This is a genomic window from Pseudomonas sp. HMSC067G02, assembly GCF_001813485.1.
In the GTDB taxonomy this organism is placed as follows: domain Bacteria; phylum Pseudomonadota; class Gammaproteobacteria; order Pseudomonadales; family Pseudomonadaceae; genus Pseudomonas; species Pseudomonas aeruginosa.
In genome coordinates, this window is record NZ_KV812642.1 from 229,746 (window position 1) to 273,405 (window position 43,660).

40 protein-coding genes are annotated in these 43,660 nt (G+C 67.2%); 21 read left to right on the top strand and 19 right to left on the bottom strand.

The annotated features are described in order from the left end of the window. Window positions 1-57: 57 nt before the first annotated feature. Together recA and recX are read left to right on the top strand one after the other, a co-directional pair. A complete protein-coding gene (gene recA / locus HMPREF2914_RS08975) occupies window positions 58-1,098 on the top strand; it encodes a recombinase RecA (protein ID WP_003092260.1) in 1,041 nt (346 codons plus the stop codon). A gap of 5 nt (window positions 1,099-1,103) precedes the next feature. Continuing rightward, the gene (gene recX / locus HMPREF2914_RS08980) at window positions 1,104-1,565 is read left to right on the top strand and encodes a recombination regulator RecX (RefSeq protein ID WP_003119355.1); all 462 of its coding nucleotides are present in this window, start codon (window positions 1,104-1,106) and stop codon (window positions 1,563-1,565) included. Window positions 1,566-1,586: 21 nt separating this feature from the next. On the opposite strand, the gene HMPREF2914_RS08985 is transcribed toward recX, so the two are convergent. Both HMPREF2914_RS08985 and HMPREF2914_RS08990 read right to left on the bottom strand, forming a co-directional pair. Continuing rightward, a complete protein-coding gene (locus tag HMPREF2914_RS08985; protein WP_003092255.1) occupies window positions 1,587-2,657 on the bottom strand; it encodes an LOG family protein in 1,071 nt (356 codons plus the stop codon). A gap of 82 nt (window positions 2,658-2,739) precedes the next feature. Further along, window positions 2,740-4,143, bottom strand: coding sequence for an MBL fold metallo-hydrolase RNA specificity domain-containing protein (locus HMPREF2914_RS08990; protein WP_003129952.1), 1,404 nt, complete (start codon window positions 4,141-4,143; stop codon window positions 2,740-2,742). A 179-nt stretch (window positions 4,144-4,322) separates the two neighbouring features. Between HMPREF2914_RS08990 and HMPREF2914_RS08995 the strand changes: the two genes are divergently transcribed. Continuing rightward, complete coding sequence (locus tag HMPREF2914_RS08995) at window positions 4,323-6,728, top strand: phosphoketolase family protein (protein WP_003113876.1); 2,406 nt, start codon at window positions 4,323-4,325, stop codon at window positions 6,726-6,728. A 115-nt stretch (window positions 6,729-6,843) separates the two neighbouring features. Here HMPREF2914_RS08995 and HMPREF2914_RS09000 read toward each other — a convergent pair whose 3' ends face one another. From HMPREF2914_RS09000 to HMPREF2914_RS09025, 6 genes are all read right to left on the bottom strand, one after another. Then, the gene (locus tag HMPREF2914_RS09000) at window positions 6,844-7,074 is read right to left on the bottom strand and encodes a DUF3820 family protein (protein WP_023092576.1); all 231 of its coding nucleotides are present in this window, start codon (window positions 7,072-7,074) and stop codon (window positions 6,844-6,846) included. An 18-nt stretch (window positions 7,075-7,092) separates the two neighbouring features. Next, window positions 7,093-7,503, bottom strand: a complete 411-nt coding sequence (locus HMPREF2914_RS09005; RefSeq protein ID WP_003092248.1) for a quorum-sensing-regulated virulence factor family protein — start codon at window positions 7,501-7,503, stop codon at window positions 7,093-7,095. Between the two features lie 175 nt (window positions 7,504-7,678). Beyond that, complete coding sequence (locus HMPREF2914_RS09010) at window positions 7,679-8,743, bottom strand: polyamine ABC transporter substrate-binding protein (protein ID WP_003113877.1); 1,065 nt, start codon at window positions 8,741-8,743, stop codon at window positions 7,679-7,681. 88 nt (window positions 8,744-8,831) lie between these two features. Continuing rightward, the gene (locus HMPREF2914_RS09015; protein ID WP_003092244.1) at window positions 8,832-9,602 is read right to left on the bottom strand and encodes an ABC transporter permease; all 771 of its coding nucleotides are present in this window, start codon (window positions 9,600-9,602) and stop codon (window positions 8,832-8,834) included. Then, on the bottom strand, window positions 9,595-10,488 hold the full coding sequence (locus HMPREF2914_RS09020; RefSeq protein WP_003092241.1) for an ABC transporter permease: 894 nt from the start codon (window positions 10,486-10,488) through the stop codon (window positions 9,595-9,597). Before HMPREF2914_RS09020 ends, HMPREF2914_RS09015 begins: the two co-directional genes overlap by 8 nt. A 4-nt stretch (window positions 10,489-10,492) precedes the next feature. Next, window positions 10,493-11,584 (bottom strand): ABC transporter ATP-binding protein, encoded by a 1,092-nt coding sequence (locus HMPREF2914_RS09025; RefSeq protein WP_003119359.1) that lies wholly within the window; start codon window positions 11,582-11,584, stop codon window positions 10,493-10,495. Window positions 11,585-11,842: 258 nt separating this feature from the next. Between HMPREF2914_RS09025 and HMPREF2914_RS09030 the strand changes: the two genes are divergently transcribed. After that, window positions 11,843-12,559 (top strand): tRNA-uridine aminocarboxypropyltransferase, encoded by a 717-nt coding sequence (locus tag HMPREF2914_RS09030; protein ID WP_003109705.1) that lies wholly within the window; start codon window positions 11,843-11,845, stop codon window positions 12,557-12,559. Window positions 12,560-12,562: 3 nt separating this feature from the next. On the opposite strand, the gene HMPREF2914_RS09035 is transcribed toward HMPREF2914_RS09030, so the two are convergent. Beyond that, window positions 12,563-13,489, bottom strand: a complete 927-nt coding sequence (locus tag HMPREF2914_RS09035; RefSeq protein ID WP_003119360.1) for a DMT family transporter — start codon at window positions 13,487-13,489, stop codon at window positions 12,563-12,565. A gap of 132 nt (window positions 13,490-13,621) precedes the next feature. On the opposite strand from HMPREF2914_RS09035, the gene erdR reads away from it, so the two are divergent. Together erdR and HMPREF2914_RS09045 are read left to right on the top strand one after the other, a co-directional pair. After that, the gene (gene erdR / locus HMPREF2914_RS09040) at window positions 13,622-14,275 is read left to right on the top strand and encodes a response regulator transcription factor ErdR (protein ID WP_003092229.1); all 654 of its coding nucleotides are present in this window, start codon (window positions 13,622-13,624) and stop codon (window positions 14,273-14,275) included. 71 nt (window positions 14,276-14,346) lie between these two features. After that, window positions 14,347-14,718 carry a diacylglycerol kinase gene (locus HMPREF2914_RS09045; protein WP_023092577.1) on the top strand — a complete coding sequence of 124 codons (372 nt, stop codon included), beginning with the start codon at window positions 14,347-14,349 and terminating at the stop codon, window positions 14,716-14,718. 69 nt (window positions 14,719-14,787) lie between these two features. Here the strand turns inward: HMPREF2914_RS09045 and HMPREF2914_RS09050 are convergent, their stop codons facing one another. After that, window positions 14,788-16,398: an FMN-binding glutamate synthase family protein gene (locus HMPREF2914_RS09050; protein WP_023092578.1), complete on the bottom strand. Its 1,611-nt coding sequence runs from the start codon at window positions 16,396-16,398 to the stop codon at window positions 14,788-14,790. Between the two features lie 243 nt (window positions 16,399-16,641). Here HMPREF2914_RS09050 and HMPREF2914_RS09055 point away from each other — a divergent pair, with 243 nt between their 5' ends. Together HMPREF2914_RS09055 and ykgO are read left to right on the top strand one after the other, a co-directional pair. Further along, window positions 16,642-16,905: a type B 50S ribosomal protein L31 gene (locus tag HMPREF2914_RS09055; RefSeq protein ID WP_003092213.1), complete on the top strand. Its 264-nt coding sequence runs from the start codon at window positions 16,642-16,644 to the stop codon at window positions 16,903-16,905. Further along, complete coding sequence (gene ykgO, locus HMPREF2914_RS09060; RefSeq protein WP_003092209.1) at window positions 16,905-17,057, top strand: type B 50S ribosomal protein L36; 153 nt, start codon at window positions 16,905-16,907, stop codon at window positions 17,055-17,057. Before HMPREF2914_RS09055 ends, ykgO begins: the two co-directional genes overlap by 1 nt. Window positions 17,058-17,084: 27 nt before the next feature. Here ykgO and HMPREF2914_RS09065 read toward each other — a convergent pair whose 3' ends face one another. Further along, on the bottom strand, window positions 17,085-17,870 hold the full coding sequence (locus HMPREF2914_RS09065) for a helix-turn-helix transcriptional regulator (RefSeq protein ID WP_003092207.1): 786 nt from the start codon (window positions 17,868-17,870) through the stop codon (window positions 17,085-17,087). A 127-nt stretch (window positions 17,871-17,997) separates the two neighbouring features. Here HMPREF2914_RS09065 and HMPREF2914_RS09070 point away from each other — a divergent pair, with 127 nt between their 5' ends. The 3 genes from HMPREF2914_RS09070 (at window position 17,998) to HMPREF2914_RS09080 (ending at window position 21,498) form a co-directional block, all read left to right on the top strand. Further along, on the top strand, window positions 17,998-18,813 hold the full coding sequence (locus tag HMPREF2914_RS09070) for a carbon-nitrogen hydrolase family protein (protein ID WP_023092579.1): 816 nt from the start codon (window positions 17,998-18,000) through the stop codon (window positions 18,811-18,813). Between the two features lie 199 nt (window positions 18,814-19,012). After that, a complete protein-coding gene (locus HMPREF2914_RS09075; protein WP_023092580.1) occupies window positions 19,013-20,335 on the top strand; it encodes an APC family permease in 1,323 nt (440 codons plus the stop codon). An 89-nt stretch (window positions 20,336-20,424) separates the two neighbouring features. Beyond that, window positions 20,425-21,498 carry a bifunctional transcriptional activator/DNA repair enzyme AdaA gene (locus HMPREF2914_RS09080; protein ID WP_023092581.1) on the top strand — a complete coding sequence of 358 codons (1,074 nt, stop codon included), beginning with the start codon at window positions 20,425-20,427 and terminating at the stop codon, window positions 21,496-21,498. Here HMPREF2914_RS09080 and HMPREF2914_RS09085 read toward each other — a convergent pair. Together HMPREF2914_RS09085 and HMPREF2914_RS09090 are read right to left on the bottom strand one after the other, a co-directional pair. Next, window positions 21,495-22,904, bottom strand: a complete 1,410-nt coding sequence (locus HMPREF2914_RS09085; protein WP_003098472.1) for an MFS transporter — start codon at window positions 22,902-22,904, stop codon at window positions 21,495-21,497. The two genes, HMPREF2914_RS09080 and HMPREF2914_RS09085, sit on opposite strands and share 4 nt — an antisense overlap. Before the next feature lie 218 nt (window positions 22,905-23,122). Next, on the bottom strand, window positions 23,123-24,010 hold the full coding sequence (locus HMPREF2914_RS09090; protein ID WP_003092195.1) for a LysR family transcriptional regulator: 888 nt from the start codon (window positions 24,008-24,010) through the stop codon (window positions 23,123-23,125). 113 nt (window positions 24,011-24,123) lie between these two features. Between HMPREF2914_RS09090 and HMPREF2914_RS09095 the strand changes: the two genes are divergently transcribed. From HMPREF2914_RS09095 to HMPREF2914_RS09120, 6 genes are read left to right on the top strand one after another with little or no spacing between them, the layout of a single operon-like run. Beyond that, entirely contained in the window at window positions 24,124-25,851 is a 1,728-nt protein-coding gene (locus HMPREF2914_RS09095) for an acyl-CoA dehydrogenase family protein (protein ID WP_023092582.1), read from the top strand. Window positions 25,852-25,889: 38 nt separating this feature from the next. Beyond that, window positions 25,890-27,077, top strand: coding sequence for a CaiB/BaiF CoA transferase family protein (locus tag HMPREF2914_RS09100; protein ID WP_023980097.1), 1,188 nt, complete (start codon window positions 25,890-25,892; stop codon window positions 27,075-27,077). A gap of 59 nt (window positions 27,078-27,136) precedes the next feature. Then, the gene (locus HMPREF2914_RS09105) at window positions 27,137-27,934 is read left to right on the top strand and encodes an enoyl-CoA hydratase (protein WP_023092584.1); all 798 of its coding nucleotides are present in this window, start codon (window positions 27,137-27,139) and stop codon (window positions 27,932-27,934) included. After that, the gene (locus tag HMPREF2914_RS09110; protein ID WP_023092585.1) at window positions 27,931-29,463 is read left to right on the top strand and encodes a 3-hydroxyacyl-CoA dehydrogenase; all 1,533 of its coding nucleotides are present in this window, start codon (window positions 27,931-27,933) and stop codon (window positions 29,461-29,463) included. Before HMPREF2914_RS09105 ends, HMPREF2914_RS09110 begins: the two co-directional genes overlap by 4 nt. Before the next feature lie 22 nt (window positions 29,464-29,485). Continuing rightward, complete coding sequence (locus HMPREF2914_RS09115) at window positions 29,486-30,691, top strand: 3-oxoadipyl-CoA thiolase (RefSeq protein ID WP_023092586.1); 1,206 nt, start codon at window positions 29,486-29,488, stop codon at window positions 30,689-30,691. 52 nt (window positions 30,692-30,743) lie between these two features. Further along, window positions 30,744-31,994, top strand: coding sequence for an OprD family porin (locus tag HMPREF2914_RS09120; protein WP_023092587.1), 1,251 nt, complete (start codon window positions 30,744-30,746; stop codon window positions 31,992-31,994). A gap of 5 nt (window positions 31,995-31,999) precedes the next feature. On the opposite strand, the gene metR is transcribed toward HMPREF2914_RS09120, so the two are convergent. Further along, the gene (gene metR / locus HMPREF2914_RS09125; protein WP_003092181.1) at window positions 32,000-32,920 is read right to left on the bottom strand and encodes a transcriptional regulator MetR; all 921 of its coding nucleotides are present in this window, start codon (window positions 32,918-32,920) and stop codon (window positions 32,000-32,002) included. 298 nt (window positions 32,921-33,218) lie between these two features. Between metR and HMPREF2914_RS09130 the strand changes: the two genes are divergently transcribed. Next, on the top strand, window positions 33,219-34,205 hold the full coding sequence (locus tag HMPREF2914_RS09130) for an alpha/beta fold hydrolase (RefSeq protein ID WP_003098462.1): 987 nt from the start codon (window positions 33,219-33,221) through the stop codon (window positions 34,203-34,205). Window positions 34,206-34,221: 16 nt separating this feature from the next. Here HMPREF2914_RS09130 and HMPREF2914_RS09135 read toward each other — a convergent pair whose 3' ends face one another. The 5 genes from HMPREF2914_RS09135 to glpF all read right to left on the bottom strand — a co-directional run bounded on the left by HMPREF2914_RS09135 (window position 34,222) and on the right by glpF (window position 39,858). Continuing rightward, entirely contained in the window at window positions 34,222-34,551 is a 330-nt protein-coding gene (locus HMPREF2914_RS09135) for a GlpM family protein (protein ID WP_003119370.1), read from the bottom strand. Between the two features lie 132 nt (window positions 34,552-34,683). Continuing rightward, window positions 34,684-36,222: a glycerol-3-phosphate dehydrogenase gene (glpD, locus tag HMPREF2914_RS09140; protein ID WP_003109717.1), complete on the bottom strand. Its 1,539-nt coding sequence runs from the start codon at window positions 36,220-36,222 to the stop codon at window positions 34,684-34,686. Window positions 36,223-36,500: 278 nt separating this feature from the next. Further along, window positions 36,501-37,256 (bottom strand): DeoR/GlpR family transcriptional regulator, encoded by a 756-nt coding sequence (locus tag HMPREF2914_RS09145; RefSeq protein WP_003092173.1) that lies wholly within the window; start codon window positions 37,254-37,256, stop codon window positions 36,501-36,503. 205 nt (window positions 37,257-37,461) lie between these two features. After that, complete coding sequence (gene glpK / locus HMPREF2914_RS09150) at window positions 37,462-38,979, bottom strand: glycerol kinase GlpK (RefSeq protein ID WP_003092168.1); 1,518 nt, start codon at window positions 38,977-38,979, stop codon at window positions 37,462-37,464. Between the two features lie 39 nt (window positions 38,980-39,018). Continuing rightward, a complete protein-coding gene (gene glpF, locus HMPREF2914_RS09155) occupies window positions 39,019-39,858 on the bottom strand; it encodes a glycerol uptake facilitator protein GlpF (RefSeq protein WP_023092589.1) in 840 nt (279 codons plus the stop codon). A 264-nt stretch (window positions 39,859-40,122) separates the two neighbouring features. On the opposite strand from glpF, the gene ybaK reads away from it, so the two are divergent. From ybaK to HMPREF2914_RS09170, 3 genes are all read left to right on the top strand, one after another. Then, entirely contained in the window at window positions 40,123-40,593 is a 471-nt protein-coding gene (ybaK, locus tag HMPREF2914_RS09160) for a Cys-tRNA(Pro) deacylase (protein ID WP_003092163.1), read from the top strand. 63 nt (window positions 40,594-40,656) lie between these two features. Continuing rightward, on the top strand, window positions 40,657-42,141 hold the full coding sequence (glpK, locus tag HMPREF2914_RS09165; RefSeq protein WP_003092161.1) for a glycerol kinase GlpK: 1,485 nt from the start codon (window positions 40,657-40,659) through the stop codon (window positions 42,139-42,141). Window positions 42,142-42,336: 195 nt separating this feature from the next. Beyond that, a complete protein-coding gene (locus HMPREF2914_RS09170; protein ID WP_023092590.1) occupies window positions 42,337-43,122 on the top strand; it encodes a PhzF family phenazine biosynthesis protein in 786 nt (261 codons plus the stop codon). Window positions 43,123-43,660 lie beyond the last annotated feature (538 nt).

The following is a 43,660-nucleotide window of genomic DNA, read 5'->3' on the forward strand; positions in this document are numbered from 1 at the left end:
GTCTACTTATACAGTTGTTCGTGGCCGTCCGGCCGCCCTGACTTCGCGAGGACTTCAATGGACGAGAACAAGAAGCGCGCCCTGGCCGCGGCCCTGGGACAGATCGAACGCCAATTCGGCAAGGGCGCGGTCATGCGCATGGGCGACCATGAGCGCCAGGCGATCCCGGCCATCTCCACCGGCTCCCTGGGTCTGGACATCGCCCTCGGCATCGGCGGCCTGCCCAAGGGCCGGATCGTCGAGATCTACGGTCCGGAATCCTCGGGCAAGACCACCCTGACCCTCTCGGTGATCGCCGAGGCCCAGAAACAGGGCGCCACCTGTGCCTTCGTCGACGCCGAGCACGCGCTCGATCCCGACTATGCCGGCAAGCTGGGCGTCAACGTCGACGACCTGCTGGTCTCCCAGCCGGACACCGGCGAGCAGGCCCTGGAAATCACCGACATGCTGGTGCGCTCCAACGCGGTCGACGTGATCATCGTCGACTCCGTGGCCGCGCTGGTACCCAAGGCCGAGATCGAAGGCGAGATGGGCGACGCCCACGTCGGCCTGCAGGCACGCCTGATGTCCCAGGCGCTGCGCAAGATCACCGGCAACATCAAGAACGCCAACTGCCTGGTCATCTTCATCAACCAGATCCGCATGAAGATCGGCGTCATGTTCGGCAACCCGGAAACCACCACCGGCGGTAACGCACTGAAGTTCTACGCCTCGGTCCGCCTGGACATCCGTCGTACCGGCGCGGTGAAGGAAGGCGACGAGGTGGTGGGTAGCGAAACCCGCGTCAAGGTGGTGAAGAACAAGGTTTCCCCGCCGTTCCGCCAGGCCGAGTTCCAGATCCTCTACGGCAAGGGCATCTACCGTACCGGCGAGATCATCGACCTGGGCGTGCAATTGGGCCTGGTCGAGAAGTCCGGCGCCTGGTACAGCTACCAGGGCAGCAAGATCGGCCAGGGCAAGGCGAACGCCGCCAAGTACCTGGAAGACAATCCGGAAATCGGTTCGGTACTGGAGAAGACCATTCGCGACCAGTTGCTGGCCAAGAGCGGCCCGGTGAAGGCCGACGCCGAAGAAGTGGCTGACGCCGAAGCCGATTGAGGCCAATGGCGACCGTGCTCGATACGCCCGTCGCCGTGCGGCGGGCGGCCATGGATCTGCTGGCGCGCCGTGAGCACGGGCGCGCCGAGCTTTCCCGCAAGTTGCGCCAGCGTGGCGCGTCTGCCGAGTTGATCGACCCTGCCCTCGACCGCCTGGCCGAGGAAGGTCTGCTCGACGAATCCCGCTATCTCGAAAGCTTCATCGCCAGTCGCGCCCGTAGCGGCCATGGGCCGTTGCGCATCCGTGAGGAACTGGCGCAACGCGGTCTGCCGCGCGCCGATATCGAAAGGGCGCTGGGTGCCTGCGAGGTCGACTGGAGTGCGCAATTGCGCGAGGTCTGGCGCCGCAAGTTCGCCCGCCTGCCGCAGGACGCCAGGGAAAAGGCCCAGCAGGGCCGCTTCCTGGCGTACCGGGGTTACTCCATGGAGTCGATCAGCCGCCTGTTGAACGGTCGCAGCGACGATTGAGCGCGTGCCGGAGCGGCAGCTTCAGTCCCAGTTTTCCGGCAGGTTGATGTAGTCCAGCAATTCCCGCAGACGCCCCTGGTCGCGCCCGTTGAACACGAAGGCGAGGCGGGTCAGGTTGCGGAACTCCGGTTCGTCCTGTTCCTGCTCGCTGTAGGCCTGCTGCTGGAAGCCGCCGCTCAGGCAGAGGCTGGCGAAGTGTTCGTGCAGGTGCGCCAGCGCGGCTTCGTTCAGGGCGTGGTTCAGGCGAATAACGAACGTGCCTTTCAGCCAGCGGCTGGAGTGGAAGTTGCGGTAGAACTGGGCGATTTCCTTCACCGCGTCTTCGGCCGAATGCACCAGGCGCATCAGGCGCATGTCGGCCGGCAGGATATAGTGATTCTCCAGCAACTGTTCCTGCATGAACTCCAGGGCGTGTTCCCAGTAGCGGCCGCCCGGCTGGTCGAGCAGCACGATCGGCACCAGCGGGCTCTTGCCGGTCTGCACCAGGGTCAGCACTTCCAGCGCCTCGTCGAGGGTGCCGAAGCCGCCGGGGCAGAGCACCAGGGCGTCGGCTTCCTTGACGAAGAACAGCTTGCGCAGGAAGAAGAAGTGGAACGACAGCAGGTTGCCGCTGCCGTCCACCGTATGGTTGGCGTGCTGCTCGAAGGGCAGGGTGATGTTGAAGCCCAGGCTGTTCTCCAGCCCGGCGCCTTCGTGGGCGGCGGCCATGATGCCGCCGCCGGCGCCGGTGATCACCATCAGATCGTAGCGGGCCAGTTCCTCGCCCAGCTTGCGCGCCAGGGCATAGACCGGATGTTCGACCGGCGTGCGCGCCGAGCCGAACACGGTGACCTTGCGTCGCCGCTTGAACTGCTCGAGGACGCTGAAGGCATGCTCCATCTCGCGCAGGGTCTGCAGCATGATCTTGGCGTCCCAGCGGTTGCGGTCGGCCTGGGCCATGCGCGTCACGGTGAAGAGCATCTCGCGGTAGAGCGCGAGATTGGGGCTGTCGCCGGGAGCCGCAAGGGCCGCCAGTTCGTCGACCTTCCGCGCCAGGTCGGTGCCGCTGGTCTGGAAGTGCCGGGAAAGATAGTCATCGGCTTCGTAGGGCATTCGCATACTCCTTCTACAACCACCCTGGACAGGCGGTCATCCGCATACTGCCACGGACTGCGTGACAGTTGCGGACGGCGGCTCAGATCTCGATGCGTTCGCCGGGTTCCGGTATCTCGGCATCCCAGTCGAGACGCTCGCGGATCGCGCCCTGCAGCGCTTCCATCTTTTCCCGCTCGCCATGTATCAGGTATAGCGCTGGACGGTGGGCGAAGTGAGCGACCCAGTCGAGCAGCTGTGATTGCCCGGCGTGGGCGGAGAAGCCGCCGAGGGTATGGATTTGCGCCTTGACCGCGATGCGCTGGTGGAACACGCGAACCGCGCTGGCGCCGTCGACGATGTTGCGGCCCAGGGTGCCGCGCGCCTGGAAGCCGGGGAATACCACATGGCATTCCGGGCGCCAGAGGTTGTGCTTGAAGTGATGGACGATACGGCCGCCGGTGCACATGCCGCTGCCGGCGATGATGACCGCGCCGCTCTTGATCCGGTTGATCGCCATCGACTCGTCGGCGCTGCGGGTGACGCGCAGCACCGGCAGCCATTCCTCCAGGCGGGTGGTGCCGGTGCCGCGAATGTACTCGCGGTCGCGGTCGTCGAACTCGTTGCTGTGGCGCAGGTAGATGCCATTGGCACGGGCGGCCATCGGGCTGTCGAGGAATACCGCCTGTTGCGGCAGGCGGCCCTCCTGGTAGAAGCGGCCGAGGTAGTAGAGCAGGTCCTGGGTGCGACCGACGGCGAACGACGGGATCAGCACGTTGCCGCCGTCGCGATGCGCCTGGTCGAGAATCGCCGCCAGTTCCTCCAGGGTGTCGTTGCTGTCGCGGTGATCGCGATCGCCGTAGGTGGATTCGAGCATCACCACGTCGGCCCGGCTCAGCGGCGAGGGCGCGCGCATCAACGGCGAGCAGGTGTTGCCGAGGTCGCCGGAAAACACCAGGCGGCGCGGTTGCACCTGGTCGTGGAATTGCACTTCGACGATCGACGAGCCGAGGATGTGCCCGGCGTTGTGAAAGGTCACCCGCACGCCGCGAGCGACCGCCACTGTGCTGCCGAGGCTGATCGGCCGGCGCAGCTTGAGCGCGCGTTCGGTGTCGGCCTGGGTATACAGCGGCTTGATGCTCGGCTTGCCGATCCGGTTGCGCCAGCGGTTCTCCCACTCGGCGTCCTTTTCCTGGATGTGCGCGGAGTCCAGCAGCATGAGTTCCAGCAGTTCGCAGGTGGCCTCGGTGGCGAAGATCGGGCCCTTGAAGCCCTCGGCCGCCAGGCGCGGCAGCAGGCCGCTGTGGTCCAGGTGGGCGTGGGAGATGACCACCGCGTCGATGCTCGCGGGATCGAAGGGGAAGGGCGCGCGGTTGCCGTTGTCGGCTTCGCGACGCCCCTGGCGCATGCCGCATTCGAGCAGGACCTTTACGCCATCGAGGGTTTCCAGCAGATAACAGGAGCCAGTGACCTCCTGGGCGGCGCCTAGAAACGTCAGTGATGCCATCGAGCCTCCTCCGTCAGAGCTCTGTCGACACCCCGATACCTTTCGGGGATCGTGGAATGCCATGGAACCTTCGTACAGGGCCAGGGTGAACGAATCGGGGGCGGGGAGCTTGATGCAGGTCAGCGCCCTTTGCCGTGTGCTGCCTAGACTGCAAGGCACCACTAGGGAGGCTACCCACCATGAGTCAGATTCTGCCCAGTCAGGACGAGTTGCTTGCCCATGCGGCGGCCGAGCCGGCGTTTGCCGCGTGGCTGCAAGGCCATGGTCCGCTCCAGCATAGCGCAGAGACCCGCGCCGCCGTGTTCCGCACCGCTCATCAATTGGTCCAAGCCGGGCTGCAACCGGACCTGGCCAGCGTCTACCAGCTGTTCCGCGCCCTCGACCGGCTGACCGCCAGCGCCCTGCGCATCGTCGTGCACATGACCTACGCCCGGCGCATCCGCCTGGACGGCCAGCCGTTGCAGGCCGAGGATTTCAAGACACAGCCCGAGGGCCACACCGGCGGAGCCCTGAACATGGTCCCGGCCTACGCCGGCTATCTGGCACTCAACGTCCTGACCGGCAAGACTCGCGCCTGGCTGATGGGCCAGGGCCATTGCGTGGCCGCCATCGACGCGCTGAACGTCCTCACCGGCAACCTGCACCCGGAGCAGGAGCGCGCCTATGCCGACGGCGAGGAAGGGCTGAACCGCTTGCTGCAGGACTTCTACGGCTACGCCCAGGCCCCCAACGGCGCACCGGCGGCGCCACTGGGCAGCCACGTGAATCCGCATACCGCCGGCGGTATCGCCGAGGGCGGCTACCTCGGCTTCGCCGAATTGCAGTATGCGCACATGCCGCTGCCCGGCGAGACCCTGGTGGCGTTCCTCTCCGATGGTGCCGCCGAGGAACAGCGCGGCAGCGACTGGATTCCGCGCTGGTGGCGAGCCGAGGATTGCGGGGCGGCGCTGCCGGTGATGATCGCCAATGGCCGGCGCATCGAGCAGCGCACCGAACTGGGCACCCATGAGGGGCTGGAGGGCTTCAAGCTGCATCTGCGCCGCTGCGGCTTCGATCCGATCAGCTTCGATGGGCGCGACCCGGCCGCCTTCGTCTGTACGCTCTGGGAGATGGAACAGCGCCTGGAGCGGCGCGTGCAGGAGAAGAACAGCGGCATCCTCCGCTACCCGCTGCCGATTCCCTACGGCATCGCCGAGACGGTCAAGGGCTTCGGCTTCTATGGCGCCGGCAGCAACGCCGCGCACAACCTGCCGCTGCCGGGCAATCCGCATAACGACGAACAGGCCCGGCAACTGTTCAACCAGCATGCAAACGAACTCTGGGTCGAGCCTGAGGCTCTCGAATTGGCCCGCCGGCTGTTCGCCGAGCAGCGCGGCGAGCGTCCCCTCGAACGGGACAACCCGCTGGCCCTGCGCCATCCCATCGAACCGATCATCCCGCCGCTTCGCTATCGCGACGACGCCTGCTCGCCGATGGCCGCGCTGGACCGCTTCTATACCGAACTGGTGGAGGCCAACCCCGACCTGCGCGCCCGGGTCGGCAATCCCGACGAATTGGCCAGCAACCGCCTCGGCGGCGTGCTCAAGGCGCTCAAGCATCGGGTCAGCGAGCCGGAGAGCGAACTGGAATCGGTGAGCGGTCGGGTCATCACCGCGCTCAACGAGGAGGCGGTGGTGTCCGCCTGCCTGGCCAACCAGGGCGGACTCAACCTGGTTGCCAGCTACGAGGCGTTCTGCGTGAAGATGCTCGGCGCGGTGCGCCAGACCCTGATCTTCGCCCGCCAGCAGAAGGAAGTCGGGCGTCCGGCCGGCTGGCTGGGCTGGCCGCTGGTCGCTACTTCGCATACCTGGGAGAACGGCAAGAACCAGCAGTCGCACCAGGACACCACCTTCTGCGAGGCCCTGCTTGGCGAGATGAGCGACATGGTCCGGGTGCTCTTCCCGGCCGATCACAACAGCGCCCTGGCGCTGCTACCGACGATCTACCGCAGCCGGGGGCAACTGGCCTGCCTGGTGATCCCCAAGCGCGACCGGCCGATGGTGTTCGACGCCGTCCAGGCCGAGCGCCTGGCCCGCGACGGCGCGATCCTGGTCGAGGAGCGCTGCGGCTCCGATCCGCTGCTGCTGATCGCCAACGGCAGCTACCAGCTCGAACAGATGCGCCGCGCCGCGCAGCGTCTGGCCGAGGCCGGGCAGGCCTACCGGCTGGTCTACCTGCAGGAGCCGGGACGCTTCCGCGCGCCTCGCGATCGCTGGGAGGTCGAGGCGGTGGCCGACGAGGCGTTGGTGGAACGACTGTTCCCGGATAGCCATGAGCGCCGCGTGCTACTCACCCATATGCGCGCGGAAGTGGCGCGCGGTCATCTTTGGCCGATCCTGCCGGATGCCCGGCGCACCTCGGTACTCGGCTATCGCAACCGCGGCGGCACCCTCGACGAGGCGGGCATGCAGTTCGCCAACCGCGCCTGCTGGGGCAACGTGCTGGCGGCTTGCGCCCGCTTGATGGAGGTGCCGCGCACCGCGCTGCTGACTCCGGAGGAGGCGGCGGCGGTGGCCGGCAAGGGCGATCCGGCGTTGTTGCGCTGAGTTCGGCTGCGTATCGGCGGATAACGTCTGTGGCGTTATTCGCCCTGCCGAACGGGGGCGGGTGTCTGGCGAAGGCAGGGTGTGGGCAGGGTATCGGCGGATAGCGTCGGCGACGTCATTCGCCTACGGAGCGGGGGGGACGAAGCGGCTTGAGCAGCCCGTCCAGCCCGTCGATCTTCAGTTCCAGGGTCAACTGCATCAGCCGCCCGAGTTCACCAGGCGGGAAGCCTTTCTTGTAGAACCACAGCAGGTACTCCTCCGGCAGGTCGACCAGCATCCGTCCCTGGTACTTGCCGAACGGCATCGGCGTTCTGGCGATCTTCAGCAGATGCTGCTTGTCCAGCATGGCGACCGCGCGGCGCGCTTACTTCTTGCCCTGGATGCGGCAGCTGCCGGCATCGAAGCGTTCGGTGGCGACCGGCTGGTTGGTCTTGTACTCGGTGAAGCTGTAGGTGAGGATCGCGCCGCGGGCGAGCAACTGGCGATAGCCGGTGTTGCTGCACACGCTATCGCCGAGCTGGCTGCGCACGCTGTCCGGGTTGGAGCGCATGCGCTCGGCGTGGCTGGCGCGTACGCTGAGGTGATTGATCAACTGGTTGCCTTCGACGGTGTAGCCCTGGTCGAGGATGTCTTCGTTGATGGCGCGGGGAGTGCCTACGCTGCTTTCCTTGGCCACTTTCTCCAGCATCTTGCTCAGTTCGAAATCCTTGAGCGAGGCGGCATGGGCGGCGGTGGGCAGGACGAAACAAAGGGCAAGGGCCATGAAGCGCGACATCGAAGATCTCCTGGGGCAATAAGCGGATTCGACCGATGGAGGGGGCGAATTGTTTCCGTCGGCCCATTCCCGGGACGGACGGTGGCGAATGGGCGCCATGTTACCGCGTTCGGGGCGGGGCACGGAAACGCAAAAGGGCGACCGAGGGTCGCCCTTTCGTCGATAGCGGTGCGGATCAGCGCAGCTTGATCTCGGTCCAGAGCTTGTTCAGGGCGCGCCGCTGGCGCGAGTTCAGGTCCTTCAGCGGCTCCAGCCTGGCCTGGGTGGTGGCGTCCGGGAACAGGGCGGCGAGCGTCTTGATTTCCGGCTTGATGAAGGGCAGGGCGGCGGCGTTGGGCGTGCCGGTACCGATCTGGTTGGTCAGCTCGGAAGCGTTCCGACCGTCGAGCATGAAGTCGATGAAGCGGTAGGCCAGGTCAGGGTTCTTCGAGCCCTTGTGGATCACCATGTTGTCGATGGCCAGCACCGCACCTTGGCGGGGCAGGGCGAAGTCGACCTTGAAGGCGCGGCCGGCAGCCTCCGCGTCGGCCCTGGCCTGGTACATGTCGCTGGAGTAGCCATGGGCGACCCAGATGTTGCCCAGGGTCAGCTCCTTGATATAGCTCGACGAGTTGAACGCGGCCCAGTACGGCTTGGCCGCGAGGATCAGCGCCTGGGCTTCCTTCCAGTGCTGCGGGTCGGTGTCGTTGGCGGAGTGACCGAGGTACTTCAGGGCGGCGCCGAACAGTTCCTGCGGGTCGTCCATCACCGTGACCCTGCCCTTGATCTTCTCCAGGACCGCCGGGTCGAAGATTACCGACCAGTCGGCGGGGTCGATGCCCAGTTTGTCCAGCTCGGTCTTGTTGTAGCCGACCAGGGTGGTGGTGAAGGCGTAGGGCAGGGAATAGCGGTTGCCCTTGTCGAAATCCTTGTCGAGGTAGCCCGCGGCCTCGTTGCTCAGGTTCGCCAGGCGACTCTTGTCCAGCTCCAGCAGGTCGCCCTTGCGGATCAGCGCCTCGACCGCGTTCTGGGTCGGGATGATCACGTCGTAGCCGCTGGCCCCGGCGGCCAGCTTGGCCATCATTTCCTCGGTGCCGGAATAGAACTCCTGCACCAGCTCGCAGCCACATTGCTGCTCGAAGCGTTTCAGCGTGTCCTCGGCGATGTAGTCGTTCCAGTTGAACAGATACAGCTTCTCGGCGGCGGTGGCCTGGGCGGCTCCTGCCATGAGGGTTGCGACGAGCAACAGCTTTTTCATCATGGTTCCTTGTTACGGGGTGGCAGGGCTCCGGAAACCGGAGCAGGGCAAGGCCGCGGGCCTCTCCGGGAGGCCCGCGGGTTTCGGCGGATCAATGGCCCTTGATGGCGCTGGGGGAGAGTTTCGAGGCGATCACGATCAGCACCAGGGTGAGCAGCATCAGCAGGGTGGAGACGGCGTTCACTTCGGGCGTCACGGCGATCTTGATCATGGTGTAGATCTGCGTCGGCAGGGTGGCGAAGCCGCCGCCGGCGGTGAAGAAGGTGATCACGAAGTCGTCGATGGACAGGGTGAAGGCCATCAGCGCGCCGGCGACGATGCCCGGCATGATCAGCGGCAGGGTCACCAGGCGGAAGCTCTGCCAGGGCGTGGCTCCGAGGTCGCGGGCCGCCTCGGTGAGGCTTTCGTCCATGCCCGACATGCGCGCCTGCACCACCAGGGCGACGAAGCCGACCGAGAAGGTGATGTGCGCGAGGGTCACCGAGAGCATGCCCAGGCTCATGTTCAGGCCGATGAAGAAGATCACCAGCGAGACCCCCATCAGGAGTTCCGGAATGGCGATCGGGGTCAGCACCAGCAGGGGCAGCACGCGCAGCTTGAAGCGATGCAGGGCGACCCCGGCGAGGGTACCGAGCAGGGTCGCCACGCTGGCCGAAACCAGCGCGATGACCAGCGAGTTGGCGGCGGCCTGGAGCATGTCGCGGTTGCCGAACAGCTTGCGGTACCAGTCCAGGGTGAAGCCGACCCACTCGGCGTTCAGTCGCGAGTCGTTGAAGGAGTACAGCACCACGATCACCAGCGGTACGTAGAGGAACAGGTACACCAGCGCGGTGGCGCTCCAGAGCAGGTAGGGCCTACGCATGGGCGCCTCCCTTGCGGGCGCGCGCGGCGCCCATGCCGAGGGCGACCAGCAGCAGGATGCAGCCGGTCAGGGCGATCGACAGCGCGCTGCCGAACGGCCAGTCGCGGGAGTCGAGGAACTGGCTCTTGATCAGGTTGCCGATCATGATGCCGTCGGTACCGCCGACCAGGTCGGGGATGGCGAACATTCCCAGCACCGGGATGAATACCAGTGCCGCGCCGGCGGCCACGCCCGGCAGCGAGAGCGGGAAGGTCACCCGCCAGAAGCGTTGCCAACGACCGGCGCCGAGGTCCTGGGCGGCGTCGAGCAGGGCCGGGTCGTGTTTCTCCAGGTTGGCGTAGAGCGGCAGGATCATGAACGGCAGGTGCACGTAGACCATGCACAGGATCACCGCGAACGGGGTGAACATCAGGCTGATCGGCTGCGCGCCGAACAGGTCCAGCGCGGCGTTGATCCCGCGGGTCAGGGCACCGGACGGCGAGAGGATGATCATCCAGGCGTAGACGCGTACCAGCAGGTTGCTCCAGAACGGCAGGATCACCAGCAGGATCAGCAGGTTGCGCCACTTCGCCGGGGCCCGGGCGAGGGTGGTCGCCACCGGGTAGGCGAGCAGCAGGCAGGCCAGGGTGGTGACCAGGGCGTAGCCGAAGGATTTGACGAACAGTTGCAGGTACACCCAGCTCTCGGTGAGCCGGGTGTAGTTCTCCACGCTGAGGTCGTAGACGGTCTGCCCGTCCTCGCTGTACATCCAGGGCGCCAGGCCGCCGTAGTCGCCGGGAAAGCGGAACGAGGCGAACAGCATGATCAGCGCCGGAACCAGGAAGAAGAACAGCAGATACGCTTGCGGCGGCCAGACCAGCAGCCACTTGCCGAGGTTCTTTCTCATCGTCTCAGGCCCTGACCAGGTGGCCGGCATCGAAGCGCCAGGCGGCTTCCACCGCGTCGCCCACCTCGAAGAACTTGGCCCGGCCGGGCGTGGCGTTGGGCAGCAGGGTTTCCAGGCGCTCGCCGTTCTCCAGCTCGACGATGTACAGGGTCACGTCGCCCAGGTAGAGCAGTTCGGCGACGCGGCCGCGGAAGTGCACCTCGTCGCTGTCGGCGGTGACGCTCTGCGCCAGGCGGATCTTCTCCGGCCGCAGGGTCAGCACGCAGGCCTCGCCGGGCTGGGCGTCGAAGGATTTCAGCGCCTGGACCTCGCCCAGGCCCCGGAGATCGATGCGCACGCGTTCGCCGTCGACCGCCTCGACTGTGGCGTCGAGCAGGTTGCACTGGCCGATGAAGTCGGCGACGAAACGACTGCGCGGGAAGCTGTAGATGGTTTCCGGGGCGTCCAGCTGCTCCACCCGGCCCTGGTTCATCACCGCGATGCGGTGCGACAGCGCCAGGGCTTCGCCCTGATCGTGGGTGACATAGACGAAGGTGATGCCGACGTCCTTCTGCAGGTTGATCAGTTCGATCTGCATTTCTTCGCGCAGCTTGGCGTCCAGCGCCGACAGCGGTTCGTCGAGCAGCAGCAGGCGCGGCCGGTTGACCAGCGCGCGGGCGATCGCCACGCGCTGGCGCTGGCCGCCGGAAAGCTGTGTCGGCATGCGCCCGCCCTTGTCCGCCAGGCGCACGTCCTTCAGGGCCTGTTCGACGCGGGCGTCGATCTCGCTCTTCGCCACTCCGGCCATCTTCAGCGGGAAGGCGATGTTCTGCGCCACGCTCATGTGCGGGAACAGCGCGTAGCTCTGGAACACCGTATGCACCGGGCGCTTCTCCGGCTCGACGCCGGCGAGGTCCTGGCCGTTGAGGCGGATCTCGCCGCTGTCCGGCTGGTCGAAGCCGGCGAGCATGCGCAGGAGGGTGGTCTTGCCGCACCCGGAAGGGCCGAGGAGGGTGAAGAATTCGCCGGTGTTGATCGTCAGGCTGACATTGTCGACGGCGGTGAAGTCGCCGAAGCGGCGGGTCACGTTGCGGATCTCGAGCAAGGGGGGCGTCACTCGTCTGGAGAGGCAGTAAGGTCAGCGGGCGGAGCCGGCTGCCCGGTGTCGAAAAAGGGGGCGGATTATAGGGATCGCATCCCGCTCTAACTAGACGTCTGAGGCCCCTGTGAAGAATTTTTTTTCGCGGCCTCGGAAGTTGTCCGACAAAGCAGGAGCCACGCGGGCTCTGATAGAATTTCGCGGTCGCTTTCCAGCCCGTTTCCTCGAGTCTTCGATGTTCCTTCGCCCGTCCTTTCCGTATCGGGAGCCTGCCCGATGAGCCATGCCGTTTCCCGCTTGCGCCAGGAGCGCCTGGCGCGCAGCCTGAAACCCTTCGTCGCGCGCGGTTCGCGCATGCCGCGCTGCGAAGGCTGTCGGCTGCTGCCGAGCTATTGCATGTGCGCCTGGCGGCCGCGGGTCGAGGCGCGCGCAGGCATGTGCCTGGTCATGCACGACATCGAGGCGCTGAAACCGACCAACACCGGCTGGCTGATCGCCGATACCGTGGCCGACACCTTCGCCTTCGGCTGGTCGCGCACCGAGGTCGACCCGCGCTTGCTGGAGTTGCTGGCCGACCCGCAGTGGCAGCCATACCTGGTGTTCCCCGGCGAATACGTGGCGGCGGAGCGGGTGGTGAACGAGGTCGCCCCGCTGGCGGAAGGCAAGCGACCGCTGTTCATCCTGCTCGACGCGACCTGGACCGAGGCGCGCAAGATGTTCCGCAAGAGTCCTTACCTGGAGCCGTTCCCGGTGCTCAGCCTGCTGCCCGAGCAGCTCTCGCGCTATCGCCTGCGTCGCTCGACCCGTGGCGAGCACCTGTGCACCGCCGAAGTGGCGGCGCTGTGCCTGGAGCTTGCTGGCGACGAGGCTGCGGGCGAGGCGCTCGGCGCCTACCTGGAGGTGTTCAGCGAGCGCTACCTGGGCGCCAAGCGGCACATTCCGCTGGACGAGGCCAGCCCGGCGCACCGTGCCCTGGCGCCGTTCCGTGGCTGAGCGTCAGGCCGGGCGCGCTTCGGCGGCGAGCTTGCGCGGCCACAACTGCGCCACCAGCATGCCCGCCAGCATCAGCGCGCAACCGAAATAGCCGCGCAGGTGCAGGGTCTCGGCGAGGAACAGGGCGCCGGCGATGGCGGCGAACACCGCTTCCAGGGACAGAATGATCGCCGCATGGGAAGCGATGGCGTGCTTCTGCGCCACCACCTGCAGGGTGAAGCCGGTGCCGACGCCGAGCAGGCCGCCGTATAGCAGGGCGGGACCGGCCTGGACGATGGCGTCCCAGTGGATTTCCTCGAAGACCAGTGCCAGCAGCAGGCTGACCGCCGCGCAGGTGGCGAACTGCAGGAAGGCCAGGCGGATCGGGTCGTAGCGGCTGGCGAACAGGCCTACCAGCAGGACGTGCGCGCCCCAGACCACCGCGCCGGCCAGTTGCAGCCAGTCGCCGGAGGCGACCTGGAAGCCTGGGCCGATGCTCAGCAGGGCCATGCCGAGCACCGCCAGCGACGCCCCCAGCCAGGTGCCCGCGCCGGTGCGCTGGCCGAACAGCAGGCCGAGCAACGGCACGACGATCACGTAGAGCCCGGTGATGAAGCCGGAGTTGGTCACGCTGGTGAACAGCAGGCCGACCTGCTGCAGGTTGATCCCGGTGGTCAGGGCGACGCCGAGGATCACACCGGCGAGCAACTGTCCGCGATTGAAGGGTTGCGCGCCGTCGCGTCGCGAGCGCAGCATCAGCAGTGGCACCAGCACCAGGGCACCGAGGACGAAGCGCAGGCCGGTATAGAGGAACGGCCCGATGGCGTCCATCCCCAGGCGCTGGGCGACGAACGACACCCCCCAGATCATGGCGGTGATCAGCATCAGGACATCGGCACGCAGGGCTTGGCTTCGCATGGCTCGCTCGACGGGGCGGGGAGGGTCCGCCACTCTGCCAGCAAGCCGGGGTGTTTGAAAAGACGAACGCGGTGTACGAGGTATCCCTCATTCGGCTTGACCGGTCCGCCCTCGGTCGGCATCCTGAGCGCCGCCTCGGCTGGGCCGAACAAACTAGGACATGTCATGGCTTCTTACGAGATCCTGATCGCCGACGATCACCCCCTGTTTCGCAGCGCTTTGCACCAGGCCCTCACCCTCGGGTTGGGTCCCGACGTGCGCCTGGTGGAAGCCGCCAGCATCGCCGAACTGGAAGCGCGGCTGAACGAGAAGGCCGATTGGGATCTGGTCCTGCTGGACCTCAACATGCCGGGGGCCTATGGCTTCTCCGGCCTGGTGCTGTTGCGCGGGCAATACCCGCAGGTGCCGGTGGTGATGATCTCGGCACAGGAGGAGGCCGCGGTGGTGCAGCGCTCCCGCGAGTTCGGCGCCAGTGGCTTCATACCCAAGTCCAGTCCGCTGGAAACCCTGCAGCAGGCGGTGCGCGCGGTGCTCGACGGGGACACCTGGTGGCCGCCGCAGGATGCCGCCGCCGAAGCCCTCAGCGAGGAGGCCAAGGCCGCCAGCGCCGGGCTCGCCAGCCTCACCCCGCAACAGTTCAGGGTACTCACCATGGTCTGCGAAGGGTTGCTGAACAAGCAGATCGCCTACGACCTGAACGTTTCCGAGGCGACGGTGAAGGCCCACGTCACGGCGATCTTCCGCAAGCTCAACGTGCGCACCCGGACCCAGGCCGCGCTGCTGCTGCAACAAATGGAGACGGTTCCCGCTTCTCATTGAGAGACGGCTTAACGCTTTTTTGACCAGCCGGCGGCTAGACTGCCGGCCTTCCGAATCGATGAGAACCCGACGTGTCGCCTTCCCCCTTCAAAGGCCAGACCGGCCTCAAGCGTATCCTCAACGCCACCGGCTATTCCCTCGCAGGTTTCCTCGCCGCCTTCCGCGGTGAAGCCGCCTTCCGCCAACTGGTGCTGCTCAACGTGGTGCTGATCCCGGTGGCCTTCCTCCTCGACGTCAGTCGCGGCGAACGCGCGCTGATGATCGCGGCGTGCCTGCTGGCGCTGATCGTCGAACTGCTCAACTCGGCGATCGAGGCCACCGTCGACCGCGTCTCGCTGGAACGCCACCCTCTGTCGAAGAATGCCAAGGACATGGGCAGCGCCGCGCAGTTCGTGGCCCTCACCGTGATCACCGTGACCTGGGCGACCATCCTGCTGGGCTGATCTACGCGGACATGAAAAAGCCGGAGGCAGCGATGCCTCCGGCTTTTTCTTGCGTGCGAGGGCGGCGGCTCAGGCCGCCGCGTCGAAGCTGTCGGCCCGCGCCATGTTCCACATGCGCTCGTAGAACTCGCCCTCGATCTTGCCGGAAAGCAGTTCGCCCGGCTTGAGGAAGTAGTGCAGCTGCGAGAACAGGCGGATCTCGGTGTCGGTGATGCGTCGCACCAGGTGCTTGGCTTCGAGCTGCGAGGGATGTTCCAGGCCCGCCGCGGCGAGCATCTCGGCCAGGCCCTTGAGGGTGTTGCGATGGAAGTTGTGCACCCGCTCGGCCTTGTCCGGCACCACCAGCGCGCGCTGGCGCAGCGGGTCCTGGGTGGCGACGCCGGTCGGGCACTTGTTGGTATGGCAGCTCTGCGACTGGATGCAGCCGATGGCGAACATGAAGCCGCGCGCCGAGTTGGCCCAATCCGCGCCGGTGGCCAGGACGCTGGCGATATCGAAGGCGCTGACGATCTTGCCGCTGGCGCCGACCTTGATCTTGTCGCGCAGGTTGAGGCCGACCAGGGTGTTGTGGACGAACAGCAGGCCTTCGCGCAGCGGCACGCCGATATGGTCGGTGAACTCCAGCGGCGCCGCGCCGGTGCCGCCTTCCTTACCGTCGACGACGATGAAGTCGGGGAGGATGCCGGTCTCCAGCATGGCCTTGGCGATGCCCATGAACTCCCATGGATGGCCCAGGCAGAACTTGAAGCCGACCGGCTTGCCGCCGGACAGTTCGCGCAGCTGGGCGATGAACTGCATCAGCTCGATCGGCGTGGAGAAGGCGCTGTGGCGCGACGGCGAAACGCAATCCTCACCCATCGGCACGCCACGGGTGGCGGCGATCTCGGGGGTGACCTTGTGCTTGGGCAGGATACCGCCGTGTCCCGGCTTGGCGCCCTGGCTGAGCTTGATCTCGATCATCTTCACCTGCGGGTCGAGGGCCTGGGCGGCGAAGCGCTCGGGGTCGAACTTGCCATCGCGGGTGCGGCACCCGAAGTAGCCGCTGCCCAGTTCCCAGACCAGGTCGCCGCCGTTCTCGCGGTGATAGGGGCTGATGCTGCCCTCGCCGGTGTCGTGGTAGAAGTTGCCCATCTGCGCGCCACGGTTCAGCGAGCGAATGGCGTTGGCGCTGAGGGCGCCGAAACTCATCGCCGAGACGTTGAACAGCGAAGCGGAGTACGGCTTGCTGCATTGTGGCCCGCCGATGTCGACGCGGAACTCGCAGGGATCGCTGAGCGGCGCCGGACGCATCGAGTGGCTGATGAATTCGTAGCCTGCGGTGTACACGTCGATCAGGGTGCCGAAGGGCTTCTCCGAGCTTTCGTTCTTCGCCCGCGAGTAGACCAGCGAGCGCTGGGCGCGGGAGAAGGGCAGGGCGTCGCCGTCGGCTTCCAGCAGGTACTGGCGGATCTCCGGGCGGATGCCTTCCACCAGATAGCGGATGTTGCCCAGGATCGGATAGTTGCGGCGCACCGCGTGGGGCGTCTGGATCAGGTCGAACAGGCCGAGCAGGCTCAGGGCCACGCCCAGCAGGGTGAACGGCCAGAGCCATTCGGTGCTGCCGAGGAACGGCAGGCTGAGCAAGGTGAACAGGGCGATACAGGCGAAAAACGCATAGCGACTGAGTAGCGACAGATTCATCATGTCTCCAATCTTCAGGCTTCGGTTCAAAATGGTAGTCACCTTCTTCGAGGCGTCTACGACGGGTTCCCCCCGCGCTAACCAAGCGCTGATTATGGGAAACAAACGGGGATAGAAAGCAAGCTAATAATTGTGTCTGGATGGTCGAGCGGCCGAATGGTCGCCGGGAACTCTTTCCGGAGTTGCGAATTATTCTTATCGGAGTAATATGTAACTATATAACATTATGTAGGAGGCATCCCCATGAAACCCGGCATCCATCCCGAATACCGTCCCGTCCTGTTCCATGACACCTCGGCCGACGTGTACTTCCTGATCGGCTCCACCGCGGAGACCGACAAGACCCATACCCATACCGACGGCAAGACCTATCCCTACGTGACGCTGGACGTTTCCAGCGCCTCGCACCCGGTCTACACCGGCGAACAGCGCAAGACCAAGAGCGAAGGCCGCGTGGCCGGGTTCAACAAGCGTTTCGCCGGCTTCGTCGGCGGCAAGGGGGCCTGATGAAAGTCCTCGCCTCGCTGAAACAGGCCAAGCTGCGCCATCGCGATTGCCAGGTGGTGAAGCGCCGTGGCCGGCTCTACGTGATCTGCAAGTCGAATCCGCGCTTCAAGTGCGTGCAGGGCCGGCCGAAGCCGAAGATCAAGCGCCGCTGAGCGGCGACGGGACGGTCGCCCGTCCCGTCAGCCCTGGGCCTGGAGGAACAGGCCGAACAGCTCGGACTGCGACTTGATGCCGAGCTTGCCGTACATGTGCTTGCGGTGGACCTTCACGGTTTCCGCCGAGATCGCCAGCTTGCGGGCGATCTCCTTGCTCGAGCAGCCGCTGAGCATCAGCCTGCCGACCTCCAGTTCGCGCGCCGTCAGCGGCGTGCCCATCTGCTCCGCGACCTTCTCCAGCGAACCCTGCCAGCCCGGCTCCGGCGCCGCGGGGCTGTTCAACACTTCGTCCTCGAAGGCCAGGCGCTGGCGCATCAGCCCGGCCACCCAGGGCCGCACCAGACCGAGCACGGCGAGTTGCTCGGGGGTGAAGCGGCGCCGCGAGCCGAGCGACAGGCAGAGGGTGCGTTCGCCGGAGAGCTGGACGTTGATCTGGATTTCATCGGCCACCACGTTGAGGCGGAAGTAACGCTGGTAGTAATCGGTCTGCTCGAAGCATTCCGGTGCCACGTCGGCCAGACGGAACAGGCCGCTGCACGGGTTCTCGCGGCTGGCGATGTAGAACGGGTCGAGCAGGTAGAGGCCTCGCAGGTAGTCCTGGAACAGCGGATCCGGCCCGCCGTCGGCGCCCGGGCATTCGGCGAACACCTGTGGCCGGCCCTGGCTGAACAGCAGGGCCACCCAGCTGTCGAACGGAACGTACTGTTCGAGCAGGCGTACCAGGCGAATCCAGAAGTCCGGCGCATCCAGCGCCTCGACCAGTTGCCCGACGGAGCGGTGCCAGGCGATGTCCTGCAAGGTGAAACTCATCTTCTACCCCTGTTGGGTTAACCCTCGGACGTAATTATCGGCGCGGGGAACGCCAAGCATACTGTGCCGACCCCTGCATACGAACAGCGCGCGTGCCGAACAGCGCCGAGAACAACAAGGAATTCCGATGAAAGTCGAACTCGTCCAGATCGCCGGTCGCGATGGCGACACCGCGCACAACCTGGAACGCGCCCTGGCGGCCATCGCCGACTGTGCGGCGGACACCGAACTGGTGGTGTTCCCGGAAACCCACCTGACCGGCTTCCCCAGCGAAGGCAACATCGCCGCCCTCGCCGAGCCGCTCGACGGCCCGACGGTCAGCGCGGTGCAGCGCGTCGCCCGTGAACGTAACGTTTCGGTGGCGATCGGCATCGCCGAGGCGGACGCCGGCCGCTATTACAACACCACCCTGCTGATCGCTCCCGACGGCATCGCCCTGAAATACCGCAAGACCCACCTGTGGGCCTCCGACCGCGGCATCTTCACGCCTGGCGACCGCTACGCCACCGCCCTGTGGAACGGCATCCGGGTCGGCCTGCTGGTGTGCTTCGACATCGAGTTCCCGGAAAGCGCGCGGGCCCTCGGCCAACTGGGTGCGGAACTGATCATCGTGACCAATGGCAACATGGACCCCTATGGCCCGACCCATCGCACCGCGATCATGGCCCGCGCCATGGAAAACCAGGCCTACGCGGTGATGGTCAACCGCGTCGGGCATGGCGACGGCGGGCTGGTCTTCGCCGGCGGCAGCGCGGTGGTCGATCCCTATGGCCAGTTGCTCTGCGAGGCCGGGCGCGAAGAATGCCGGCAGATCGTCGAACTGGACCTCGGCCGGTTGCAGGATGCGCGTCGGGACTACCGTTACCTCGAAGAGCGTCGCCTGGTCCTGCCCGGCGAGCGCCGCGAGCACCCGGACGGCCTGCGCGAGCTGCTGATTCCCTGATTCACCACGGCGCGACAGGAGCGTCGCGTCGTCCTCCGCCCGCCAGCGAGCGGGCGAGGATCGGCCCGGAAAGCCGTAGCACAACGATGGGCGCCTGAGCGTCCGCCGGTCTCCCGGGTGAGGGGAGGCCCCTGCGTCCCGCGGCCTGGCCGGCTGCGGGCCACTGCCATAACAAACGATAATTCCGGAGTAAGCAGTAATGGCCAGACTCAAGCGCACCCTGTCGCTGGGTTCCGTGGTGCTGTTCGGCATCGCCTACATGACCCCCATCATCGTCCTCGGGACTTTCGGCATCCTCGCCGAGACCACCCAGGGACACGTCCCCGCCGCCTACATCGCCGCTTCCCTGGCGATGCTCTTCACCGCCCTCAGCTACGGGCGCATGGCCGCGGCCTTCCCGGTGGCCGGCTCGGCCTATACCTACGTGCGCAAGGCCATCGATTCCCGGCTTGGCTTCATCGCCGGCTGGGCGGTGCTGCTCGACTACCTGTTCCTGCCGATGGCGATCTGGCTGATCGGCGCCGCCTACCTGCACTCGGCCTTTCCCGCGGTACCCAACGCGGTCTGGGTGCTGGCGTTCATCGGCGTGACCACGACGATCAACGTCGTCGGCCTGCGCCTGGCGAAGAACGTCAATGGCCTGCTGATGCTGGTGCAGTTCCTGGTCCTCGGCGCCTTCGTCGCGCTCTGCGTGCACTACGTGCTGGGCGACCCGGGCAAGCCGTTATGGTCGCTGCAACCGTTGCTCGGTGGCGACCTGCAGGTACCGCTGGTGATGAGCGGTGCGGCGATCGCCTGCTACTCGTTCCTCGGTTTCGACGCGGTCAGCACCCTGACCGAGGAAACCCGCGACCCGCGGCGCAACATCCCGCGGGCGATCCTGCTGATCACCCTGCTGGGCGGGTTGATCTTCATCGTCACCTCGTACTTCGTGCAACTGGCGCACCCGTCGTTCGCCTTCGACAGCGCGGACTCGGCGGCCTACGAGATCGCCCGCAACATCGGTGGCGACCTGTTCGTGACCTTCTTCCTGGTCGGCCTGATCGTCGGCCAGTTCACCTCCGGCCTCTCGGCCCAGGCCAGCGCCTCGCGCCTGCTCTTCGCCATGGGCCGCGACGGCGTCCTTCCGCGGCCGTTCTTCGGGCGTCTCGGCAAGCGCTTCGAGACGCCGGTGAACAGCATCGTCCTGTGCGGTGTGGTGGCCTTGCTGGCGCTACAGATGGACGTGACCACCTCCACGTCGTTCATCAACTTCGGCGCCTTCCTCGCCTTCAGCCTGGTCAACCTGTCGGTGGTCTTCCACTACTACCTTGGCGCCGAGCGCCGCGGTCCACGGGAAACCCTGTTGTTCCTGGTATTCCCTGGCATCGGCCTGGTCGCCGACCTGTGGCTGATGGCCAGCCTCGACCATCTGGCGATCATCCTCGGCCTCTGCTGGCTGGCGCTGGGCGCGGTGTACCTGGCGGCGATCACCCACGGTTTCCGCGAGCCGCCGCCGGAGATGCGTTTCGAGGAGGGCTGAGAAAGAATCGACGCCCGTTTCGCGGCGGCAAGGCGCAGGCTCCTGGCCTAGAGTGGCTATCCATCGCCTCCCTGATTCCGGAGCCGGCCATGTCCGACGCAGCGTTGTTCCTTCCCCTTCCCGATGACGACACCCTGTATGCCGCGCTGTTGGCGCGCGACCCCGCCTACGATGGCTTCGCCTTCGTCGGGGTGAAGAGCACCGGGGTGTTCTGCCGCCTGACCTGCCCGGCGCGCAAGCCGAAGCGCGAGAACACCCTGTTCTTCGATTCGATCAAGGGCTGCGTCGAGGCCGGCTTCCGGCCCTGCCTGCGTTGCCGGCCGCTGGAACGGCTCGGCACGCAGGGGCCGCTGGTCAGCGACCTGCTCCAGCGCCTCGGTCGGCAACCGCAGCGGCGCTGGTTCGAAGACGACCTGGCGGCGCTGGGCTATGACCCGTCCACCGTGCGCCGTGCTTTCAAGCGCGAGTTCGGCGTGACCTTTCTGGAAATGGCTCGCCTGCGCCGTCTTGGCCAGGTCGCCGAGCGGCTGTCCTCGGGCGCGCGGGTGATCGACGCGCAACTGGATGCCAGCTTCGACTCCGACAGCGGCTTCCGTAGCGCCTTCGCGCGGCTGCTGGGCGAGACGCCGTCGCAGTTGCGCGGGCGCGAGCTGCTCAAGGCGGACTGGCTGCAGACCCCGCTCGGCGCCATGCTCGCGGTGGCCGATGCGCAGGCCCTGCACCTGCTGGAATTCTTCGACCGCCCGGCGTTGAGCGGGGAGCTGAAACGCCTGCAGAAGAGCAGCGGATCGAGCATCGGTTTCGGCCGTTTCGCCTCCATCGACAGGATCGAGGCGGAACTCGCCGACTACTTCGGCGGTACTCCAGTGCGCTTCCAGACCCCCTTGGCGCTGAACGCCTCGGCCTTCACCCGCACGGTCTGGCAGGCGCTGCGCGAGGTACCGTGCGGCAGCACGCAGAGCTACGCCGGGCTGGCCAGGTCCATCGGCTCGCCGTCGTCGGTGCGCGCCGTGGCCCGCGCCAACGGAGCCAACCAGATCGCCATCGTGATTCCCTGCCACCGCGTCATCGGTTCGGACGGTTCCCTGACCGGTTATGGCGGTGGCCTGTGGCGCAAGCGCTGGTTGCTGGAGCACGAGCGGCGCATGGACGGTGCCGGCTAGCCGGGATCGCCGCCCAGTAGCCGGGCGGGGGCGCGCAACACCGGTTCCCGCTCGACCGCTGCGGGCCGCTGCAAGTCCTCGGCGTCGGCGCGCTCGGCGGTCGACAGGTCGCTGGCGTGGAACCCGGTGATCCGCAACAGGGCCAGGGTACAGGCCAGCGAGACCAGCGCGTAGCAGGCCGAGGCCAGGGCCACGCCGACGATGCTGCCGGTACTGTTGAGAATCCACTGGGCCAGTACCGGCGTACCGCCGCCGACCAGCAGCGAGCAGAGCTGGTAGGCCAGCGACAGGCCGGTGTAGCGCACCCGCGCCGGGAAGGCTCGGGCGAGGATACCGCCCACCGCGCCGTAGAACATCGCGTGCGGCACCGTGGCCAGGCACATGCCGACCGCGGCGATCCAGTAGACCTTGGTTTCCACGGCGAAGAACATCGCCGGCATCAGGATGAACTCCGGCAGCACCATCAGGCATGCCGCCTTGCGCATGTCGATGCGCGAAGTGAGCAGCGCCCCCAGCGGCTGGCTGAGGAACTGCACCACCAGCGCGACCACGATGATGCTGAGGAAGGTGCCCTGGCTGTAGCCGAGGGTCTTGGTCGCCCAGGAGAGGGCGAAGGTGCTCTTGAAGTAGGTGACGTGGATGATCGGCAGCACGCCGGCGCCGAGCAGGACGATCTTCCAGTGCTTGCCCAGCACCTCGGCGAGCGGCAGCTTCACCGTGCGCTTCTGCGCCAGCACGCGCTTCATGTCTTCCGACTCCTCCAGCTTCAGGCGGATCACCATGCCGACGATGACCAGCACTGCGGAGAGCAGGAACGGCGCGCGCCAGCCCCAGAGAATGAAGTCCGAGGCGGGCAGGGCGCTGAGGGCGAAGAACGCCAGGGTCGCCAGCAGGTTGCCGGTGGGCGAGCCCTGCTGGGCGAAGGCGGCGTACAGGATGCCCTTGCCCTTGGGCGCGCTTTCGCTGGCGATCAGGATCGCGCCGCCCCACTCGCCGCCGACCGCGATGCCCTGGACGATACGCAGCGCCACCAGGGAGATCGGCGCCCAGATGCCGATCTGCGTATAGACCGGCAACAGGCCGATGCAGGTCGTGGCGATGCCCATCATGATCAGGGTGATCACCAGGGTGGTCTTGCGGCCGATGCGGTCGCCGAGATGGCCGAAGATGATCCCGCCCAGCGGGCGAGCGATGAAGCCCGACCAGAGGGTGACGAAGGACAGCAGGGTGGCCAGGCCCGGATCCATGTCGGCGGGGAAGAATACCTTGCCGAACACCAGGGCGGCGGCCAGGCCGTAGATGTAGAAGTCGTACCACTCGATGGTGGTGCCGATGAAGGAGGCGATACCGGCCCTGCGGGCCTTCTTGTGCAGGTCGGCGTCTTCGGGAGAGGGCGTGCGCGGCATAGGTCGAGTCCTGTTTATTGTTGTTCTCGCCGACACGCCGCTCCCTACCGCCCTTCGCTGAAAGGCGGGGCGGAAACGCTGGTTTCCGTGGATGGAGAGCGTGCGTCGGTGTTGACCCGGGTGCCTCGGAGTCTAGGTGGCACCCCCGCAAATCAATAGTCTTTTAATCTTATGGCTCGATAAGGGATTCCATATCGACGTTTTCCGTCAGCCCTCGCTCAGGCGTCGTCCAGGCCGCTCTTCAGCGTCGCCAGGAACGCCTGCGCCGCCCGGGAAGGTTCGCTGGCCGGAAGGATCGCGTGGATCTCCGAACGCGCGCCGGCCGGCTCGATCTCCAGGTAGCGCACCTCGTTCCGCCAGGCCAGGCAGAGGGTCTCCGGGATCAGCGCGACGCCCATGCCGAGACCGACCATGGCGGCGACGGTCTGCCACAGGCGCGCCTCGTGGCGGATGCGCGGGCTGAAGCCGGCGTCCACGCAGCGGGCGATGATCAGGTCGTGGTAGTGCGGGGAGACATGGCGCGGGAAGAGGATGAAGTCTTCGTCGCGCAGTTCGGCGAGGTCCAGACGCGCCTGGCCTGCCAGGCGGTGCCCGGCGGGCAGGCAGCAGAGGAACGGGTCGCTGATCAAGGGTTCGGAGACGATTTCCGCCGGCAGCCTGCCCCAGTGCACGAAGCCCAGGTCGATCTGCCCGCGCTGCAACGCCTGGGCCTGCTCCGCGCTGTTCATTTCGCCGAGCACCACCTCCATGTTCGGGTGCTCCCGTTCGAAGCGGGACATGGCCCTGGGCAGGCCGCGGTAGAGCATGGAGTTGACGAAGCCGACGCGCAGCTGGCCGACGTCGCCCTCGGCGGATAGCTGGGTCAGGCGTTTCACCTTCTCTGCCTGCAGCAGCAGGTTGCGCGCTTCCACCAGCAGGACCTGGCCGGCGCCGGTGAGCTTCACCGACTTGTTGTTGCGCAGCAGCAATTGGGTTCCGAGCTGTTCCTCCAGCTTCTTGATGTCGAAGCTCAGCGCCGGCTGGGAGATGAACAGGCGAGCCGCGGCGCGACCGAAATGCAGTTCCTCGGCGACCGCGATGAAGTAGCGAAGCTGTCTGAGATCCATGGCAGGCACCTGGTTCTACGATCTGTTTTTCTTATCGTCGATGATTTTTTTTGTATTGGATGCTTATCGAACCACTCGCCTAGTCTCGGCGCAAGACAAGCAGGAGCCGCGCCATGACCGCCATGCCCGAAGTACTTCGCGAAGATACGCTGAACATCCCCGACAGCCGTGGGCTGAATCTCTACACCTGCGATCCGGCCCTGGAGCGGCTGCTGGAGGTATACCTGCCGCCGGCGTTGCTCGCCGAATGGCGGCCGCTCCTCGAACGGCTCGGCGCCCGTGCCGGCGGCGAGCTGGACGTGCTGGCGCTGGCGGCGGACAAGAACCCGCCGGTGCTGGCGCCGCGCACCCGCCGCGGCGAGGATTTGCAGAGCATTCGCAAGCATCCGGACTACGTCGCCCTCGAACGGGTGGCCTATGCCGAACTCGGCCTGGCTTCCATGAGCCATCGCCCGGACGGCCCGCCGCCGCTGGTGAAGTATGCGCTCACCCACCTGTTCGTACAGGCCGAGTTCGGCCTTTGCTGCCCGGTCAGCATGACCGACTCGCTGACCCGCACCCTGCGCAGGTTCGGCGCGCCGGAACTGGTCGAGCGCTATCTGCCGTCCCTCGCCTCGCGGGATTTCGACGAGCTGTTCCAGGGCGCCATGTTCATGACCGAGCAGGCCGCCGGCTCCGACGTGGCGCGGACCCGTACCGTGGCGCGGGAGCAGGGCGGCGAGTGGAAGCTCTACGGCGACAAGTGGTTCTGCTCCAACCCGGACGCCGACCTGGCGATGGTCCTGGCCCGGCCCGAAGGCGCGCCGGAAGGAATGAAGGGCGTGACCCTGTTCCTGTTGCCGAAGGTCCGCGAGGACGGCACGCGCAACGCCTATCGCATCGTCCGCCTGAAGGACAAGCTGGGCAGCCGCTCCATGGCCAGCGGCGAAGTCCGCCTGGAAGGCGCCAGCGCCTACCTGATCGGCGAGATCGGCCGCGGCTTCCAGCAGATGGCCGACATGGTCAACATGTCGCGCCTGTCCAACGGCGTGCGCGCCGCCGGGCTGATGCGCCGGGCGCTGAGCGAGGCGCTGTTCGTCGCCCGCCATCGGCACGCCTTCGGCAAGCACCTGATCGACATGCCGCTGATGCAGAAGCAGTTGCTGAAGATGATGCTGCCCACCGAACAGGCGCGTTCGATGTTCATGCAGATCGCCACGCTGCTGCCGCGCGCCGATGGCGGCGAGGTCGAGGCGCAGAAATGCGTGCGGATCCTCACTCCGCTGATCAAGTTCCGCGCCTGCCGCGATGCGCGACGGGTCACCGGCGACGCCATGGAGGTGCGCGGCGGGGTCGGCTACATCGAGGAGTGGAGCGACCCGCGCCTGGTGCGCGACGCCCACCTGGGGTCGATCTGGGAGGGTACCAGCAACATCGTGGCGCTGGACGTCGCCCGTGCGGCGAGCCGCGAACAGGCGCTCGAACCCTTGCAGCGCCACCTGCGCCGGCTGCTGGATGACAGCGACCTGCCAGGGGACGCCCGCGACCTCTTCGACGAACTGCTGGTGCGAGTGGTCGCGACCATGGCCGACGTCGCCGAGCGCCGCCAGGATGAGCAGGTGCGCCAGGCCGGCAGCGCCCTCTATCACCTGTGCACGGCGATCTTCATGGCCTGGGAGGCCAGCCGCCAGGCACCCGACCAGCGCCGCCTGGCCCTGGCCTTCCTGGTCGCCCGGCACAAGCTGCTGCCGCGCGACCCGCTGCGCCTGGAGGGCTGGACCGACCAGGCCGAACTGCTGGCCAGGGTGGTCGGCGAGGTGCCGCTGAGCCAGGCCGAAGCCATGCAATTGCTGCCGGCCTGACTGCCCGCATTCCCGCTCACAACAACCAGAGAGTCGCCATGACCAATCAGGCGGGCGCCCTGCGTGGCCTGAAAATCATCGATCTCAGCCGGGTCCTCGGCGGACCCTACTGCTCCCAGGCGCTGGCCGACCACGGCGCCGAGGTGATCAAGCTGGAACCCCTCGGCGGCGACGAGACCCGTGGCTGGGGGCCACCCTTCGAGGGCGACACGGCGTCCTACTTCAAGGGCGTGAACCGCAACAAGAAGGGCATCGCCGTCGACCTGGCGACGGCGGAGGGCATCGAGCTGCTGCTGCGCTTGCTGGAGGACGCTGACGTACTGCTGGAGAACTTCAAGCCCGGCACCCTGGCGCGCTGGGGGATCGGCTACGAGGAGGTGCTTCGCCAGCGCTTCCCGCGGCTGGTCCACTGCGCGGTATCGGGCTTCGGCGCCGACGGCCCGCTCGGCGGCCTGCCCGGCTACGACGCGGCGATCCAGGCGATGGCCGGACTGATGAGCGTGAACGGCGAGGCCGGCGGCGACGCGTTGCGCATCGGCCTGCCGATCGTCGACATGGTCACCGGGCTGAACGCCATGGCCGGCATCCTCCTCGCCCTCCACGAGCGCCAGGTCAGCGGGCGCGGGCAGTCGGTGGACATCGCCCTGTACGACTGCGGTATTTCCCTGCTGCACCCGCACCTGCCGAACTACTTCGCTTCCGGACGTACGCCCCGGCGTAGCGGCAACGCCCATCCGAACATCGCGCCCTACGACAGCTACCGCACCGGTACCGAGCCGATCTTCCTCGCCGTCGGCAACGACCGCCAGTTCGCCCGCCTGTGCGAGTACCTGGGAGCCGATGAACTGCCGGGGGACCCGCGCTTCGCCGACAACGGCAAGCGCTCGGTCAACCGCGAGGCGCTGAAGCGCGCCCTGGAGGATTACCTGGCGGCCCACGACGGTCGCGAGCTGGCCGAGCGGCTGATCCGTCTCGGCGTGCCCTGCGGAGCCATCGCCACGGTGGATCGGGTGGTGGAACACCCGCACACCCGCCATCGCGGGATGGTCGTCGAACTCGAGGGCTATCGCGGCATCGCCTCTCCGGTGAAGCTTTCGCGCACCCCGGCCAGCTACCGCGCCGCGCCGCCGGTGCTGGGCGGAGACACTCGGGAAGTCCTGGCGGAACTGGGATTGAGCGCCGAGGCGATCGACGCGCTGGTCCGGCGCGGCATCGTCCGCGCCTGAAACCCCGCACGGCACGGCCTGCGCCGTGCAACTCAATCCCCGGGCAATTGGAGATGGCCATGGATTCCTCCCCTGGGGCGGTGAGCCCCGAACTCGTGCTGCTGGAGCGGCCGGAGCAGGGCGTGGCCCTGTTGCGACTGAACCGCCCGGCAGTGCTCAACGCCCTGAACATGCGCCTGCGCGAGGCTCTGGCGGAGCACGTACGGCGCCTCGACGAGTGCGCCGATACCCGGGTCATCGTCCTCACCGGAAATGGCACGGCGTTCGCCGCCGGCGCCGATCTCAACGAACTGGCGGAGGCGTCCGCGCTGGAGATCCAGCAGCGCGGGGTGGAGCGCCATTGGCAGGCCCTCGCCGCCTGCCGCAAGCCGCTGATCGCCGCCGTGGAGGGCTATGCCCTGGGCGGAGGCTGCGAGTTGGCGATGCACTGCGACCTGATCGTCGCCGGTGCCTCGGCGCGCTTCGCCCAGCCGGAAATCCGTGTCGGCGTGATGCCCGGCGCCGGCGGCACCCAGCGCCTGGTGCGAGCGGTGGGCAAGTTCCAGGCGCTGCGCATGCTGTTTACCGGTTGCACGGTACGGGCGCCGGAGGCCCTGGCCATAGGGTTGGTCAGCGAGGTGGCGGCGGATGGCCAGGCATTGGATCGCGCCCTCGAACTGGCTCGCCAGATCGCCGGCCTGCCGCCGCTGGCGCTGGCGCAGATCAAGGAAGTGGTCCTGGCCGGCGCCGACCTGCCGCTGGACCAGGCCCTGGCGCTGGAGCGCAAGGCCTTCCAGTTGCTGTTCGACAGCCACGACCAGAAGGAGGGCATGCGTGCCTTCCTGGAAAAACGCACAGCGGAGTACCTGGGAAAATGAGCGAGCCACCGATCGTTCTCATCGGTATCGTCGGTACCGGTGCCATGGGCCAGGGCATCGCCCAGCTCGCTGCCTGTGCCGGGCTGTCGGTGCTGCTCTACGACAGCCGCCAGGGTGCGGCGCTGCAAGCACGCGAGCAGATCGCCACGGTCCTTGCCCGGCAGGTGGAGCGGGGCCGGCTGGAGGCGGAGGCTGCCGCGCGCGCGATGGGCAATCTGCGGGTGGTCGAGGACTTGCGGGTCCTACGCGGCTGCCAGTTGGTGATCGAGGCGATCGTCGAGAACCTGGAGGCCAAGCAGGCGTTGTTCCGCCAATTGGAAGAGGTGGTCGGCGACGAAGCGATCCTCGCCAGCAATACCTCCTCGCTGTCGGTTACCGCGATCGCCTCGGCCTGTCGCGATCCCGGCCGGGTCGCCGGTCTGCACTTCTTCAATCCGGTGCCGCTGATGCGTCTGGTGGAGGTGATCGACGGTCTCGCCACCCGCACCGGCATCGCCGAGCGACTGTGCGCCCTGGTGGCGACCTTCGGCCACCAGTCGGTGCGTGCCACGGACAGCCCCGGCTTCATCGTCAACCATGCCGGACGGGCCTTCGGCACCGAGGCGCTGCGTATCCTCGGCGAGGGCGTGGCGCCGGTGGCGGCGATCGACGAAGTCCTGCGCGAGGGCGCCGGCTTCCGCATGGGCCCGTTCGAGTTGTTCGACCTGGTCGGGTTGGACGTCAGCCTGCCGGTGATGGAGTCGATCTACCGGCAGTACTACGAAGAGCCGCGTTATCGTCCGCATCCCTTGCTGCGCGAGATGCTCGCCGCCGGCCGCCTGGGGCGCAAGAGCGGCCAGGGCTTCTACCGCTACGACGGCGCTGGGCAGGTGCCCGCCGCCGCCCCGGCGGTTGCGCCAGGCGCGGCGTTGCCGCCGGTGTGGCTGGGCGTCGACGACGAACATGACCGCGCGCCATTGCTGACGTTGCTACAACGTCTGGGCGCCGAGGTGGAGAGCGGCGAGCGTCCTTCCGGGGCGGCGTTGTGCCTGCTTGCGCCACTGGGCGCCGACGTCAGCGCCGCAGCGCGGCGGTTCGCCGTCGATCCGACGCGCAGCCTGGCCATCGACGTGCTGTCGGACCTGGAGCGACACCGCTGCCTGATGGCCTGCCCGGCGACCCGAGCGGAGCTGCAGCAGGCCGCTCGCACCCTGTTCGCACGGGACGGCGTGGGCGTCACGCTGATTCGCGACAGCGCCGGGTTCATCGTCCAGCGCACCCTCGCCTCGATCGTCAATCTCGCCTGTGACATCGCCCAGCAGGGTATCGCTTCGGTGGAGCACATCGACCTGGCGGTGCGCCTCGGTCTCGGCTATCCGCTGGGGCCGCTGGAGTGGGGCGACCGAATGGGTGCCGGGCGCGTGCTGCGCATCCTCGAACGCCTGCATGCGCTCAGCGGCGACCCGCGCTATCGCCCCAGCCCCTGGCTGCGCCGGCGCGCCCAACTGGGCCTTTCCCTGCGCCAGCCGGACAGCCCGTTGGCCTCCTGATCCCTTCGCGGAGAAACACACCATGCTCAATGCCTATATCTACGCCGGCCTGCGTACGCCTTTCGGCCGGCATGCCGGTGCACTCTCGACGGTGCGTCCGGACGACCTGGCCGGCCTGCTGCTGGCGCGTCTCGCGGAAACCTCCGGGTTCGCCGTCGACGACCTGGAGGATGTGATCCTCGGTTGCACCAACCAGGCCGGCGAAGACAGCCGCAACCTGGCGCGCAACGCGCTGCTCGCAGCCGGCCTGCCGGCGCGGCTGCCCGGGCAGACGGTCAACCGCTTGTGTGCCAGCGGACTGTCGGCGGTGATCGACGCGGCGCGCGCGATCAGTTGCGGCGAGGGCCGGCTGTACCTGGCCGGCGGCGCCGAAAGCATGTCCCGGGCGCCGTTCGTCATGGCCAAGGCGGAGAGCGCCTTCAGCCGCACGCTGGAGGTCTTCGACAGCACCATCGGCGCGCGCTTCGCCAACCCCAGGCTGGTCGAGCGCTATGGCAACGACAGCATGCCGGAGACCGGCGACAACGTGGCCCGCGCCTTCGGCATCGCCCGCGAGGACGCCGACCGTTTCGCCGCTTCTTCCCAGGCGCGCTACCAGGCTGCGCTGGAGGAGGGCTTTTTCCTCGGCGAGATCCTTCCGGTGGAGGTGCGTGCCGGACGCAAGGGCGAGACGCGGCTGGTGGAGCGCGACGAGCATCCGCGGCCGCAGGCCGACCTGGCGGCCCTGGCGCGCTTGCCGGCGTTGTTCGCCGGCGGGGTAGTGACCGCCGGCAATGCCTCGGGGATCAACGACGGGGCGGCGGTAGTGCTGCTGGGCGATCGCGCGATCGGCGAGCGCGAGGGCATCCGGCCGCTGGCGCGGATCCTCGCCAGCGCCAGCGTCGGCGTCGAGCCCCGGTTGATGGGCATCGGCCCGCAGCAGGCGATCCTCCGCGCGCTGCAACGCGCCGGCATCGACCTGGACGAGGTCGGCCTGATCGAGATCAACGAAGCCTTCGCGCCGCAAGTCCTGGCCTGCCTGAAGTTGCTCGGCCTGGACTACGAGGACCCGCGGGTCAATCCCCATGGCGGCGCCATCGCCCTCGGCCATCCGCTCGGCGCCTCCGGTGCGCGCCTGGTGCTCACCGCCGCCCGCGGGCTGCAACGCATCGAGCGGCGCTACGCGGTGGTCAGCCTGTGCGTCGGGCTCGGCCAGGGCGTGGCGATGGTGATCGAGCGCTGCCGATGAGACACCGTTCCCCCTAGAAAAAGAGGCGCCCAGGCGCCCGTCCGGAGTGCGTATGAACAACAACAAGAAATGCGCGTTTTTCCTGCTGCCGATCCTTGCCGGCGATAGCGTTCCCGCCCTGGCCGAGGGCTTCCTCGAAGACTCGCGGGCCAGCCTGGCCTTGCGCAACTTCTACATGAACCGCGACTTCCGCGATGGCGTGGGGCGTGCGAAAAGCGAGGAGTGGGCCCAGGGCTTTCTCTTCGACTACCGCTCGGGCTATACCGAGGGCACCCTCGGCGTGGGTCTCGACCTGCTGGGCAAGCTCGGCGTCCGGCTCGATTCCGGCGCGGGGCGTAGCGGCACCGGCCTGCTTCCGCTTCGCGACGATGGCAGCGCGGCGGGCGACTACGCGCGGCTGGACGCGACCGCCAAGCTGCGCCTGTCGCGCAGCGAGCTGAAGGTCGGCGGCCTGGTGCCGAAGCTACCGACCATCCAGCCCAACTACGGGCGGCTATTCCCCCAGGTGTTCCAGGGCGCGCTGCTGACTTCCGGCGAACTGAGCGGACTGAGCCTGAACCTGGGACGGCTGACCGAGGTCAGCCAGCGCAACGAGGCGGGCACCAGCGACCTGGCGCTGTTCAACCGCAACCGGCGTTTCGCCGGCGCGGCGCAGGCGGACCGTTTCGACCTGGCTGGCCTGGACTACCGTATCACCCCGGACTGGACCGGCAGCTACCACTATGGCGAACTGGAGCAGGTCTACGCCCAGCATTTCCTCGGTCTCAAGGGGCGCATCGGCGTCGCCGCGGATAGCCTGGAGAGCGACTTGCGCCTGGCGCTCAGCCGGGATACCGGCGGCGCTCGCGGCGGGCGCATCGACAACCGTTCCTTCAGCGGGTCGCTCACCTACCGCCTGCGCAACGGCCAGGCCTTCGGCCTGGGCTACCAGCGGATGAGTGGCGACCACGGCTTCCCCTACCTGGAGGGGACCGATCCGTACCTGGTCAATTTCGGCCAGTACAACGACTTCGCCGAGGCTGGCGAGTCCTCCTGGCAACTGCGCTACGACTGCGACTTCGCGCCGCTCGGGGTGCCCGGCCTGAGCCTGATGACGCGCTATTTCAGCGGCCATGGCGCGAAACCGAAGGGCGCCGACGGCAGTCGCGAGTGGGAACGCGACAGCGACCTGCGCTACGTGTTGCAGGGCGGTCCGCTGAAGGGACTGGGGCTGGTCTGGCGCAACGCTACCTACCGTTCGGCCTTCAGCCGCGACATCGACGAGAACCGCCTGTACCTGACCTATGAGCTGCCGCTGTTCTGAGCCGCTCAGCCCTTGGCGGCGCTGACCCCTTCGAGGGTGGCGAAGGAGGTGTCCTTGGCGGTGAGCAGGAAGTCGCGCATGAATGGCGCATCGAACATGTCCGTGCGGATGGCGGCGAAGAGCGTGCAGTACAGGCCCTTTTCACCGAGGCGCCGGGCCGTCACGTAGCCGCGCGAGCTGTACTCGTGCAGGGCCCAGTTCGGCAGGCAGCAGACGCCGCGACCGGAGGCCACCAGCTGCATCATCATCACGGTCAGCTCGGCTATGCGCACCTGCGCCGGCTCCACATCGGCGGGGTCGAGGAAGCGGGTGAAGACGTCGAGACGATCGCGTTCCACCGGATAGGTGATCAGGGTTTCCCGCTCCAGGTCCTCCGGGACGACGTACGGTCGACCAGCCAGGGCATGCTGGTTGGCCACCGCCAGCAGCGCTTCGTAGGTGAACAGTGGCACGTAGGTGATGCCGGGCAACTCGACCGGGTCGGCGGTCACCACCAGGTCGAGGTCGCCGCGGGCCAGGGCCGGCAGCGGCGCGAAGGAGAAGCCCGAGGCCAGGTCCAGTTCGACTTCCGGCCAGGCGTCGCGGAACTGGTCGATGGTCGGCATCAGCCACTGGAAGCAACTGTGGCATTCGATGGCCATGTGCAGGCGTCCGGCGGTACCGCCGGCGAGCCGCGCCAGGTCGCGCTCGGCGGTGCGCAGTTGGGGCAGCAGCGAGTCGGCCAGTTGCAGCAGGCGCAGCCCGGCGCTGGTGAAGCGTACCGGCTTGGTCTTGCGCACGAACAACTGCATGCCCAGGCGCTCTTCCAGTTCCTTGAACTGGTGCGACAGCGCCGACTGGGTAAGGTGCAGGCGCTCGGCGGCTTCCACCAGGCTGTCGGCTTCGCGCAGCGCGTGCAGGGTCTTGAGGTGGCGAAGTTCGAGCATGGCGGCCTCTGTATGAGCAAAACTTGATAGCGGTGCGGATTCGTTGAGTTTGTCTCATACGCCAGGGGCTGTCGACAAGCGATGGCCTCGATCCCGCAGAGCGCGCGATCGTGGAGCGACGGGGAGAATAGCCCGGCACACGGGACGGCGGCCCGGAGCAGCGGCGCAACGCCGCAGAGCCACAACGCCACGACCGCCTGGCGGCATTCATCAAACTGTCACGCTACTGTGGCAGCGCGCTGGACGAAATTTAATCAGAATCGCGCTCCACTGGGGTTTTGCGTTCTGGGTTTTCTTCATGCGTGCTTTCATCTTCCTGGCCGCCTTGTTGTGCAGCCTCTCCTCCTTTGCGGCGGCGCGTTGCGACGCACGCGTACCTACCGAGACGGTCGAACTGGGCGACGTGCGCCTGGCCTACCAGAGCATCGGCCGCGACAGCGATCCGGCCCTGCTGCTGGTGATGGGCCTGGGTGGGCAACTGATCCACTGGCCGGACGAGGTGGTCAGCGCCCTGTGCGAGCAAGGCTTCCGGGTGATCCGCTACGACAACCGCGACGTCGGCCTGTCGGCCTGGAACGTGCCGGTGCCCAGCTCGCGGCTGACCTACGAAGTGGTGCGTTATCGCCTCGGCCTGCCGGTCAGCGCGCCCTATACCCTCACCGACATGGCCGGCGATGCCCTGCATCTGCTCGATGCGCTGGATATCCCCCAGGCCCATGTGCTCGGCGCCAGCATGGGCGGGATGATCGCCCAGCACATCGCCGACATGGCGCCGCAGCGCCTGCTCAGCCTGACCCTGGTGATGACCAGCTCCGGCGCCGAAGGCCTGCCGGCACCCAGCGAGTCGCTGCTGCGCCTGCTGGCGCGGCGCGAGGCGGCCAGCCGCGAGCAGGCGGTCGAGCAGCAGGCCGACCTGCTGGCGGCGCTGGGCAGCCCGGAAGTGCGCGACGATCGCCAGCAACTTCTGTTGCAGGCCGCACGTTCCTACGACCGCGCGTTCAACCCGGAAGGCGTGCAGCGGCAATTGCTGGCGATCCTCGCCGAACCCAGCCGGGTGCCGCTGCTGAACCGTCTGCAGGTGCCGACCCTGGTGATCCATGGCACCGCCGATCCGCTGCTGCCGGTGATGCACGGCGTGCACGTGGCGGCGCATATCCGTGGCTCGGAGCTGAAGCTGATCCCCGGTCTCGCCCATCGCTTCCAGGAAGCCTTCAAGGAGCCGTTGCTGGCGGCGGTGGTGCCTTACCTGAAGGCCCATCGGCAGGCCAGCGTCGTCCAGCTCTGAAGCCGCGCTCGCGGTCTCAGGCGTGCAGGCGTACCCAGAGGCCCACCAGCACGCTTGCCGCCACCAGCCAGGCCAGCGCCGCCAGGGCCAGCGAGGTCTCCAGGCGGAAGCGCTCGACCAGCAGGTAGAGCGCGGCGAGATAGACGAAGTAGGGGATGATCGACCACATGCCGAAGACGATGGTGGTCTTCAGGTCGTCCAGCGAACGGCCCTTGCCGACGATGTAGTGGGCAATCAGGGCGAAGGTGGGAAACAGCGGCACCAGGCCGGCGATGTAGTAGTTGCGGGTCTTCGACAGGACGGCGAGGAGCACGACCACGGCGGCGCCGATCAGCGCCTTGAACATCAGGTCCACGGGATTCTCGACTGCGGCGGCGCCACCGGCTTGGTGGCGTCGCGCATTATGCCCGGATCGTCCCGTACCCTTCCATAACGAACGAGGCCCGCAAAAGCGGGCCTCGACGTTTCTGGCTGGCGATCAGGCCGCATGCACCCGCGGGCGATGCGGATGCTCGCTCTGCAGGTACTGGCCGAGGCGCACCTGCTGGCTCGGCGAGAGGAACAGGCCGAGCTTGCTGCGGCGCCAGAGGATGTCCTCGGCGTCCTGGGCCCACTCGTGCTTGCACAGGTAGTCCACTTCGCGGGCATACAGGCCGCCGCCCAGGTGCTCGCCGAGATCGGCTTCGCCATTGACCCCGTCCAGCAGGCGCCACACCCGGGTGCCGTAGGTGCGCGCCCAGCGCAGCGCCAGTTCGCGGTCGAGCCAGGCGTAGCGGTTGGCCAGTTGCTCGGTGAGCGCCTCGACGCTCTGCATCTGCTCGCCGCCCGGCAGCGGTGCCTTGGCGGTCCAGGCCGGGCCGAGATTGGCGAAGAACGGCTGGAGCTGCGCCAGCGCCGATTCGGCCAGCTTGCGGTAGGTGGTCAGCTTGCCGCCGAACACCGAGAGCAGCGGCGGCTCGCCGTTGCCGGCGGAGAGCGACAGGGTGTAGTCGCGGGTGATCGCCGAAGGCTCGTCGGACTCGTCGTCGCACAGCGGACGCACGCCGGCGAAGCTGTGCAGGATGTCGGCGGCCGCGAGTTGCTGCTTGAAGTGGGCGTTCACCACTTGCAGCAGGTAGGCGGTTTCCTCTTCGCTGATCGCCACCTTGGCCGGGTCGCCCTGGTACTCGCGATCGGTGGTGCCGATCATGGTGAAACGGTCCAGATAGGGGATGGCGAAGACGATGCGGCGGTCTTCGTTCTGCAGGATGTAGGCGTGCTCGCCTTCGTACAGCTTCGGCACGATGATGTGGCTGCCCTGGATCAGGCGGATACCGTAGGGCGACTTCTGTTTCAGGTCGTCCTGGATGAAGCGCGCCACCCAGGGGCCGGCGGCGTTCACCAGGGCGCGGGCGCGGATCGAATACAGGCTGCCGTCGCTGCGCTCCAGGTGCAGGTGCCAGAGTCCCTTGCTGCGACGGGCGCTGACGCAGCGGGTGCGGGTATGGACGTGGGCGCCGTGCTCGCGGGCGGAGATTGCGTTGAGCACCACCAGGCGCGCATCGTCCACCGCGCAGTCGGAGTACTCGAAGCCACGGCGGATCTCGGCCTTCAGCGGGCTGCTGCCGGTGAAGCGCAGGCCGCGCGAGGCGGGCAGCTTCTCGCGCTTGCCGAGGTGATCGTAGAGGAACAGGCCGGCGCGGATCATCCAGGCCGGGCGCAGGTGCGGACGGTGCGGCAGGACGAAGCGCAGCGGCTTGACGATGTGCGGCGCCTTGGCCAGCAGGACCTCGCGCTCGGCCAGGGCTTCGCGGACCAGGCGGAATTCGTAGTGTTCGAGGTAGCGCAGGCCGCCGTGGATCAGCTTGCTGCTGGCCGAGGAGGTGTGCTGGGCCAGGTCGTGCTGTTCGCAAAGGAACACGGACAGGCCGCGCCCGGCTGCGTCGGCGGCGATCCCTACACCGTTGATGCCACCGCCGACCACGGCGACATCGTAGACTTCGGCGAGTGGAGCGGAGGGGGTGTGCGCTTGACTCATGTGAAAGGCCCTGAAGTCGAAAGTGAACGTAGTTTTGTTCGAATTCGAAAATAGCTTAGTCGATTGCGCAGTTATTGACCAGCCCGATTCACCAGGCTTTTTCAATTTCGAAGGGTTGCCCGGGCGCTACCGGTTTGCCCGTCCGCGCGGGAACAGCCCCTCTTCCGCATGCGGGAAAGCGGCCGCCGAGGGTCGTGGCGTATGGAGAGGGGTCGGCAGGTGGTTTTTCTGAAACGAACATTCACGGCGCCGAACGGCGCCGTGGCAGGGGAAATGCCTCAGACCAGGTCCAGGTGAACCTTGTGCTGTGCCATCAGGCGGGCGATGGCGGCGGGCGGCGGGCTGTCGCTGATGACCCGGTTGACCAGCGAGATCGGGCCCAGGCGGACCACCGCGTTGCGCCCGAACTTGCTCGAGTCGGCGGCCAGGAACACTTGCCGCGCGTTGTCGATGATCGCCTGGGATACGCGCACCTCCTGGTAGTCGAAGTCGAGCAGGCTGCCATCCTCGTCGATGCCGCTGATGCCGACCAGGGCGAAGTCGACGCGGAACTGCTGGATGAAGTCCACCGCGGCCTGGCCGACGATGCCGCCGTCGCTGCGTACGGTGCCGCCGGCGACCAGCACTTCGAAGTCTTCCTTGGCGCTGAGGGTGGCGGCCACGTGCAGGTTGTTGGTGATGATCTTCAGGTTACGGTGGTTGAGCAGGGCGCGGGCGATGGCCTCGGTGGTGGTGCCGATGTTGATGAACAGCGAGGCGTTGTCCGGCACCAGGCTGGCCACGGCTTCGGCGATGCGCTGCTTCTCGTCGCGCATCTGGTCGGCGCGCATGGTGTAGGCGGTGTTCTCGATGCTCGAATCGTAGGCCGCACCGCCGTGGTAGCGGCGCAGCAGTCCCTGTTCGGCGAGCTGGTTGATGTCGCGGCGGATGGTCTGCGGGGTGACCGCGAACATCTGCGCCATCTCCTCGATGCTCAGGTAACCGCGCTCGCGGACCTCCTCGATGATGCTTTGCTGTCGGGGGGGCAGGTTCATGGGTTGTTCTCGTGCTGCCGGGCCGGGACCCTGGAAAGTCGCCAAGAATGCCGCACGCGGGGGGCCGTTGTCAGCCGTGCATGAGTCGTAGAGGGCGCCGCGGCGGCACCCGGCCGCCGCGCGCAAACGTTACCCAGGGCATGCCAGAGCGGCGCCGGGGAACACGCCATTCGCCGCATCGCGGCGGACGAATGGCGCCAGCTCGTCACAGTTCGCCGTCGTCCCAGCCGCGAGTGCGCTCCACTGCTTTCTTCCAGCCGGCATAGAGCTTTTCGCGCCGGGGCTCGTCGCACTCCGGCTCGAACACCCGCTCGATCACCGCCTTGCTCTTCAGCTCGTCGAGGCTGCTCCAGAAGCCGCAGGCCAGGCCGGCCAGGTAGGCGGCGCCGAGGGCGGTGGTCTCGCGCATCACCGGACGTTCCACGCGGGTGCCGAGGATGTCGGCCTGGAACTGCATGAGGAAGTTGTTGGCCACCGCCCCGCCGTCGACGCGCAGAGCGCGCAGGCGTTCGCCGGCATCGCGCTGCATGGCGTCGAGCACGTCGCGGGTCTGGTAGGCGATGGATTCCAGGGTGGCGCGGATCAGGTGGTCGGCCTTGACTCCACGGGTCAGGCCGAACACTGCGCCGCGCGCATAGGGGTCCCAATAGGGCGCGCCGAGTCCGGTGAAGGCCGGTACCAGGTAGACGCCGTTGCTGTCCTTGACCTTGGTGGCGAAGTATTCGGAATCGAAGGAGTCGTTGATCACCTTCAGTTCGTCGCGCAACCACTGCACCGTGGAGCCGCCGTTGAACACCGCGCCCTCCAGGGCGTAGCCGACCTCGCCGCGCGGACCGCAGGCGATGGTGGTGAGCAGGCCATGGGTGGACTTCACCGCCTTGTCGCCGGTGTGCATCAGCAGGAAGCAGCCGGTGCCGTAGGTGTTCTTCGCCTGGCCCGGTTCCACGCACATCTGGCCGAACAGGGCGGCCTGCTGGTCGCCGGCGATCCCGGCGATCGGCAGCTCGCCGCCGCCGACCCCGCCGATCCGGGCGTTGCCGTAGACCTCCGAAGAGTTGCGCACCTCGGGCAGCATCGAGCGGGGAATGTCGAGCACCTCGAGCATCCGTGCGTCCCAGTCGAGGCTGTGGATGTTGAACAGCATGGTCCGCGAGGCATTGGTGTAGTCGGTGACGTGGACCTTGCCTTCGGTGAGCTTCCAGATCAGCCAGGTGTCGATGGTGCCGAACAACAGGTCGCCGTTGCGCGCGCGTTCGCGGGCGCCTTCGACGTTGTCGAGGATCCACTTCAGCTTGGTCCCGGAAAAGTACGGGTCGGTGACCAGACCGGTGGTTTCGCGGATGTAGTCTTCCAGCCCGTCGCGCTTGAGCTGCGCGCAGATCGCCGCGCTGCGCCGGCACTGCCAGACGATGGCGTTGTGGATCGGCCGACCGCTGTGACGGTCCCAGACCACCGTGGTCTCGCGCTGGTTGGTGATGCCGATGGCGGCCACCTGGTCGTGCTCGATGCTGGCTTGGGCGAGGGCCTCGACCAGGGTCGAACTCTGCGTGGCCCAGATTTCCATCGGATCGTGTTCGACCCAGCCGGCCTGCGGATAGAACTGGGCGAACTCGCGCTGGGCCTGGCTGACCACGTTGGCATCGCGGTCGAAGACGATGGCGCGGGAGCTGGTGGTGCCCTGGTCCAGGGCGACGACGTATTTCTTGTTGTGCTTGTCGGTCATGGCTGTGGCCTTGTGGCTATGGCAGGAAAGAGCGGGCGGTCAGGAAGCGCGAACCTTCTCCGGCTCGGCTTCGGCGGGCGCCGCGGCGCTCGGCAGATGGCGCGCGATCAGTACACGATAGCCGCCGGCGCCGAGGCAGGCACCGAGGATCGGGGCGAAGATCGGCACCAGGAAGTAGGGAATCTCGCGGCCGCCGGTGAAGGCGATGGGCCCCCAGCCGGCCAGGTAGGTCATCAGCTTGGGGCCGAAGTCGCGCGCCGGGTTCATCGCGAAACCGGTCAGCGGGCCCATGGCGCTGCCGATCACGGCGATCAGCAGGCCGATCAGCAGCGGCGCCAACGGACCGCGCGGCAGGCCGTTGCCGTCGTCGGTAAGAGCCATGATCACCGCCATGAGGATGGCGGTGATCACCACTTCGACGAGGAACGCCTGGCCGACCGACAGCGCCGGGTGCGGATAGGTGGAGAACACCGAGGCCAGGGCCAGGCTGTCCTGGCTGCCGCGGACGATGTTCTGCGCCTGTTCGAACTCGATGAACAGGCTGCTGTAGAGAGTGTAGACCAGCGCTGCGGCGCAGAACGCACCGGCCACCTGGGCGGTGATGTAGTACGGCAGCTTGCGCCCCTCGAAGCCGGCGAACAGCCATAGCGCGATGCTCACCGCCGGGTTCAGGTGGGCGCCGGAGACGCCGGCGCTGAGGTAGATCGCCATGCTCACGCCGACCCCCCAGATGATGCTGATTTCCCACAGGCCGAAGCTGGCGCCGGCGACCTTCAGGGCCGCGACGCAACCAGTGCCGAAGAAGATGAGGAGGGCGGTGCCGAGGAATTCGGCCAGGCATTGGCCGAACAGGGACGGGGTCGGGGCGGCGGTGGTCATGGGGCCTCTCTTGTCTGTTCTTGTAATTATGGCGGGCAGCCGTGAAAATTGTTCAGTTTCGAAAAAATATATTCACAAAGGAATGCTGTCAAAGCGCGAAGATGAACGTTTGTCCGAAAAACGACCCTCCGGTTTCGTTTTCGCGGCCAATCGAATATCGCTACCGAGGCACGCGGGCCGCGGCATCGGCGCCCGTGCAGCAGGGGCGGCGATGGCTTAAGGTAGGCGCCGGTTTTCAGCCAACGTTCTTCTCCGGGAGTGACCATGACCCCTGCCATCGACCTGCTGAAAAAGGCCCGCGCCGAGCACAAGGTGCTCAGCTACAGCCACGACCCCAAGGCACCTTCCTATGGCCTGGAGGCCGCGGAAAAGCTCGGCTTGGACCCGCAGCGGGTGTTCAAGACGCTGCTCGCCGCCACGGAGAAGGGCGAGTTGCTGGTGGCGGTGGTGCCGGTGATCGGCAGTCTCGACCTGAAGGCCCTGGCCCATGCGGCGGGGGCGAAGAAGGCCGACATGGCCGATCCGCAGGCGGCGCAGCGGGCCACCGGCTACCTGGTGGGCGGGATCAGCCCGCTGGGGCAGAAGAAGCGCCTGCGTACCTTCATCGATGAAAGCGCGCGGCAGTACCCGAGCATCCATGTCAGCGCAGGACGGCGCGGGCTGGAAGTGGAGCTGGCGGCCGAGGTGCTGGCCCAGCTGACCCAGGGTTCGTTCGCCGCCATCGGCCGCGAATGAACCGCTAATCCCGCCGGCCTAGCGGTCGGCATTCGTCTTACTTTTCAATCTGTCAGGTTTTCCATGTCCCACTATCTCCTCGCCATCGACCAGGGCACCACCAGCTCCCGCGCCATCGTGTTCAGTGCCCAGGGCTTGCCGGTGGCGAGCTGCCAGCAGGAATTCAAGCAGTACTTCCCGAAGGACGGCTGGGTGGAGCACGACGGCGAGGAAATCTGGCTGACCACCCTCCAGGTCTGTCGCGACGCGCTCGCCCGCAAGGGCTTGCGCGCGGCCGACATCGCCGCCATCGGCATCACCAACCAGCGCGAGACCACGCTGGTCTGGGACGCCGCCAGCGGCGACCTGATCCACCCGGCCATCGTCTGGCAGGATCGTCGTACCGCCGACTACTGTGCCGAACTCAAGGCCGCCGGCCACGAGGCGAACGTCAGCGCGCGCACCGGGCTGCTGATCGATCCGTATTTCTCCGCCACCAAGCTGCGCTGGATCCTCGACAACGTGCCCGGCGCCCGCCAGCGCGCCGAACGCGGCGAGCTGCGCTTCGGCACCGTCGACTGCTTCCTGCTCTGGCGCCTGACCGGCGGCCGCTCCCATCGCACCGACGCGACCAACGCTTCGCGCACCCTGCTGTTCAACATCCACAGCCAGGACTGGGACGAGGAATTGCTGGCGCTGTTCGAGATCCCGCGCAGCCTGCTGCCGGAGGTACTCGACTGCGCGGCGGAGTTCGGCGTCAGCGAGCCGTCGCTGCTTGGCGCGGCGATCCCGGTGCTGGGCATGGCCGGCGACCAGCAGGCCGCGCTGATCGGCCAGGCCTGCTTCCAGCCGGGCATGGTGAAGAGCACCTACGGCACCGGCTGCTTCATGATCCAGAACACTGGCGAGCAGCCGGTGACCTCGAAGAACCGCCTGCTCACCACGGTTGGCTACCGTCTGGACGGCAAGGTCAGCTACGCGGTGGAGGGCAGCATCTTCGTCGCCGGCGCCGCGGTGCAATGGCTGCGCGACGGCATCAAGCTGATCGACCACGCCCACGAGAGCGAAGCCCTGGCGATCCAGGCCGGCGACTCCAACGGCGTCTACCTGGTGCCGGCCTTTACCGGCCTCGGCGCGCCCTACTGGGACCCGAAGGCGCGCGGCGCGATCTTCGGCCTGACCCGCGACACCGGAATCAAGGAGATCGTCACCGCCGGTCTGCAATCGGTCTGCTACCAGACCCGCGACCTGCTCGAAGCGATGCGCCAGGACGGCACGCCGCCCAGCGCGCTGCGGGTGGACGGCGGGATGGTGGTGAACAACTGGGTGATGCAGTTCCTCACCGACATCCTTGGTGTCACCGTGGAGCGCCCGGAAGTCACCGAGACCACCGCCCTCGGCGTGGCCTACATGGCCGGGCTGAAGGCCGGCTTCTATCGCGATCTGGACGACATCGCCAGCCACTGGCACCTGCAGCGCCGCTTCGCCGCGCACATGGCCGAGGAGCGCCGCGGCGAACTCTACGCCGGCTGGCAGAACGCGGTGCGACGGGTGCGCAGCGAGGCCTGAGCGGCGTTTCGCGGAAAAAGGCGGCGTTTTTGCCGGCGGCTTCACAACGCCGGCAGGTCGCCGCAAACGCCCGCTCGGGCAATGGGTCGAAGGCAGGGCGAAGTCCCACTGTTACGATCGGAAAAGATCGCACTGTATCGCCCATCCCGGAGCCTGCGGCGGCATGCTGTGGCGATCGTTCCCAGGAGGTCTGCCATGCAGTTCGAGTTCCACCAGGTCGACGCGTTTTCTTCCCGCCCGTTCAGTGGCAATCCCGCCGTGGTCTATCGCCTCGACGCCTGGCTGGCGGACGAGCTGATGCAGATGATCGCGACCGAGCACAACCTCTCCGAGACCGCCTTCGTCGTTCGCGAAGGAGAGGCCTGGCGGATCCGCTGGTTCACCCCGAGCGTCGAGGTGGCGCTCTGCGGCCACGCCACACTGGCTGCGGCCCACGTACTGTTCGAGGTCTACGACGAGCCGGGCGAGCGCCTGGAATTCATCTCGCGCTCCGGTGCGCTGCGGGTCAACCGCGAGGACGAGCGGCTGGTCCTGGATTTCCCCGCGCAGTATCCGAGCGAGGTCGGTAGCACCGTCGAGCTGGAGCAGGCCCTGGGCCTGCCGCCGGTGGATGTGCTGGGCTCCACCGACAAGCTGCTGGTGCTGCTCGAGTCCGAAGAGGCGGTGCGCGCCTGTCGCCCCGACTTCGCGGCCCTGGCGCGGCTGCCCTGGCGTGGAGTGATCGTCACCGCGCGGGGTCTGCAGAAGGATTTCGTCTCGCGCTTCTTCGCCCCGGCGATGGGCGTCGACGAAGACCCGGTCACCGGCTCCGCGCATTGCAGCCTGATTCCCTACTGGGCCCAGCGCTTGAACAAACTGTCGCTGACCGCCCAGCAGTGCTCGGCGCGCGGCGGCGAGCTGTGGTGCCGGTTGGAGGGCGAGCGGGTGAGTATCGCCGGGCATGCGGTGCTGGTGGCGAGCGGAAGGATTCGATTGGGCTGAGGGCGCTTCAGGAGGGGGGATGACCTCGTGCATGCCAGACTTCCACATACCGAAGCCCTGATCCGTAGAGTGAATAACCGCTTGCGGTTATCCGCCCTACGGATCGGGTTCCTGGCATGCACGAAGTGAGGCTTGCCCTCCAAGTGGTGGGGCGGCAAACCCGCCCCGTCAGGAGGGCACCCCAGCCGAGAAGCGGCTGGGGCCGGATGCCGGGGCGAGTCTTTTGGTTCCTTTTGGACGCTTGCAAAAGGAACTCGCCTGGGAAGGCGAAACAAGAGGTCAAGGCAGGCACAGAAAACAGCTTGACCACCAAACATGACGCCCGCTCAAGCGCTAAGCAACGGCGTCCCCCATCACTGCCGTGTAGCTAAGAAATCGCGAGCGATATAGTCCCGTAGGGCGAATACCGCCACAGGCGGTATCCGCCGATGCCCTGGAAAGCCGGCGGATAACCGCAAGCGGTCATTCGCCCTACGGATCGGGCTCCTGGCACGCCCTCCGAGTGGCAGGGCGAGTCTTTTGGACGCTTGCAGAAGGA

Bases quoted from the DNA above. Each gene is read 5' to 3' on its own strand.
- recA (WP_003092260.1), top strand. From the start codon at position 58: ATGGACGAGAACAAGAAGCGCGCCCTGGCCGCGGCCCTGGGACAGATC.
- recX (WP_003119355.1), top strand. From the start codon at position 1,104: ATGGCGACCGTGCTCGATACGCCCGTCGCCGTGCGGCGGGCGGCCATG.
- HMPREF2914_RS08985 (WP_003092255.1), bottom strand. From the start codon at position 2,657: ATGCCCTACGAAGCCGATGACTATCTTTCCCGGCACTTCCAGACCAGC.
- HMPREF2914_RS08990 (WP_003129952.1), bottom strand. From the start codon at position 4,143: ATGGCATCACTGACGTTTCTAGGCGCCGCCCAGGAGGTCACTGGCTCC.
- HMPREF2914_RS08995 (WP_003113876.1), top strand. From the start codon at position 4,323: ATGAGTCAGATTCTGCCCAGTCAGGACGAGTTGCTTGCCCATGCGGCG.
- HMPREF2914_RS09000 (WP_023092576.1), bottom strand. From the start codon at position 7,074: ATGCTGGACAAGCAGCATCTGCTGAAGATCGCCAGAACGCCGATGCCG.
- HMPREF2914_RS09005 (WP_003092248.1), bottom strand. From the start codon at position 7,503: ATGTCGCGCTTCATGGCCCTTGCCCTTTGTTTCGTCCTGCCCACCGCC.
- HMPREF2914_RS09010 (WP_003113877.1), bottom strand. From the start codon at position 8,743: ATGATGAAAAAGCTGTTGCTCGTCGCAACCCTCATGGCAGGAGCCGCC.
- HMPREF2914_RS09015 (WP_003092244.1), bottom strand. From the start codon at position 9,602: ATGCGTAGGCCCTACCTGCTCTGGAGCGCCACCGCGCTGGTGTACCTG.
- HMPREF2914_RS09020 (WP_003092241.1), bottom strand. From the start codon at position 10,488: ATGAGAAAGAACCTCGGCAAGTGGCTGCTGGTCTGGCCGCCGCAAGCG.
- HMPREF2914_RS09030 (WP_003109705.1), top strand. From the start codon at position 11,843: ATGAGCCATGCCGTTTCCCGCTTGCGCCAGGAGCGCCTGGCGCGCAGC.
- erdR (WP_003092229.1), top strand. From the start codon at position 13,622: ATGGCTTCTTACGAGATCCTGATCGCCGACGATCACCCCCTGTTTCGC.
- HMPREF2914_RS09050 (WP_023092578.1), bottom strand. From the start codon at position 16,398: ATGAATCTGTCGCTACTCAGTCGCTATGCGTTTTTCGCCTGTATCGCC.
- HMPREF2914_RS09055 (WP_003092213.1), top strand. From the start codon at position 16,642: ATGAAACCCGGCATCCATCCCGAATACCGTCCCGTCCTGTTCCATGAC.
- ykgO (WP_003092209.1), top strand. From the start codon at position 16,905: ATGAAAGTCCTCGCCTCGCTGAAACAGGCCAAGCTGCGCCATCGCGAT.
- HMPREF2914_RS09065 (WP_003092207.1), bottom strand. From the start codon at position 17,870: ATGAGTTTCACCTTGCAGGACATCGCCTGGCACCGCTCCGTCGGGCAA.
- HMPREF2914_RS09070 (WP_023092579.1), top strand. From the start codon at position 17,998: ATGAAAGTCGAACTCGTCCAGATCGCCGGTCGCGATGGCGACACCGCG.
- HMPREF2914_RS09075 (WP_023092580.1), top strand. From the start codon at position 19,013: ATGGCCAGACTCAAGCGCACCCTGTCGCTGGGTTCCGTGGTGCTGTTC.
- HMPREF2914_RS09080 (WP_023092581.1), top strand. From the start codon at position 20,425: ATGTCCGACGCAGCGTTGTTCCTTCCCCTTCCCGATGACGACACCCTG.
- HMPREF2914_RS09085 (WP_003098472.1), bottom strand. From the start codon at position 22,904: ATGCCGCGCACGCCCTCTCCCGAAGACGCCGACCTGCACAAGAAGGCC.
- HMPREF2914_RS09090 (WP_003092195.1), bottom strand. From the start codon at position 24,010: ATGGATCTCAGACAGCTTCGCTACTTCATCGCGGTCGCCGAGGAACTG.
- HMPREF2914_RS09095 (WP_023092582.1), top strand. From the start codon at position 24,124: ATGACCGCCATGCCCGAAGTACTTCGCGAAGATACGCTGAACATCCCC.
- HMPREF2914_RS09100 (WP_023980097.1), top strand. From the start codon at position 25,890: ATGACCAATCAGGCGGGCGCCCTGCGTGGCCTGAAAATCATCGATCTC.
- HMPREF2914_RS09105 (WP_023092584.1), top strand. From the start codon at position 27,137: ATGGATTCCTCCCCTGGGGCGGTGAGCCCCGAACTCGTGCTGCTGGAG.
- HMPREF2914_RS09110 (WP_023092585.1), top strand. From the start codon at position 27,931: ATGAGCGAGCCACCGATCGTTCTCATCGGTATCGTCGGTACCGGTGCC.
- HMPREF2914_RS09115 (WP_023092586.1), top strand. From the start codon at position 29,486: ATGCTCAATGCCTATATCTACGCCGGCCTGCGTACGCCTTTCGGCCGG.
- HMPREF2914_RS09120 (WP_023092587.1), top strand. From the start codon at position 30,744: ATGAACAACAACAAGAAATGCGCGTTTTTCCTGCTGCCGATCCTTGCC.
- metR (WP_003092181.1), bottom strand. From the start codon at position 32,920: ATGCTCGAACTTCGCCACCTCAAGACCCTGCACGCGCTGCGCGAAGCC.
- HMPREF2914_RS09130 (WP_003098462.1), top strand. From the start codon at position 33,219: ATGCGTGCTTTCATCTTCCTGGCCGCCTTGTTGTGCAGCCTCTCCTCC.
- HMPREF2914_RS09135 (WP_003119370.1), bottom strand. From the start codon at position 34,551: ATGTTCAAGGCGCTGATCGGCGCCGCCGTGGTCGTGCTCCTCGCCGTC.
- glpD (WP_003109717.1), bottom strand. From the start codon at position 36,222: ATGAGTCAAGCGCACACCCCCTCCGCTCCACTCGCCGAAGTCTACGAT.
- HMPREF2914_RS09145 (WP_003092173.1), bottom strand. From the start codon at position 37,256: ATGAACCTGCCCCCCCGACAGCAAAGCATCATCGAGGAGGTCCGCGAG.
- glpK (WP_003092168.1), bottom strand. From the start codon at position 38,979: ATGACCGACAAGCACAACAAGAAATACGTCGTCGCCCTGGACCAGGGC.
- glpF (WP_023092589.1), bottom strand. From the start codon at position 39,858: ATGACCACCGCCGCCCCGACCCCGTCCCTGTTCGGCCAATGCCTGGCC.
- ybaK (WP_003092163.1), top strand. From the start codon at position 40,123: ATGACCCCTGCCATCGACCTGCTGAAAAAGGCCCGCGCCGAGCACAAG.
- glpK (WP_003092161.1), top strand. From the start codon at position 40,657: ATGTCCCACTATCTCCTCGCCATCGACCAGGGCACCACCAGCTCCCGC.
- HMPREF2914_RS09170 (WP_023092590.1), top strand. From the start codon at position 42,337: ATGCAGTTCGAGTTCCACCAGGTCGACGCGTTTTCTTCCCGCCCGTTC.